Source organism: Streptococcus sp. HMSC066F10 (genome assembly GCF_001813805.1).
In the GTDB taxonomy this organism is placed as follows: Bacteria; Bacillota; Bacilli; order Lactobacillales; family Streptococcaceae; genus Streptococcus; species Streptococcus vaginalis.
The window spans coordinates 1-47,854 of the sequence record NZ_KV813962.1 but is presented as its reverse complement, the minus strand read 5'-3'; the positions used below and the strand labels follow the sequence as shown (position 1 = coordinate 47,854).

The 47,854-nt window shown below is 40.3% G+C and carries 46 protein-coding genes, 2 tRNA genes, 1 other RNA gene and 3 pseudogenes; 40 read left to right on the top strand and 12 right to left on the bottom strand.

Translation table 11 applies throughout. The annotated features are described in order from the left end of the window. Positions 1–275: 275 nt before the first annotated feature. On the top strand, positions 276–1,058 hold the full coding sequence (gene rpsB / locus HMPREF2933_RS03530; protein ID WP_003026510.1) for a 30S ribosomal protein S2: 783 nt from the start codon (positions 276–278) through the stop codon (positions 1,056–1,058). Between the two features lie 82 nt (positions 1,059–1,140). After that, positions 1,141–2,184, top strand: a complete 1,044-nt coding sequence (tsf, locus tag HMPREF2933_RS03525; RefSeq protein ID WP_070672494.1) for a translation elongation factor Ts — start codon at positions 1,141–1,143, stop codon at positions 2,182–2,184. Positions 2,185–2,270: 86 nt separating this feature from the next. Here tsf and HMPREF2933_RS03520 read toward each other — a convergent pair whose 3' ends face one another. Beyond that, complete coding sequence (locus tag HMPREF2933_RS03520) at positions 2,271–2,621, bottom strand: hypothetical protein (RefSeq protein ID WP_070242103.1); 351 nt, start codon at positions 2,619–2,621, stop codon at positions 2,271–2,273. Between the two features lie 259 nt (positions 2,622–2,880). Between HMPREF2933_RS03520 and HMPREF2933_RS03515 the strand changes: the two genes are divergently transcribed. The 3 genes and pseudogenes from HMPREF2933_RS03515 (at position 2,881) to HMPREF2933_RS03505 (ending at position 6,262) form a co-directional block, all read left to right on the top strand. Further along, the gene (locus HMPREF2933_RS03515) at positions 2,881–3,342 is read left to right on the top strand and encodes a CtsR family transcriptional regulator (protein ID WP_042754057.1); all 462 of its coding nucleotides are present in this window, start codon (positions 2,881–2,883) and stop codon (positions 3,340–3,342) included. Positions 3,343–3,345: 3 nt separating this feature from the next. Continuing rightward, a complete protein-coding gene (locus HMPREF2933_RS03510) occupies positions 3,346–5,775 on the top strand; it encodes an ATP-dependent Clp protease ATP-binding subunit (protein WP_024052341.1) in 2,430 nt (809 codons plus the stop codon). 42 nt (positions 5,776–5,817) lie between these two features. Continuing rightward, a pseudogene (locus tag HMPREF2933_RS03505) lies at positions 5,818–6,262 on the top strand (GNAT family N-acetyltransferase). 71 nt (positions 6,263–6,333) lie between these two features. Here HMPREF2933_RS03505 and dusB read toward each other — a convergent pair. The 4 genes from dusB to HMPREF2933_RS03485 all read right to left on the bottom strand — a co-directional run bounded on the left by dusB (position 6,334) and on the right by HMPREF2933_RS03485 (position 10,492). Then, the gene (gene dusB / locus HMPREF2933_RS03500; protein WP_024052339.1) at positions 6,334–7,305 is read right to left on the bottom strand and encodes a tRNA dihydrouridine synthase DusB; all 972 of its coding nucleotides are present in this window, start codon (positions 7,303–7,305) and stop codon (positions 6,334–6,336) included. Further along, a complete protein-coding gene (hslO, locus tag HMPREF2933_RS03495) occupies positions 7,292–8,164 on the bottom strand; it encodes an Hsp33 family molecular chaperone HslO (protein ID WP_024052338.1) in 873 nt (290 codons plus the stop codon). The genes dusB and hslO overlap by 14 nt, the downstream gene beginning before the upstream one ends. A gap of 220 nt (positions 8,165–8,384) precedes the next feature. Further along, positions 8,385–9,656 carry a toxic anion resistance protein gene (locus tag HMPREF2933_RS03490; protein ID WP_024052337.1) on the bottom strand — a complete coding sequence of 424 codons (1,272 nt, stop codon included), beginning with the start codon at positions 9,654–9,656 and terminating at the stop codon, positions 8,385–8,387. Positions 9,657–9,673: 17 nt separating this feature from the next. Further along, positions 9,674–10,492: a coiled-coil domain-containing protein gene (locus tag HMPREF2933_RS03485; protein ID WP_024052336.1), complete on the bottom strand. Its 819-nt coding sequence runs from the start codon at positions 10,490–10,492 to the stop codon at positions 9,674–9,676. A gap of 287 nt (positions 10,493–10,779) precedes the next feature. On the opposite strand from HMPREF2933_RS03485, the pseudogene HMPREF2933_RS10550 reads away from it, so the two are divergent. Both HMPREF2933_RS10550 and HMPREF2933_RS03475 read left to right on the top strand, forming a co-directional pair. Next, positions 10,780–11,050, top strand: a pseudogene (locus tag HMPREF2933_RS10550) (alcohol dehydrogenase); the annotation flags it as partial. Positions 11,051–11,172: 122 nt separating this feature from the next. Further along, a complete protein-coding gene (locus tag HMPREF2933_RS03475) occupies positions 11,173–11,730 on the top strand; it encodes a GNAT family N-acetyltransferase (RefSeq protein WP_024052334.1) in 558 nt (185 codons plus the stop codon). Positions 11,731–11,824: 94 nt separating this feature from the next. On the opposite strand, the gene gshAB is transcribed toward HMPREF2933_RS03475, so the two are convergent. Then, the gene (gene gshAB / locus HMPREF2933_RS03470; protein WP_024052333.1) at positions 11,825–14,077 is read right to left on the bottom strand and encodes a bifunctional glutamate--cysteine ligase GshA/glutathione synthetase GshB; all 2,253 of its coding nucleotides are present in this window, start codon (positions 14,075–14,077) and stop codon (positions 11,825–11,827) included. Positions 14,078–14,367: 290 nt separating this feature from the next. Here gshAB and HMPREF2933_RS03465 point away from each other — a divergent pair, with 290 nt between their 5' ends. From HMPREF2933_RS03465 to rsmA, 16 genes and pseudogenes are all read left to right on the top strand, one after another. Beyond that, positions 14,368–15,660 (top strand): adenylosuccinate synthase, encoded by a 1,293-nt coding sequence (locus HMPREF2933_RS03465; RefSeq protein WP_024052332.1) that lies wholly within the window; start codon positions 14,368–14,370, stop codon positions 15,658–15,660. Between the two features lie 254 nt (positions 15,661–15,914). Continuing rightward, complete coding sequence (locus tag HMPREF2933_RS03460; RefSeq protein ID WP_024052331.1) at positions 15,915–16,814, top strand: restriction endonuclease; 900 nt, start codon at positions 15,915–15,917, stop codon at positions 16,812–16,814. 11 nt (positions 16,815–16,825) lie between these two features. Then, on the top strand, positions 16,826–17,293 hold the full coding sequence (gene tadA, locus HMPREF2933_RS03455) for a tRNA adenosine(34) deaminase TadA (protein ID WP_024052330.1): 468 nt from the start codon (positions 16,826–16,828) through the stop codon (positions 17,291–17,293). A gap of 148 nt (positions 17,294–17,441) precedes the next feature. Beyond that, positions 17,442–17,537: signal recognition particle sRNA small type (ffs, locus tag HMPREF2933_RS03450), an RNA gene on the top strand. Between the two features lie 16 nt (positions 17,538–17,553). Then, positions 17,554–18,063, top strand: a pseudogene (locus HMPREF2933_RS03445) (transporter); the annotation flags it as partial. 238 nt (positions 18,064–18,301) lie between these two features. After that, complete coding sequence (locus HMPREF2933_RS03440) at positions 18,302–19,651, top strand: glucose-6-phosphate isomerase (protein WP_003026484.1); 1,350 nt, start codon at positions 18,302–18,304, stop codon at positions 19,649–19,651. Positions 19,652–19,804: 153 nt separating this feature from the next. Further along, complete coding sequence (glpK, locus tag HMPREF2933_RS03435) at positions 19,805–21,316, top strand: glycerol kinase GlpK (protein WP_070672492.1); 1,512 nt, start codon at positions 19,805–19,807, stop codon at positions 21,314–21,316. 245 nt (positions 21,317–21,561) lie between these two features. Beyond that, positions 21,562–21,921, top strand: coding sequence for a ribonuclease P protein component (gene rnpA / locus HMPREF2933_RS03430; protein WP_003030605.1), 360 nt, complete (start codon positions 21,562–21,564; stop codon positions 21,919–21,921). Continuing rightward, entirely contained in the window at positions 21,905–22,720 is an 816-nt protein-coding gene (locus HMPREF2933_RS03425; protein ID WP_024052327.1) for a YidC/Oxa1 family membrane protein insertase, read from the top strand. The genes rnpA and HMPREF2933_RS03425 overlap by 17 nt, the downstream gene beginning before the upstream one ends. A 12-nt stretch (positions 22,721–22,732) precedes the next feature. Further along, positions 22,733–23,770, top strand: a complete 1,038-nt coding sequence (gene jag / locus HMPREF2933_RS03420) for an RNA-binding cell elongation regulator Jag/EloR (RefSeq protein WP_070584583.1) — start codon at positions 22,733–22,735, stop codon at positions 23,768–23,770. A gap of 92 nt (positions 23,771–23,862) precedes the next feature. Next, positions 23,863–24,495, top strand: a complete 633-nt coding sequence (locus tag HMPREF2933_RS03415; protein WP_024052325.1) for a hypothetical protein — start codon at positions 23,863–23,865, stop codon at positions 24,493–24,495. Positions 24,496–24,648: 153 nt separating this feature from the next. Continuing rightward, positions 24,649–24,783 (top strand): 50S ribosomal protein L34, encoded by a 135-nt coding sequence (gene rpmH, locus HMPREF2933_RS03410; RefSeq protein WP_003026476.1) that lies wholly within the window; start codon positions 24,649–24,651, stop codon positions 24,781–24,783. Between the two features lie 129 nt (positions 24,784–24,912). Further along, positions 24,913–25,692, top strand: a complete 780-nt coding sequence (locus HMPREF2933_RS03405; protein ID WP_024052324.1) for a TatD family hydrolase — start codon at positions 24,913–24,915, stop codon at positions 25,690–25,692. Further along, positions 25,692–26,270: a ribonuclease M5 gene (rnmV, locus tag HMPREF2933_RS03400; protein ID WP_024052323.1), complete on the top strand. Its 579-nt coding sequence runs from the start codon at positions 25,692–25,694 to the stop codon at positions 26,268–26,270. The genes HMPREF2933_RS03405 and rnmV overlap by 1 nt, the downstream gene beginning before the upstream one ends. Continuing rightward, positions 26,260–26,976, top strand: coding sequence for a hypothetical protein (locus HMPREF2933_RS03395; RefSeq protein ID WP_024052322.1), 717 nt, complete (start codon positions 26,260–26,262; stop codon positions 26,974–26,976). The genes rnmV and HMPREF2933_RS03395 overlap by 11 nt, the downstream gene beginning before the upstream one ends. Before the next feature lie 18 nt (positions 26,977–26,994). Next, positions 26,995–27,870, top strand: coding sequence for a 16S rRNA (adenine(1518)-N(6)/adenine(1519)-N(6))-dimethyltransferase RsmA (gene rsmA, locus HMPREF2933_RS03390; RefSeq protein WP_024052321.1), 876 nt, complete (start codon positions 26,995–26,997; stop codon positions 27,868–27,870). Positions 27,871–27,929: 59 nt separating this feature from the next. On the opposite strand, the gene HMPREF2933_RS03385 is transcribed toward rsmA, so the two are convergent. Continuing rightward, positions 27,930–28,018, bottom strand: a tRNA-Ser gene (locus HMPREF2933_RS03385). Between the two features lie 139 nt (positions 28,019–28,157). Then, positions 28,158–28,240: transfer RNA gene (locus tag HMPREF2933_RS03380), tRNA-Leu, on the bottom strand. Between the two features lie 111 nt (positions 28,241–28,351). Between HMPREF2933_RS03380 and rsgA the strand changes: the two genes are divergently transcribed. The 11 genes from rsgA (at position 28,352) to gap (ending at position 38,783) form a co-directional block, all read left to right on the top strand. Next, positions 28,352–29,230 (top strand): ribosome small subunit-dependent GTPase A, encoded by an 879-nt coding sequence (gene rsgA, locus HMPREF2933_RS03375; RefSeq protein WP_042754055.1) that lies wholly within the window; start codon positions 28,352–28,354, stop codon positions 29,228–29,230. 12 nt (positions 29,231–29,242) lie between these two features. Next, complete coding sequence (rpe, locus tag HMPREF2933_RS03370; protein WP_024052319.1) at positions 29,243–29,902, top strand: ribulose-phosphate 3-epimerase; 660 nt, start codon at positions 29,243–29,245, stop codon at positions 29,900–29,902. Continuing rightward, positions 29,895–30,527, top strand: coding sequence for a thiamine diphosphokinase (locus HMPREF2933_RS03365; protein WP_003026461.1), 633 nt, complete (start codon positions 29,895–29,897; stop codon positions 30,525–30,527). Before rpe ends, HMPREF2933_RS03365 begins: the two co-directional genes overlap by 8 nt. Before the next feature lies 1 nt (position 30,528). Further along, positions 30,529–31,785 carry a DNA recombination protein RmuC gene (locus tag HMPREF2933_RS03360; RefSeq protein ID WP_024052318.1) on the top strand — a complete coding sequence of 419 codons (1,257 nt, stop codon included), beginning with the start codon at positions 30,529–30,531 and terminating at the stop codon, positions 31,783–31,785. Then, entirely contained in the window at positions 31,775–32,719 is a 945-nt protein-coding gene (locus tag HMPREF2933_RS03355) for a 3'-5' exoribonuclease YhaM family protein (RefSeq protein ID WP_024052317.1), read from the top strand. Before HMPREF2933_RS03360 ends, HMPREF2933_RS03355 begins: the two co-directional genes overlap by 11 nt. Before the next feature lie 92 nt (positions 32,720–32,811). Further along, positions 32,812–33,630: a pur operon repressor gene (purR, locus tag HMPREF2933_RS03350; RefSeq protein ID WP_003026455.1), complete on the top strand. Its 819-nt coding sequence runs from the start codon at positions 32,812–32,814 to the stop codon at positions 33,628–33,630. A 25-nt stretch (positions 33,631–33,655) separates the two neighbouring features. Continuing rightward, complete coding sequence (locus HMPREF2933_RS03345) at positions 33,656–33,961, top strand: hypothetical protein (RefSeq protein WP_206151519.1); 306 nt, start codon at positions 33,656–33,658, stop codon at positions 33,959–33,961. A gap of 198 nt (positions 33,962–34,159) precedes the next feature. Next, complete coding sequence (rpsL, locus tag HMPREF2933_RS03340; protein ID WP_003026451.1) at positions 34,160–34,573, top strand: 30S ribosomal protein S12; 414 nt, start codon at positions 34,160–34,162, stop codon at positions 34,571–34,573. A gap of 19 nt (positions 34,574–34,592) precedes the next feature. Further along, positions 34,593–35,063, top strand: coding sequence for a 30S ribosomal protein S7 (gene rpsG, locus HMPREF2933_RS03335; RefSeq protein WP_024052315.1), 471 nt, complete (start codon positions 34,593–34,595; stop codon positions 35,061–35,063). A 159-nt stretch (positions 35,064–35,222) separates the two neighbouring features. Beyond that, positions 35,223–37,304, top strand: coding sequence for an elongation factor G (gene fusA, locus HMPREF2933_RS03330; protein WP_003026447.1), 2,082 nt, complete (start codon positions 35,223–35,225; stop codon positions 37,302–37,304). A 471-nt stretch (positions 37,305–37,775) separates the two neighbouring features. Further along, positions 37,776–38,783 (top strand): type I glyceraldehyde-3-phosphate dehydrogenase, encoded by a 1,008-nt coding sequence (gene gap, locus HMPREF2933_RS03325; protein WP_003026445.1) that lies wholly within the window; start codon positions 37,776–37,778, stop codon positions 38,781–38,783. A 222-nt stretch (positions 38,784–39,005) separates the two neighbouring features. Here the strand turns inward: gap and rnjA are convergent, their stop codons facing one another. Beyond that, complete coding sequence (gene rnjA, locus HMPREF2933_RS03320; RefSeq protein ID WP_003026442.1) at positions 39,006–40,688, bottom strand: ribonuclease J1; 1,683 nt, start codon at positions 40,686–40,688, stop codon at positions 39,006–39,008. A gap of 3 nt (positions 40,689–40,691) precedes the next feature. Next, positions 40,692–40,922 carry a DNA-directed RNA polymerase subunit epsilon gene (locus HMPREF2933_RS03315; protein WP_020999859.1) on the bottom strand — a complete coding sequence of 77 codons (231 nt, stop codon included), beginning with the start codon at positions 40,920–40,922 and terminating at the stop codon, positions 40,692–40,694. A gap of 277 nt (positions 40,923–41,199) precedes the next feature. On the opposite strand from HMPREF2933_RS03315, the gene tsaB reads away from it, so the two are divergent. Genes tsaB through HMPREF2933_RS03290 form a run of 5 tightly spaced genes read left to right on the top strand, consistent with a single transcriptional unit; the run spans position 41,200 to position 44,337 of the window. Beyond that, the gene (gene tsaB / locus HMPREF2933_RS03310; RefSeq protein ID WP_024052313.1) at positions 41,200–41,883 is read left to right on the top strand and encodes a tRNA (adenosine(37)-N6)-threonylcarbamoyltransferase complex dimerization subunit type 1 TsaB; all 684 of its coding nucleotides are present in this window, start codon (positions 41,200–41,202) and stop codon (positions 41,881–41,883) included. Beyond that, on the top strand, positions 41,880–42,320 hold the full coding sequence (gene rimI / locus HMPREF2933_RS03305; RefSeq protein WP_024052312.1) for a ribosomal protein S18-alanine N-acetyltransferase: 441 nt from the start codon (positions 41,880–41,882) through the stop codon (positions 42,318–42,320). Before tsaB ends, rimI begins: the two co-directional genes overlap by 4 nt. Beyond that, positions 42,313–43,326: a tRNA (adenosine(37)-N6)-threonylcarbamoyltransferase complex transferase subunit TsaD gene (gene tsaD / locus HMPREF2933_RS03300; protein ID WP_024052311.1), complete on the top strand. Its 1,014-nt coding sequence runs from the start codon at positions 42,313–42,315 to the stop codon at positions 43,324–43,326. The genes rimI and tsaD overlap by 8 nt, the downstream gene beginning before the upstream one ends. A 2-nt stretch (positions 43,327–43,328) precedes the next feature. Then, entirely contained in the window at positions 43,329–44,024 is a 696-nt protein-coding gene (locus HMPREF2933_RS03295; RefSeq protein ID WP_024052310.1) for an AzlC family ABC transporter permease, read from the top strand. Then, positions 44,014–44,337, top strand: a complete 324-nt coding sequence (locus HMPREF2933_RS03290; RefSeq protein WP_024052309.1) for an AzlD domain-containing protein — start codon at positions 44,014–44,016, stop codon at positions 44,335–44,337. The genes HMPREF2933_RS03295 and HMPREF2933_RS03290 overlap by 11 nt, the downstream gene beginning before the upstream one ends. A 439-nt stretch (positions 44,338–44,776) precedes the next feature. Here HMPREF2933_RS03290 and galU read toward each other — a convergent pair whose 3' ends face one another. Together galU and HMPREF2933_RS03280 are read right to left on the bottom strand one after the other, a co-directional pair. Then, complete coding sequence (gene galU / locus HMPREF2933_RS03285) at positions 44,777–45,676, bottom strand: UTP--glucose-1-phosphate uridylyltransferase GalU (protein ID WP_024052308.1); 900 nt, start codon at positions 45,674–45,676, stop codon at positions 44,777–44,779. Positions 45,677–45,703: 27 nt separating this feature from the next. Beyond that, entirely contained in the window at positions 45,704–46,720 is a 1,017-nt protein-coding gene (locus HMPREF2933_RS03280; RefSeq protein ID WP_024052307.1) for an NAD(P)H-dependent glycerol-3-phosphate dehydrogenase, read from the bottom strand. A gap of 251 nt (positions 46,721–46,971) precedes the next feature. Here HMPREF2933_RS03280 and HMPREF2933_RS03275 point away from each other — a divergent pair, with 251 nt between their 5' ends. Beyond that, on the top strand, positions 46,972–47,640 hold the full coding sequence (locus tag HMPREF2933_RS03275) for a gamma-glutamyl-gamma-aminobutyrate hydrolase family protein (protein ID WP_024052306.1): 669 nt from the start codon (positions 46,972–46,974) through the stop codon (positions 47,638–47,640). Positions 47,641–47,854: the final 214 nt, after the last annotated feature.

The following is a 47,854-nucleotide window of genomic DNA, read 5'->3' as shown; positions in this document are numbered from 1 at the left end:
GATTCGAGAATTAAGAGCCTACTTAAAAGACTATAGCGATTAAGACAAGTCAGGACTTTCCTTTTTTAAAAGTTATAAATTTCGAATGATTTTCTTCGTGCATTTGGCATGAAAAAGCAGAAACCCTCTTGTAAAATGGAAGAAATTTTGATATGATAATAAATGTCGTGTAATCGGCAAATACTCATTTCAGATGAATTGTGAAGCCGTTGCCTACGGGTGGTTTTGCGAGTTGAAATCTGGGAGAGGAAAAAACAATAAAGGAGATATTACTCATGGCAGTAATTTCAATGAAACAACTTCTTGAGGCTGGTGTACACTTTGGTCACCAAACTCGTCGCTGGAACCCTAAGATGGCGAAGTATATCTTCACAGAACGTAACGGTATCCACGTTATCGACTTGCAACAAACTGTAAAATTTGCAGATCAAGCATACGACTTTATGCGTGACGCAGCTGCTAACGATGCAGTTATCTTGTTTGTTGGTACGAAAAAACAAGCTGCTGATGCTGTAAAAGAAGAAGCAGAACGTGCTGGTCAATACTATATCAACCACCGTTGGTTGGGTGGAACACTTACAAACTGGGAAACGATTCAAAAACGTGTTGCTCGTTTGAAAGAAATCAAACGTATGGAAGAAGACGGAATTTTTGATGTTCTTCCTAAAAAAGAAGTCGCTCTTCTTAACAAACAACGCGCTCGTCTTGAAAAATTCTTGGGTGGTATCGAAGAAATGCCACGTATTCCAGATGTGATGTATGTTGTGGATCCACATAAAGAACAAATCGCTGTTAAAGAAGCTAAGAAATTAGGTATTCCAGTTGTAGCGATGGTGGATACAAATACAGATCCAGATGACATTGATGTCATCATTCCAGCTAACGACGATGCTATTCGTGCTGTTAAGTTAATCACTGCGAAAATGGCTGATGCAATTATCGAAGGCCGTCAAGGTGAAGATAACGTTGAATCAGTAGAAGCAGAATTAGCTGCAACTGATTCACAAGCAGATTCTATCGAAGAAATCGTTGAAGTTGTCGAAGGCTCAAACGAATAATCAAGTAACGAACTTATGGGGCGGGGCCTAGCCCTCCCCTTTTTATTAAATAAAACCGTAATATCTTAATTGGAGGATCAAAATGGCAGAAATTACAGCTAAGCTTGTAAAAGAATTGCGTGAAAAATCTGGTGCTGGTGTCATGGACGCTAAAAAAGCACTTGTAGAAGTAGATGGCGATATCGAAAAAGCAATTGAATTGCTTCGTGAAAAAGGTATGGCAAAAGCTGCTAAAAAAGCAGACCGTGTTGCTGCTGAAGGATTGACTGGTGTCTATGTAAACGGCAATGTTGCCGCTATCGTTGAAGTGAACTCAGAAACAGACTTTGTAGCAAAAAATGCTCAATTCGTTGAATTGGTAAACGAAACAGCTAAAGTAATCGCAGAAGGCAAACCAGCTAACAACGAAGAAGCTCTTGCTTTGACAATGCCTTCAGGTGAAACACTTGAAGCTGCTTATGTTAGTGCAACTGCTACAATCGGAGAAAAAATCTCATTCCGTCGTTTTGCAGTTGTTGAAAAAGCAGATGATCAAGTATTTGGAGCTTACCAACACAATGGTGGACGTATCGGTGTTATCACAGTTCTTTCAGGCAGTAACGAAGATCTTGCAAAACACGTGGCAATGCACGTTGCCGCTATGAAACCTTCTGTTCTTTCATACAAAGAATTGAGTGAAGAATTTATCCATGATGAATTGGCTCAAATGAACCACAAAATTGATCAAGACAACGAAAGTCGTGCAATGGTTGGTAAACCAGCGCTTCCACACTACAAATTTGGTTCTAAACTTCAATTGACGGATGAAGTGATTGCACAAGCTGAAGAAGACATCAAAGCTGGTCTTGCAGCTGAAGGTAAACCAGAAAAAATCTGGGACAAAATTATTCCTGGTAAAATGGATCGCTTCATGCTGGACAATACAAAAGTTGACCAAGCTTACACATTACTTGCGCAAGTCTATATCATGGACGACAGCAAGACTGTTGAAGCATTTCTTGAAAGCCAAGGTGTGACAATTGCAAGCTTCACTCGTTTTGAAGTAGGTGACGGCATTGAAAAAGCTGCCAATGATTTTGAATCAGAAGTAGCTGCAACTATGGCTGCTGCACTTGGTCAAAACTAAGGCAATCAATAGTTAGTGTTTAAATCATAAATAAAAAGGTTAGAGAGCTGATATAACTCTCTAGCCTTTTCTAATAGTGTCTGCGATTATTTTACAATTTTTTTCGTGAATCCCTTGTGAGAAATCACAGAGTCTACAAAGATTAAAACGATTAAAGAAATTAGTAGATAGGTAATTTCGGAGTAGGTAAAAGCGATTCGATATGTTTGTGTAAAGAGAATAGCACAGACACTTACAGCAATGATGGCTAAATCAATTGTCCATTTTGTTTTAGGTTTTATTGAAGACGGTTCAAATAAAAATGGAGCAAATAAGCAGATGACTAACGGGACGACTTGGACATCCACATAATCAGCAGAAATAACTGTAAAAAAGAATAAAGTTGAAACCAACCAAACCAGTACATGACGTGTATATTTGAACCAATCCATTTTCATTCATTTGGCCTCCTTTTATTATTATCGTCAAATTTTCATCTATATTATAACGCTTTAAAATTAAAAGGCAAGCGCTTACACTCTAATTATTCCTATTCTATAAGCTTTTTCACTTGCTTGAATAATCAGACTTTTCAGTTTTTCATTTAGGTCTTTTTCTTTCAAAAATAAGAGATTTTCGGTATAATATTAGTCAAAGATAGTCAATGTCAGTTGCTCATTTATGGAGCAAAAGAAAGAACTGGAAGAAAGGGTTGTCATGAGCCATAAGAATACGTCAGACAGTATTGAGGAATACATCAAAGCAATTTTAGCTCAAGCTGGGATTGCAGAGTTGAAGCGCAGTGAAATTGCGGATGTTTTTCAGGTTGTTCCAAGTCAGATAAATTATGTCATCAAGACACGTTTTACGGAAAGTCGTGGCTATGTTGTTGAAAGCAAGCGTGGTGGAGGCGGCTACATTCGGATTGGTCGGATTGAATTCTCTAATCATCATGAGCTGCTTTGTGATTTACTGCATAGCGTTGGCGAGCAAATCAGTCAACAGGTCTTTACAGATATCATTCAGTTATTGTTTGATGAAAAAATCATGACAGAACGAGAAGGGAATCTTCTTTTAGCGACGACAACAGACAGGGTATTGGGAGTAAATGCTGCACAGATTCGTGCGCAGATGTTAAAGAAAATTTTACAACAAGTTGATAGAAAAGGGAAAAACTAATATATGAAATATTCAAAAGCTTTGACAGAAAGTATTGAGTCGGCACAACTGTTAGCGAGTCATTTTGAAACGGATTATTTGGAGTCTTGGCATTTGTTGATTGCCATGGCGAATAATCCTTATAGTGTTGCGGGTTCAGTTTTAAATGATTATCCGCTTGAAATTGATGATTTTGAGAAAGCAGCCTTTCATATCACAGGAAAGATTTATCAACAAGAGGGAAGCTTTACCATTTGGCCGTTTTCTCATCGTACGAAAGTGTTGTTTTTGACAGCTGAGCGAATTGCAGAGGTTGTGCATGCTAAGAATCTTGGGACAGAGCATGTGTTGTTAGCTATGCTGTTTGACCGAGGAAGTTTGGCGGCACGTCTCCTTGAATTTACAGGCTTTAGCTATGAGGATAAAGAAGGCGTTTTGCGTATGACCGATCTTCGGAAAAACTTAGAGCATAAGGCTAGCTGGGGTAAAGAAGATATAAAGGCTATTCGCCACTTAAATAAAAATACTGCTGCAGCGAAACAAACGATGGTCAATATGATGGGGATGCCTCCTTCTACCAGTGGTGGACTAGAAGATTATACCCGTGATTTAACCGAAATGGCTCGTGCTGGTCTTTTAGAACCGGTCATTGGGCGGGATAAAGAGATTTCTCGCATGCTTCAGATTTTAAGTCGCAAGACGAAAAATAATCCAGTGTTGGTAGGAGATGCAGGAGTTGGGAAGACAGCATTAGCCCTTGGTTTGGCGCAACGTGTGGCAGCTGGTCAAGTTCCAAATGAGCTTGCAAAGATGAGAGTTCTGGAGCTGGATTTGATGAATGTGGTAGCTGGGACTCGTTTTCGCGGTGATTTTGAAGAGCGGATGAACAATATTATCAATGATATTGAAGCAGACGGGCATGTGATTCTCTTTATTGATGAGCTTCATACTATTATGGGTTCTGGCAGTGGGATTGATTCGACATTAGATGCAGCGAACATTCTCAAGCCAGCTTTGGCTAGAGGAACACTTAGAACGGTCGGCGCAACGACACAAGAAGAGTACCAGAAATATATTGAAAAAGATGCGGCTCTTTCACGGCGATTTGCCAAGGTTACTATTGAAGAGCCTACGGTAGCTGATAGTATTGCGATTTTACAGGGGCTCAAGAAAAGCTATGAAGAACACCACAAAGTGGTGATTACAGATTCAGCGATTGGGACAGCTGTTAAGTATGCTCATCGTTATCTAACAAGTAAACATCTACCTGACTCGGCGATCGATTTGCTAGATGAAGCTGCCGCAACGGTACAAAATAAAGGTCCGCAAAATCATGTAAAAACAGAATTGAGTGCAGCAGACGAGGCTTTAATGGCAGGCGATTGGAAAAAGGTTGGCACTTTGTTGGAAAAAGAAAGTCAGCCAATTGTCTACAAACTAAAGGTTAAAGACGAGGATATTTTGGTAACACTCAGCGGTTTATCGGGAATTCCTGTGCAAAAGTTGACGCAAACAGATGCGAAGAAATACCTCCATTTAGAAAAGGAACTGCACAAACGGGTCATTGGGCAAAATGAAGCAATTTCTGCTATCAGTCGAGCGATTCGGCGCAATCAATCCGGCATTCGCACCAGCAAACGTCCAATTGGCTCCTTTATGTTCTTGGGTCCAACTGGGGTTGGAAAAACTGAGCTGGCTAAGGCTTTAGCGGAAGTTCTTTTTGATGACGAAACAGCATTGATTCGTTTTGATATGAGTGAATATATGGAGAAATTTGCTGCCAGTCGACTTAATGGAGCGCCTCCAGGTTATGTCGGTTATGAAGAAGGGGGCGAATTAACTGAAAAAGTTCGCAATCGTCCGTACTCTGTACTCCTCTTTGATGAGGTAGAAAAAGCACATCCTGATATTTTCAATGTGCTTCTACAAGTCTTAGATGACGGGGTGCTGACCGACAGTAAGGGACGCAAGGTGGATTTTTCCAATACCATTATCATTATGACTAGCAATCTTGGTGCGACAAGTTTGCGGGATGATAAGACGGTCGGTTTTGGAGCGCGTGATGCCCGCTTTGATCATGAAAGCATGGAAAAACGGATGATGGAAGAACTCAAGAAAAGTTATCGTCCGGAATTTATCAATCGGATTGATGAAAAGGTTGTTTTCCATAGCCTGACTAGCGAAGACATGCAAGAAGTGGTAAAAATTATGGTGAAGCCACTCATTGTCAGTCTCGCTGAAAAAGGAATTGAACTGAAATTCCAACCTAGTGCTTTGAAACTTCTGGCTCAAGAGGGTTATGACCCTGAAATGGGAGCTCGTCCACTGCGCAGAACTCTACAAACTCAGGTAGAAGATCATTTATCCGAATTACTTTTAGCTGGTGAGTTACAGATGGGACAAAGTTTGAAAGTCGGTGTCAAAACTGGACAGCTGAAGTTTGAAGTGCTCTGAGTTTTTCCTTGAAACATTTAGGGATAGATAAGGACTTAAAAGATGAACATTCGTGAAATGACAGAAACGGATTATGATCAGGTTTATCAATTGTGGTTATCATGTGCAGGCATGGGATTGAATGATTTAGATGATTCAAAAGAGGGAATTGCTCGTTTTTTGCAGAGAAATCCTCAAACTTGTCTGGTGGCAGTAGAAAATCAAACGATTATCGGAGCGATTTTAGTTGGTTCGGACGGACGAAGAGCCTATAATCTATCATACAGCTGTTCATCCGAACTATCGCAGGAGAGGGATTGCTCGGCAGTTGGTTGAGACAGTTTTAACTGTCTTAGATGATTTGAAAATTCATAAGGTCGCCTTGGTTGTCTTTAAAAGAAATAAAGAGGGGAATCAGTTTTGGGAGAAATTAGGTTTCTCTGTTCGAGAAGATCTTATTTACCGCAATCAAGCGAGGACTGAAATGACTCGGATAGATACCTGGTAGAAATTACTCTTTAAATAAAAAGCACCAACCATTTGGGAATAATTTTCCAGATGATTGGTGTCTTTTAATGTTTAGACTTGTAGCAATTCTTCAATTTCCGCAAGGCTGTTGGCTTGGGAAATGGCACCGCGGAGTTTGGCCGCGCCAGCCGTTCCGCGGAGGTAATGAGGTGCTAAGCCACGAAATTCTCTAATGGCGATATGTTCGCCCTTGAGGTCAATTAGACGTTTCAAATGATCGTAAGCGACTTGCATTTTATCCTCAAAGCTGAGATCAGGCAGGATTTCTCCTGTTTCAAAATAGTGGTTAATCTGATGAAAAAGATACGGATTGCCCATAGCAGCGCGCCCAATCATGACAGCATCTGCCCCCACTTCTTCTATACGCTGTTGAGCATCTTGGACAGTACGAATATCGCCATTGGCAATAAAAGGAATCTTGGTTAAGGCTTGCGCAACATTGTGGAGGGTTTCAAGATCAGCGTGACCGGTATACATTTGTTCGCGTGTGCGTCCGTGCATAGCAAGAGCTGACACACCAGCAGCTTCAGCTGCCAGTGCATTTTCCACAGCTAGTGAGGCGTCCGACCAACCAGTGCGCATTTTTACAGTCAACGGAATATCTAGAACAGAACGAACTTTATTGATAATAGAATAGATTTTTTCTGGATCTTTGAGCCATTTTGCCCCAGCTTCGTTTTTAACAATTTTATTGACGGGACAGCCCATATTGATGTCCACAATATCTGTTTGGGTATTTTCTTGGATAAATTCGGCTGCGCGCGCCAAACTATCTTCGTCACTGCCAAACAACTGAATGGAAACGGGATGTTCTTCTTCGTCAATATGCAGCATGTGGAGTGTTTTTTCGTTGTTGTATTGAATGCCCTTGTCTGAAACCATTTCCATGACGACAAGACCTGCACCCAGCTCTTTTGCAATTGTCCGAAAAGCCGAATTGGTCACTCCTGCCATAGGAGCGAGAACAGTCCGGTTGGGAATTTTTACATCACCAATCAAAAAAGCGGTATTAAGATTTGTCACGAATGAGTTCCTCCAAGTCTTTCTCGTCAAAATGATACGTGCTTTGGCAGAATTGGCAAGTGATTTCAGCACCGTGGTCTTCATCTCGCATTTCTTCAAGATCTGACTTAGGTAGGCTTGAGAGGGCATTTAAAAACCGCTCTTTGCTGCAATCACATTGGAAGCGGAGCTTTTCTTCTGACAAGCGTTTGTAGGGATCGTTGCCATAGATAGCTGAAAGCAAGGCTTCAATATGGTTTTCAGATTCCAAAAGTGTTGAAATAGCAGGCATTTCTTGGATTCGTTTTTCAAAGCGGGTGATTTCTTCTTCTTTGGCACCTGGAAGGACTTGCAAGAGGAAGCCACCAGCAACCTTGACCTTGTCATTGGCATCTAGTAGAACATTCAACCCGACAGCTGACGGAGTTTGCTGGCTTTCTGTTAGATAGAATGCCAAATCTTCGCCAATTTCACCGGACACAAGCGGAGTCATAGAATGATAAGGATTTCCAGTTCCATAGTCTGTAATGACGAGGAATTCGCCATTTCCAACGAATGGTCCGACCAGCACTTCGCCAGTCGCGGTTTTTTTAATGTCTACGCCGGGATTTTGCACATAACCTTTGACAGTACCTTTTGTATCTGCAACGGTGATAATAGCACCGAGAGAGCTTGTCCCTAGCACTTTGACGGTGATTTTTGTATCTCCTTTTTCGTTTGCGGCAAGGATTTGACTGGCAATGAGCGTGCGACCTAGTGCTACAGTTGAGCTGGCCTGAGTGTGATGTTTTTCTTGAGCTGTCCGAACGGTTTCAGTACTGTCCAGTACATAAGCTCGGAAAGCTCCGTTTTCTGAAATAGTTTTAATAATCTTGTCCATACCTTTTATTGTAACATAAAAAAAGAAAAGGGAGCGGGACAAAAATCGGTATTTCGTAAGAAATTGATTTTGTTGTCCCACCCCGCATAGTTGACGAGGTTGTTGTCATTCTTTGCATAGCAAGGAATGACAACAACCAAGCATCTATTTCGTTTCGGTGAAAAAATAGTATATTATAAGAATTTAGGAAACTTTTGTCCTAAACTCTTGTTCCAGTCCATTAGTTTTCGTTTGTAGTCCGTTCATCCACTTCTTTTTGAGTTTCTTTTCCCTGATCTAGCAAAGCTTGGATAATCTTTTGGTCGCGTAGTTTAACAGAGTCGTTAATGGTTTCAGCGGATTGGATAACGGTCGCTTCAAGGAGAGCGCGTTTTTCCCGTCCTTTGTCAATGGCTTCGATAATACCTTGGTTTTGAGCGACTAAGCTTTCAGCCAACTTAGTGACAGATTCGACTGCAATTGTTGGATTTTGCGAGATTCTCTCCATTTGTGGAATGACTTCTTTGCTGGTTTCAGCCAGCATTTGAAGCGCTGCATTGTTGGCATTAGAAATGGCGTCCGCTACCTGACCAGATTTCATTGATTGTTGCAAAATGCCTAGTTGAGCAATAGAGAGCTTCATGGTCGGAATGGTATTGCGACGGAGCATGCCGAGCTTTTGGCGCATATCAGAAGACACCTTCACGAGATTACGCATTTGCGGGGTAGTGGCCCAAGCAACATACAGACGGCTGATGTATTCAGTGTGTTGCTGTTCCAATGTATTGACAACTTCAGTCAAGCGGGCCAATTCTTGTGATTTGGTTTGGTAATCTAGAGTGGCGGTATCTAATTGTGCCACTTTATTTTGAAGAGTCAAGGCACGCGCACTAGCTTCTCTTTGACTGGCTTCAATAAAGGATATGACACCGACTAGATTTTCAATGGATTTGGTATTGTCTTCGATCAACATCTCAGCAGAAACGATATTGCGTGCGAGTACATCTTCTTGCTTGACGACAGTAGCAGCCATTCCGTCCATTTTTTGCTCGATATTTTGTGAATCAAAATAGAACTCTTGCAAGGTATTCTTACTTTGTTTAAAGAGTTTTTCTAAGAAATTTGGCTTTTTATCTAGTTCTGCAATTTGAGCATCCTTGTACTTAGCAACAAAACCATTTAACTCTTTATTAGTGTTTTTTAGCAATTCATCGACTTGTGGGATTTGAAGTTTCTTTTGCTCGGCTAAAATACGGTTGACAGTGTTATTAACATCTTCGACCGCGGCTTGTCCAAAATCTAAAAGAGCATTTTGGTCGGAAATAAAGTTATCTACCAACTGAGGGGCTTTTGCTATGATAGCATTTTGTTGTTCAGGAGTTAATTTTTCCAAAAAAGTTAACTGCCCATTTGCTTGGGTTTTGGTTGATTCAATAATCTCGGTGGTTTTATCCGTTTTCGTAATGGCATTGTTAGCGATTTTGTCAATGTCGAAGTTAAATTCTTGGCTCATAAGGTCTCCTTTTGATGTTATAGTTCTGTGTTCGTCTCTTTTTTAGTTAAAATCCGCAAGCTGATATCAAAGTCTCGTAGGTCAGCTTCGTTGAGCTGACGGAGTGTTTCATCCAAGTCTAAATCAAACTGCTCAATAGCCACTTTGGCACTGGAGAGCCGTTCCTTGGCATTGTAAAAATCTTTCGGGGAAGTCTTGATTTTTAGGTAGCCCTCCAAAATATCCTCATAATGCTCCATTTGAGACTGATGGATCGCAGTTAATTCTTCCTTGTTGTTGCTTTCTGACTGAGAAATTTTCTTGAGAATAGCTTCATGGTCGGTTTGGATATTGTGAATGGTTTCGAGCAATTCTGGTGCTAATTCTTCAAGGCTTGACTTTGTACTCTCAGCATCTTGCGTGCGGAGGTTGTAAAGTTGAGCATGAATGTCTGCTGTTACGTCTTGCACTTTCCGTTGAATCCGCTGGTAAATCTCAGGTGAGATATGTTTTCTCAAGGTATCAGTCCGACCTTGGATATAGCTTAATTGAGGCAAGAGCTGTTCAGCCAACTGTTGGTATTTTTCATAAGCCCTTTCTTCCAGATAAGCATCTAATTGTTTGATTCGACTATCTGCGGTACCGATTTCCTCTTTCAAATCTTCAATTTGCTGACTGGCGTTAGGTCTTGTGATTTTTTTCGGCTGATGGGTTGCATAGTAGTAAATTCCGTAGCCTATCCCGACAGCAAAGAGGATCGGGATGAGGTACTGCATAATAATACCAACTGCGATAAAAATAAGCAGTATACCAATCCATCTTCTAGAACGTACATTTCTATAATCTCTTCTGGACATAAATTATCTAATCCCGTTTCTTCTGAAATTTCTAAGTCTATTTTAGCATAAAAAAGTATCAAAGACGGAACTGAACGATATTTTTAATAAAAAGTTTGGCTGAAAATAATCATGGACTGATAAGATTTTTCAAAAATTTCTTGACTTAGAGTGCACTCCAAGGTATATAATAAAAGTGTAAATGTTTTATCTTTTTGATGAATGTGGAGCATCATCTTTTTAATAGAGAAAGGAACAATAAGATGAAAGCAGCAGTTTTTGTGAAGCTGGGGAGAATGGAAGTATAGGAAGTTGCTCGTCCAGGTGCTGTTGTCGGACGAGTCGGTGTACCTCATACAGGGGACATCAATATCGGTGACTACTGGATGGTCAATTTGGCAATGGCTAGCGGACCGGCTTCTTGTACAACTTATGACAAAGAAATCTTGCTAAAAGCAATTCTAGACGGTCAAATCAATCCTGGTAAAGTTTTCACTCAATCTTACAAATTGGAAGACATTGACCAAGCCTAACATGGCTGATAGAAAAACGATTAAAGCGATGATTGTGATGAATTAAGAGTTCCGAAAGAGGTTGGTAGAATCCGGCCTCTTTTATGATTGTGAATGTTAGTCCAATAGTTCTCAAATACCTTCATTTTTGATAAAATAAAAGAAAAGCAGTTAAAAAGGGAGAAAGTCATGTCTTTAACCAGTCAGATTATTACAGCTGAATTTCCAGATTTAGAAAAAGTAGAGCAATTGAATATAGAAGCCTTTCCTGAGGAGGAGCGTGCACCGCTATCAGAGCTGCTACGCTATGGAGATGGAGAATTTTCTCATTTCTTTGCCTTTTATGATGAGAATGAATTTGTCGGTTTTGCCTTTTCAGTCTACAATGACAAAGCCTTTTATGTTAGCTTTTTTGCGATCATGCCTCATTTACGCAGCCACGGTTATGGTGGCAAAATTATTGATAAGTTGGTGGATTTTTATCAAAGAACCATGGTTTTAGAGGTAGAACGCCTTGACGAGCCTTGTGATAATCTGGAACAGCGAAAAGCTCGTATGGATTTCTACCAGCGAAACGGCTTTCGCTCTTCGCATGCCTACTTAGAATACGACGGTTTAAGCTTTGAAATTCTTTATAAAGGACCGTTTTTTGATGAAGAAGCCTACCGTGATATTTTCAAAAAAATCCAAGAAGACGGTTATTTTGAATTTGAAATCAAGCATGGTCATGGAAGAGACTGGGAGTAGCTGAGAAATTCTAGCAGATATTTCTATTTTTCATTGAAAGTTATACATAAAAAAACGAGCTGTTTATTTTGCTCGTTTTTTTATGTAATGAAGTTTAATGGATTTCTGGGAAGAGTTTAGCCAATATTTTAGGTGTAATGCTTTGACCGGGACCTTCTGCACAATAAGTGTGCATATACATAGAAGGATTGAAATTGAGCTCAATGCAGGTACAGTTAGGATTGTTTTTGCTGGCTGGAAGTGTGCTATTCGGGATAATTAAATCCACGCCACAGACCCAAGCTCCCATAGCAGCTGCCATTTCTGCTGCTAGTTCCTTATAGGAGGTGTGCATGGTTTCAGTCACATCTACTGAGTCTCCACCAGTAGAAATATTAGAATTACGGCGAAGAAAAACTTGAATTCCTTGCGGTAGGACATCATCTGCTTTATAACCTTGCTGGGCTAGCATGAGCAGCTCAATCTCACCAAGCTCAATCATTTCCAGTGGAGAGCGATGGTCGCGCCCTCGTAGGGGATTGGTATTTTTAAAAGCTACCAGTTCTCGAATGGTGTGCCGACCGTCTCCTACAACATTGGCTGCTAAGCGCAGAAGCACCGCCTCACATTTTCCGCCTAGGACAAAGAAACGGTATTCGGTTCCTGCGATAAATTCCTCAACAAGGACAGAGCTGTCCTCTGAAAAGGCAATCTCCAATGCTTTTTGGTAACTGTCTCGATTGGTAGGTGCTTGAAAAATAGAAATTCCTAACCCGAAGTTGGTGGATTTGGGTTTGATAACAATCGGCTTATCTTTGATAAAGGGATAGTAAGCTATTCCTTCTTCCAGAGTGGAAAATTCAGCTCCAGCAGGAACGGGAAAACCAGCAGCAGATAACATTTTCTTAGTCACTGTTTTATTTGCCATCGCAAGAGGCACGATATAGTTGTCCTTTGAGGTCATATTGCCATTTTTGACATACTCGATATGATCTTTATGTTGAAGCTTTAAAAACTGGTCACTTTCGTCTAAGATTTCTACTTGCACTCCTTTTTGAATAGCGTCAAAGAGGAGCATTTGAGTGGAGAGTTCCATGTTCTCGTAGCCTTTCAGAGCGTATGGAGCAGTCCAGGCGTAGTTGTGATATGCTTTGGCTTTCTCCAAACCAAAGGCTTCTAAGGAATGATTGTGAATATAAGGCAATAGTTGGGCGGAAAGGGTTAGGCTGGGATTAGCAACTGCATTTTTCACATGATGAAGCAGGTCTTGATAATAGGAGCTTAATCCGAACTGGTGGATGACAGCTTGCATAGCTCTAAGGAGCAGATCGCTATCAGCTTCAACGGGCAGAAGAGTCAGAGGGTGGCTAAGAGCTATTTTTTCATTTAGAGCATGAGCTTGCTCTAGGATTTCATCAGGGTCTGCTACATCATCTAGCCAGAGCAAGGCAAGCAAAAAGAGATGAACCGTGTCCATGGTCTCCTGACTGATTCCTAGCACCTCAAAAGGATTGAGGTCAAAACAACGGAATTCCAAATAGGTAATTCCTTTTTCCAAGTAACGCCGATTTTCTTTTTGCCCACGGAAACGAACAGGCATGTAGCATTCTTTCTCGGCAATTAAATCGCCTTGTGCCACGTATTTCTCTATATCGCTTACATAAGACTCTAGTGAAGCATAGGAAATGTGAATCTTTTTATCGTTTACATATCCCAAATCACTGTTGCGGATAGAGCGTACAGGCTGAGAAATCTTTCTCGTCAAAAACCCTTCTTCAGCAATTGGTGCTGCCCCGTATAAATAGGTCAGAAACCAGCGGAACCGTAAAAAGTTTCGAGCCAATTTAAGATAGAGGTCATTTTTAAAAAGCCGAATATTTTGGTAATCACTGGCCTTGAAAAGAGCTTGAATCAAGTCTGTTCCTAATTCCACATTGTAGTGAATGCCTGAGATGGTTTGTAGCGTTTTTCCATATTTTTCTGCTAAACTTTCTCGATAATGACGCTCAAAATCGTTTTCTAAATGAGCGATTTGAATTTCTGCTGGTGACAATTTTGGGGGCATAGAGAGTGGCCAGATTGCTTCATTTTTTTGGATGGTGCGTCCAGCTACATCAGTAATGGCAGCGAGAAAACGCCTTGCTTCTTTTGTAGAAGTTGCAATCGGGGTGATGAGTTCTAATTGCTGCTCACTAAAATCGGTCTGAATCATCGGGTGAAAATTACGGCTTCCAAATGCTTGAGGATGAGGAGTTTGCGCTAATTTTCCGTCTTGATTGACGCGCAAGCCCTCCCTTTCCAACCCGAAAGTAGCTTGTAAAATAGGTGCATCTGCTGCTATTTTTTCTAACAAATGATTGATGTTCATGGTAAATCCCTGTTTGTTTTCTAATACTTTTAGTCTAGTATAAAAATGCTTAGAAGACAAATTTCTACTACGTTTTCCGAACCTTTTTTAAAAGAAAATGATCATATTTTTAGATAAGACACAGGTTTCACAAAGGCGGGATATTCAAACTTCGTCATTTACAAATAACAATGGCGGTTTTATCTTGAAAAAAGAAGAAATTTTTCTTATAATAAAGTATAAGATATAATTGCAGGTGAGACTCCTGCCATGTAGACAAGAAAGGACGAGCACTTAGCTCAGACAAGATTATGACATCAGTTGTTGTTGTAGGGACCCAGTGGGGAGATGAAGGAAAAGGAAAGATTACAGATTTCCTTTCAGCCAATGCCGAAGTCATTGCCCGTTATCAAGGCGGAGATAATGCGGGTCATACTATTGTAATTGGCGGTAAGAAGTACAAGCTGCACCTGATTCCATCAGGGATTTTCTTCCCAGAAAAAATCTCTGTGATTGGAAATGGAATGGTGGTCAATCCAAAATCTTTGGTACATGAATTGGCTTATTTGCACGAAGAAGGGGTTACGACGGATAATCTTCGGATTTCAGATCGTGCTCATGTTATCCTACCTTATCATATCGAGTTGGATCGCTTACAGGAAGAAGCCAAAGGCGATCACAAAATCGGAACGACTATTAAGGGGATTGGTCCAGCTTATATGGACAAAGCAGCTCGTGTGGGAATCCGCATTGCGGATTTGTTGGATAAAGATATTTTCAGAGAACGTTTGGAGCGCAACTTAGCTGAAAAAAATCGTCTCTTTGAAAAACTCTACGACAGCACAGCTATCCAATTTGATGATATTTTTGAAGAATACTACGCTTATGGTCAGCAGATTAAACAATACGTGACAGATACGTCGGTTATCTTGAACGACGCTCTTGATCAAGGTAAACGTGTCCTTTTTGAAGGGGCACAGGGAGTTATGCTAGATATTGACCAAGGCACCTATCCATTTGTTACCTCTTCCAATCCTGTCGCAGGTGGCGTAACGATTGGTTCCGGTGTGGGTCCAAGCAAGATTGACAAGGTTGTCGGAGTTTGTAAAGCCTACACCAGTCGTGTTGGTGACGGACCATTCCCGACAGAACTATTTGATGAAGTAGGCAACCACATTCGTGAAGTTGGCCATGAATATGGAACGACAACAGGACGTCCTCGCCGTGTTGGTTGGTTTGATTCGGTTGTTATGCGCCACAGCCGACGTGTATCTGGTATTACTAACCTTTCTCTCAATTCGATTGATGTTTTGACGGGACTTGATACGGTTAAAATCTGTGTCGCTTACGACCTAGATGGTGAGCGCATTGATCATTATCCGGCTAGTCTGGAGCAGCTCAAACGGTGCAAGCCAATCTATGAAGAATTACCAGGTTGGTCAGAAGACATTACAGGTGTTCGCAGTTTAGAAGAGTTGCCAGAAAATGCCCGCAACTACGTCCGACGTGTGAGTGAACTTGTCGGTGTCCGCATTTCCACTTTTTCTGTTGGTCCAGGTCGTGAACAGACGAATATCCTGGAAAGTGTTTGGTCAAGTTTGTAATAGAAGCAGACAAAGCGGGTTTCGGCTCGCTTTTTATTGACGCAATAAAAAAGTTTAAAGAATGATTCTCTTTTAAGTTAATTTTAAGCTAGCTGGGTTATACTAAAATCATCAGATGAAGACCTCCTAACTTTATTTGATAGAAATCCTAAACTTTTTCATAATAATCTCCTGAAAGTCACTGTAAAGTGGCTTTTTTTATATTTTCGGGTTTATAACATGATATAATAAATGGAGAACAAAGGAGATAAATGATGAACTTTACAGATTTGTCTAATAAAGAACAGGAAAAAATAATGATAAGTGAAATTATCAGGAATTTAAAAAAGCTAGGTGGCTATGCAACCAAACGAGAGTTGCTAGATGCTATTAAAAAGGGAGAAAATACGATAGATGAGAATTTTTTTGAGGAAGAAAAAGTGTCTCAAAAAAGTGGAAAAATTTATAAACCTAGTGATTACACTTTTAATTTTTCTGCCAAAAGTTTGCTTATCACGGGCTATCTTTCTAAACCAAAGCAATCGACTTTTGAATTGACAGAATTAGGTAGAAAAGTGAAACTGGATGAGCATTTTGCTAGCGATATTCAACAGAAAGCCATTCAATTTTGGAAAAATGAGAAGAAGTCAAAACAATTCTTCAAGTTATCCTTTGAAAAGGAACTTAAACATTCACTAGATGACTCAAAAGAAAATTGGAGAGTTGAGTTGACAAGGACTTTAAAATCTATGTCACCACAAAAATTTGAAACTTTTGCTCGTGGTCTAGTCAAGGAGATGGGTGTCAAACTAGATGAAAAAATTGGGGTTAGTTATACTAATGATGGTGGTTTAGATGGTTTTGGCTATATTACTAGTACAGATGACTTCAGAACCAATCGCGTAGCTATCCAAGCAAAGCGTTGGGAAAACAATGTTCCTTCTCCGGAGATTGATAAATTCCGCGGTGCAATGGATAAATACAATGCAGAATATGGTATTTTTATTACAACTTCTGATTTTTCAAGAAGTGCCATTGAAGCAGCTCGTCAAGGAACTAGAGTCATTACTTTAATTAATGGAGAAGATATTGCGGATCTAGTTGCCAAATATAAACTTCATGTCAGAGAAGTCACGACTTATGAATTAGGAGATTTTTATCATACAGAGGATTAGATGGTTAAAAGATGAACTATACAGTTGAAGAAAAAGAATTTTTTATGCGGGAGGCTTTGAAAGAAGCAAAAATTGCACTGGCTAACGATGAAATTCCAATAGGTTGTGTTATTGTCAAGGACGGAGAAATTATCGGTCGTGGGCATAATGCGCGTGAGGAGCTGCAGCGAGCTGTCATGCATGCTGAGGTGATGGCGATTGAAAAGGCAAACGCTCATGAAAAAAGCTGGCGCTTGTTAGACACGACTCTTTTTGTCACCATTGAGCCTTGTGTCATGTGTAGCGGTGCCATTGGTCTGGCTCGCATTCCGCAGGTTATCTACGGAGCAAAAAATCAAAAGTTTGGTGCTGCCGGTAGCCTCTACGATATTCTAACAGATGAACGGCTCAATCACCGAGTTGAGCTTGAAAGTGGGATTTTGAAAGCAGAATGTGCTCAGATGATGCAAGACTTTTTTAGGAAGAGGAGACAAAAATGAAGCATTTTGTTAAGAAGGCTATGGTTTTATCCAGATAGTAGCAGAGTTAATGTTATTATTGGTAGATTAGCAATTTTTCGCTCTGAATATCTATTCTTTTTTGAGAAAAAAGAAAATCGTGATTGGCATAAAAACAAATTTATGGTATAATACTTATCGGAGCAACAATTCTGCGTGAAGCGGGTCAGGGGAGGAATCCAGCAGCCCTAAGCGAGTGTGGATTGTGTGCTCTTTTTGTATATGAAGAAGTATGAACGATTGCTATTAACAGTATTTACAATTTTTATTTTCTAAAACATACCATTTTTCATCTTACTTATGCACAATCTCTTTTGATCGTAGAAGTTGTTTTGTTAGTTGGCGCCATTTTAGGAAGTTTAACACCTCACGATTATTTTTCAAAAAAATCATTCTCATTTCTGCTCATAATGAATAGTTCTTCATTTGGATTAGTTGGCATTAGCAACTTAGTAGGATTGCCATCCATCATTGGGATTCTTATTTTAGCTTTTTCTGCTTACATAATGGGGAAATCCACGCCTAAACTAGATGCTATGTTAATGGCAAATCTACCGTCTGATGTCTTGGCTCAAAGCAATAACTTTCTCGGATTATTATTTACCTTTTCTCTGCCATTGGGAACGGTCCTCTTTTCAGTTCTCTCTGCCTACAATATCTACTTGTGCTGGTTTATTTTTGTTGTCTTTTCACTGTTGGCACTTTTGCTGTCTCTGCAAAATAATCGACTCAAAAAAGGAAACATTAGTTAAACTCTCGAACCTAAGATTAGGCTACTATTTATTTTCCTCTATTTTTTATTTTAGAAGTATTCTGTGGGTGATTATTTTTTGATTTACGCAAACGATTGCTTTAAAGGTTGGTATGAGATTGCGATTTTTGAAAGTTAATTATAAAAAAACAATTTGGAAACGTTTTATTCAAGAAAATTGCTTGATAAAAAAGTAGTAAAGCGGTATCATAGTAGAGAAGAAAAATTGGAGGACTATAATGACACATATTCAGTTTAATTACTCAAACGTGCTTGGAAAATTTGTTGCACCGCATGAAGTAGATTACATGCAAACACAAGTTTCTGCGGCAGATGAACTGTTGCGCAAAGGAACTGGTGCAGGAAGTGACTTCCGTGGCTGGCTTGACCTTCCAGAAAACTATGACAAAGAAGAATTCGCTCGCATTTTGAAAGCGGCAGAACAAATCAAATCAGACAGCGATGTTTTGGTCGTGATTGGGATTGGTGGGTCATACCTTGGAGCAAAAGCAGCGATTGATTTCTTGAGCAATCATTTTGCAAACTTGCAAACCAAAGAAGAACGCAAAGCTCCACAAATCCTTTATGCTGGAAATTCTATTTCATCTACTTACCTTGCAGACTTGGTAGAATACGTTTCAGATAAAGATTTCTCAGTTAATGTGATTTCTAAATCAGGGACAACGACAGAACCTGCTATTGCTTTCCGCGTCTTCAAAGAACTTTTGATTAAAAAATATGGTGAAGCTGAAGCTAACAAACGTATCTATGCGACAACTGACCGCCAAAAAGGTGCAGTTAAGGTGGAAGCAGATGCCAATGGTTGGGAAACATTTGTGGTGCCAGATGACATTGGCGGACGTTTCTCTGTATTGACAGCAGTAGGACTTCTACCAATTGCAGCATCAGGCGCAGACATCAAAGCCCTTATGGAAGGTGCTAATGCTGCTCGTAAGGACTACACTTCAGACAAGATTGCAGAAAACGAAGCTTATCAGTACGCAGCTCTTCGTAACATCCTTTATCGCAAAGGCTATGCGACTGAAATTTTGGTTAACTACGAACCATCTCTGCAATACTTCTCAGAATGGTGGAAACAATTAGCTGGTGAGTCAGAAGGAAAAGACCAAAAAGGTATTTATCCAACATCTGCTAATTTCTCAACAGACCTTCACTCTCTTGGACAATTTATCCAAGAAGGTGCGCGTATTATGTTTGAAACAGTTGTCCGTGTGGACAAACCACGCAAAAACGTAACGATTCCTGAATTGGCAGAAGACTTAGACGGACTTGGCTATCTTCAAGGAAAAGATGTTGACTTTGTTAACAAGAAAGCGACAGACGGTGTACTTCTGGCTCATACTGACGGTGACGTGCCAAATATGTATGTAACACTTCCTGAGCAAGATGCCTTTACTCTTGGCTATACTATTTACTTCTTTGAGTTGGCTATTGCTATTTCTGGCTACTTGAATGCTATTAACCCATTTGACCAACCAGGTGTAGAAGCTTACAAGAAAAATATGTTTGCTCTTCTTGGAAAACCAGGATTTGAAGAATTGAGCAAAGAATTGAACGCTCGTTTGTAATGTGTAAATAATGAAACGGCTTCTGAAAGGAAGTCGTTTTTTATATGCTTGAAACAAAGTTTAAGTGAAATTTTCACAAAAACAGAAGAAAAAGATAGAAAGAAAGCGCTTTATTGTGTATAATAAAAGCAGAACATACAATGGAGGCGTTTTATGTCACAAGAAACCTATATCATGGCGATTGACCAAGGGACAACCAGCTCACGGGCGATTATTTTCAATAAAAAGGGTGAGAAGGTTGCCACGAGTCAAAAAGAGTTTACTCAGATTTTTCCACAGGCGGGCTGGGTTGAGCACAATGCAAATGAGATTTGGAATTCTGTGCAGTCGGTCATTGCAAATGCTTTTATTGAAAGTGGCATCAAGCCCACAGAGATTGAAGCAATCGGCATTACCAATCAACGGGAGACAACGGTTGTGTGGGATAAAGAAACGGGCTTGCCCATTTACAATGCCATTGTCTGGCAGTCTCGGCAAACAGCTCCTTTAGCAGAAAAGCTCAAGCAAGATGGATATGTAGATTTCTTTCATCAAAAAACAGGTTTGATCATAGATGCTTATTTCTCTGCGACCAAGGTACGCTGGATTTTAGATCAGGTAGAGGGAGCGCAGGAACGTGCAGAGCGAGGAGAATTGCTCTTTGGTACGATTGATACCTGGTTAGTCTGGAAATTAACGGATGGTGCAGCTCATGTGGCTGATTATTCAAATGCAGCGCGGACCATGCTATACAATATCAAAGAGCTCCAATGGGATGATGAGATTTTGTCCTTACTCAACATTCCTAAAGCGATGTTGCCAGAAGTTCGCTCGAATTCAGAAATTTACGGTAAAACAGCACCTTATCATTTTTATGGTGGAGAGGTACCAATTGCAGGAATGGCGGGCGATCAGCAGGCAGCTCTCTTTGGGCAATTAGCATTTGAGCCGGGAATGGTGAAGAATACTTATGGGACAGGCTCTTTCATCATTATGAATACTGGTCAGGAGTGCAATTTATCCAAAAATAATCTTTTGACGACCATTGGTTATGGGATAAATGGCAAAGTAACTTATGCTTTGGAAGGTTCGATTTTTATTGCGGGTAGTGCCATTCAGTGGCTTCGTGACGGTCTTCGTATGATTGCTAGCTCACCTGAGTCTGAGAGATATGCAAAAAAATCTACCAATGAAAATGAAGTATACCTTGTTCCAGCTTTTACAGGGCTTGGAGCGCCTTATTGGGATCCAGAAGCAAGAGGTTCCATTTTTGGCTTGACGCGTGGAACAAGTAAAGAAGACTTCATCAAGGCAACTCTGCAATCCATTGCTTATCAAGTGCGTGATATCATTGACACCATGCAAATGGACACAGGTACAGCTATCCAAGTTCTGAAGGTAGATGGTGGTGCTGCCATGAATGATTTCCTCATGCAGTTCCAAGCAGATATTCTGGGAATTGAGTTAGCGCGTGCGGCAAATTTGGAAACAACAGCTCTTGGGGCAGCTTTTCTGGCAGGTCTTGCGGTTGGTTATTGGAAAGACATGGAGGAGTTGAAAACATTAAATGCGGTCGGGGAAACATTCCAGCCAACTATGTCAGGGCTAGAGCGCCAAAAATTGTACAAAGGCTGGAAAGCAGCGGTTGCAGCCACACAATTTTTTGCAAAAGAATCTAAAAAATAGTTAAAAACCCAGCATTGTTCAGATTGATGAATGCATGTAATCATTTCGTAGCAAATGGAAAAGGGCGATTAGGGGCCAATCTTAGTCGCTCTTTTTTGGCTTTACGATTCCTTTAACAGACTAAGAGTGAATTACATGCGTTTTGTATCAGTTGGATAGAGTAAAATGGTGAATATGCCTGATCTTATTGGTTTTTTTGAAAATTATGGTATAATAGATATAATTTTGGTAGATGGAGTTGAGTTTTGAAGAAAAGCTATCGCGTCAAGAGCGAGAAAGATTTTAATGCGATTTTCAAAAGTGGGCAAAGTTTTGCCAATAGAAAATTCGTCATTTATAAATTAGAAAAGAAACAAAAACACTTTCGAGTAGGAATATCTGTCAGTAAAAAACTAGGAAATGCGGTCATGCGCAATAAGATTAAACGCCGTATTCGACACGTTTTGATAGCTCATCAAGCAGAGTTGGCAGCGCTTGATTTTGTCGTTATTGCACGCAAAGGTGTGGAAATTCTGACTTATCAAGAATTAGAGCAAAATTTGCTTCATGTACTAAAAATAGCAAAAATTTATCAGGAAGGTTTGAGTAGTGAAAAAGAAAAGTAAACTGGCGGGGCTTTTAGTTTTAGCTTCGCTCATCTTAACGGCGTGTGGGACGAGTGAGGTCACAGCGAGTTCGCCGGATTTATGGGAGAGATTTGTCTATTTCTTCGCCGTAACGATTCGTTTCCTGTCATTCAATGGGAGTACAGGAATTGGGATTATTCTTTTCACATTGATTATTCGGACAGTTCTTTTGCCTGTTTTCCAATTGCAGATCAATGCTTCTCGGAAAATGCAGGAAGCGCAGCCGTTAGTGAAAGAATTGCAGGCGAAGTATCCAGGACGCGACATGGAAAGTCGCAGTCGTTTGGCAGAAGAAACACAAAAGCTGTATAAGGAATTAGGAGTAAAGCCATCGGCATCATTTTGGCCCTTGCTCATTCAAATGCCTGTGTTGATTGCCTTGTATCATGCTTTGACGCGTGTTGAATTTCTTAAAGTAGGGCACTTTCTATGGCTGAATCTGGGCGCGACAGATCCCTATTATATTTTGCCAGTTTTAGCAGCTGTTTTCACCTTTTTGAGTACTTGGTTGAGCAATAAAGGAATGGCAGAGCGTAATGGCTTGATGACAGGAATGATGTTTGTCATGCCGCTATTTGTCTTCTTCTTTGCCATGAGTGTAGCAAGTGGGGTTGCTTTATATTGGAGCACATCGTATGCGTATCAGGTGTTCCAAACGCTTTTACTAAGCAATCCGTATAAAATCATTGCAGAAAGAGAAGCGAAAGCGACTGCTGAGCGGGAACGTGAAGAAAAGAAAAAACGTGCTTATCGTAAAGCACAAAAAAAGAGAAAGTAAGGAGGCACTTGTATGGTATTATTTACAGGAGCGAGTGTTGAAGAAGCCATTCAAAATGGCTTGCGCGAGTTAGATATTCCACGGATGAAAGCACATATCAAGGTGATTTCTCGTGAGAAAAAAGGATTTTTAGGATTATTTGGCAAGAAATTAGCCCAAGTTGATGTGGAATCTATTAACGAAACAACTGTAGTAAAAGCTAACCAAAAAGCTGTCAAAGGTGTTCCGGAAGCAATCAATGCTCAAAATGAGCCCGTTAAAAGTGTGAGTGAAGCAACTGTTGATTTAGGACATGTTGTTGCAGCCATTAAAAAAATCGAAGGAGAAGGCAAAGAAATCTCAGATGATGTCAAAGCTGAAATTTTGAAGCACGAAAAAGAAGCCAGCACGATTCTTGAAGAAACAGGCACAATTGACTTATTGAAAGATAGTGACATCGTAAATTTTCAAAAATCGGTCGCTCAAGAAGAAAAGACAACTGACAAGATTATTTCTTTTGACCAGGCTGTAGAAAAACGCTCGGAAGTCCAACCGATAGCTGAAGAGTCGGCTGATTTTGAAGATTTGGGCATTCAAGTGGAAGAAAATTATGATGTTGAAGAAGTTGTTGCGAGTGTGACGGGCTATGTGCAAAACATCGTGGACGAAATGGATGTTGAAGCTAGCATTGCAAGTACTCATAATCGTCGAACCATCAATATGCAGATTGATACCAATGAGCCTGGTCGCATTATTGGCTATCACGGAAAAGTGCTGAAAGCTCTTCAATTGTTGGCACAGAATTATCTTTATAATCGCTATTCTAAGAGTTTTTACATTTCTATCAATGTCAATGATTATGTAGAACATCGAGCAGAAGTTCTACAAAGCTACGCTCAGAAGCTAGCTGATCGTGTGTTGGAATACCAACATAGTCAAAAAACCGACCCTATGTCTAACAATGAGCGGAAAATTATTCACCGAATTATTTCTAAAATGGACGGGCTTACCAGCTATTCAGAGGGTGACGAACCAAACCGTTATGTTGTTGTGGATATTGACAGTGAATAATAAACTAAGGACTGAGAAGAATTTCTTTTCAGTCTTTCTTTCCGTTTAGTCCACTAATTGACGTGCTTGAGATTGATAAGAAAGGAGCTTACATGTCTATTTTTCCAGCTATTGAAACTTACTTAGCATTACAAGGACATAAATATATTTCTCCTGATAAAGCGGGAGAATTGAGAGAAATGATGCTTGATTTCAAACAGAAAGGTCAGGCAGCACGCGCAGAATTTTCGGACTTGGTTAAGCAATTTCAAAGATTTTATCCAAAATTAACTCTGGAGCGTACCAGCGACTGGATGAATCAAGTTCAAATTTTGCGTCCCCATTTTTGGAACTATTTGTGTGGTTATGGCGATATCACAGAACCAATGTTTGCGCTGCGTTTATATGGGAAGCCAAGAGATTTTGGAGTATCGTTAGAAGTCAGCTTTATCGAGCGCAAGAAAGATGAAACCAGTCTGACGAAGCAAAATCGAGTTTTGCAGGTGCCAATCGCAACTCCGGTTTATTACTTGGCTCAAATAAATGGTGTCAGTCAACGATTTGCTGGAATAGAAGAAAATCGACAGTATTTGAGCCAACAAGTAAAAACAGGGCAAGTTCGTAAAGTATTAGTGAAATACGATGTAGATTTAGCCCAAGCCACATCAATAAGGCAAGTTCTGGATGAGCTTCAGGCTGCTATGATAACACTCATTCCTTTTTATGAGGCAACCAGAGAATTGTAAGAGGTTTAAGCAACCTTTCTTTAGATTTACCAAAAACAATTCCGCACTGCTATTGACAAAAGGCGTAGAATCATATAGAATAGTAAAGTATGTTTAGTAACTGATCACATAGCCGGCTAAACGAATACAAGAATCTAAGAGGAGGTATTCAAAGTGAAACGTACTTATCAACCAAGTAAAATCCGTCGTGCGCGCAAACACGGTTTCCGTCATCGTATGGCAACTAAAAACGGTCGTCGTGTGCTTGCTAGCCGTCGTCGTAAAGGACGCAAAGTTTTGGCTGCATAATCCAAACGAATACAAGATGAAGAACCAACGGAAACTCGAGACCGCTGGTTTTTTTGTTGGATAACAACGAGACAAACTGCATTTACCACGAGATTTTGATATAATAGAAACTGATATAAAGAGGAATGAATGATGAACATATTTGACACACATACACACCTCAACGTGGACAATTTCGCAGGAAAAGAAGCTGAAGAAATTGCTTTCGCACGCGAGCTAGGTGTTACCAAGATGAATATTGTGGGTTTTGATACAGAAACCATTGAAAAGTCGCTAGTGCTGTCTCGTCAATATGACGAACTATACAGCACGATTGGTTGGCATCCAACTGAGGCAGGTTCTTACACGCAGGAAGTGGAGGATATGCTTGTCAGTCATTTGCATGATCCTAAGGTCATTGCTTTGGGTGAAATTGGATTGGATTATCATTGGATGACAGCACCGAAAGAGACGCAAGAGCGAGTTTTTCGACGGCAGATTCAATTGTCAAAAGATCTTGACTTGCCTTTTGTAGTGCACACTCGTGATGCCTTGGACGACACATATGAGATTATTAAAAGTGAAGGTGTAGGTCCATGTGGTGGTATTATGCACTCTTATTCAGGTTCTTTGGAAATGGCAGAGCGTTTTATCCAACTTGGTATGATGATTTCATTTTCGGGTGTGGTCACGTTTAAGAAGGCTGTAGATGTGCAGGAAGCTGCGCAAAATCTCCCTTTGGACAAAATCCTAGTTGAAACGGACGCACCTTACTTAGCTCCTGTTCCAAAACGTGGTCGTGAAAATCGGACGGCTTATACTCGCTATGTTGTAGACAAGATTGCAGAACTTCGTGGTTTGACTGTCGAAGAAGTTGCACAAGCGACCTATGAAAATGCGCTGCGAATATTTAATTTGAAAGAAGATTGATGAAAGAAAAAATTTCTCAAGTCATTGTTGTAGAAGGTCGAGATGATACAGCCAATCTCAAGCGGTATTTTGACGTAGAAACTTACGAAACGAGAGGGTCTGCGATTTGCCAAGAAGATATAAAGCGCATCAAACGCCTTCATAATCTGCATGGAGTCATCGTTTTTACAGACCCAGATGTCAATGGTGAGCGGATTCGTAGGATGATTATGACAGCGATCCCTAGTGTTCAGCATGCTTTTTTAAGGCGTGATGAGGCTGCTCCTAAGTCTAAAAATAAAGGGGAATCATTAGGTATTGAGCATGCTTCATATGAAGATTTAAAAGCTGCTCTTTCGCAGGTGACTAAACATTTTGAAAAAAAGACTGATTTTGATATCACACGTTCAGATTTGATTCGCTTAGGATTTCTGGCAGGCAATGACAGCCGCAAACGTCGTGAATTTTTAGGAGAAGAACTCCGCATTGGCTATTCAAATGGAAAACAGTTGCTTAAACGACTAGAATTGTTTGGGATTGGATTGACAGATATTGAAAATGTGATGAAAGAGTACGAAAGGAATCGACATGGCAAATAGAAGCTATATTTATTTAAAAAACGGAGATGAGACACGTGTTTTAGCGGAGGGAATTTATACGATTCCTTATTTCTGGCAACTATTTTGGGGTGAAGAAGAGCTGCAAGCAGCTATTGATTTGTGGAAAAAAGTAGAAGAGCTTGAAAAAGAAGATAAAGAGAAAGCAGAAGAATTTTATCAAGAGCAGAATATGGGAGTTACTCTTTCCATTGAAAAATTCCAGCAAAATGCCCACCACAATCGGTCTTTTTTAGAGCAACATGCTCCACAGACTTTGCAATTGTACGATGACTTTGTTCGCTACATTACTGCAAATATCAAAGGGGGCGATACGCTAGGATTTGACGTTTTAGAAATTATTTCTATGGATGAGTTGTCTATTTCTTCTGACAAACTTTTAAAAAATGTCCGTGCTATTCAGCAAAATCGACCAGAAGATTTAGATTTTTCTTTAGCGGACGAGGATTTGCTTGGGGGAGCTATGGGCTTCCCAGATGCTTATGCTTCAAACATGCTACCAGAAAACAATATTCTAAATTCGGTTGCTTACCAAGATGAGTTGAAGAAACGTAAAAGTCAAAAAAACAAGCAAATGGCTGATGAGACTGAATCTACTTCAACAGAAACTAAACGCCGTATTCATCCAGCATTTTGGATTTTGCTTGTGCTGGGAATTATGCGAATTTTATATATTTTATTTAGCTAATAGATAGAAAAGAGATTTATGAGAATTGCGGATTATAGTGTGACGCGGGCTGTGCTTGAGCGTCATGGCTTTACTTTTAAAAAATCGTTCGGTCAGAATTTCTTGACTGATACCAATATTTTACAAAAAATTGTGGACACAGCTGAGATTGATGAGAATGTTAATGTTATCGAAATCGGACCAGGCATCGGGGCACTGACTGAGTTTTTGGCGGAAAATGCAGCCGAAGTCATGGCTTTTGAAATTGATGAGCGCTTGGTGCCGATTTTGGCAGATACTCTGCGGGATTTTGACAATGTGCGCGTGGTCAATGAAGATATTCTTAAGTCAGACTTGCAAGCCCGAATCAAGGAATTTGCTAATCCAAATCTTCCTATCAAAGTGGTGGCCAACCTACCCTACTACATTACCACTCCTATCCTCATGCACCTGATTGAGAGTGGCATTCCTTTTAGTGAATTTGTCGTGATGATGCAGCGAGAAGTGGCTGATCGCATATCGGCGCAGCCCAATAGTAAATCTTATGGCAGTTTGTCAATAGCGGTGCAGTATTATATGACTGCCAAGGTCGCTTTTATCGTACCACGAACAGTCTTTGTTCCTGCTCCAAATGTGGATTCGGCTATCCTCAAGATGGTCCGCAGAGACCAGCCGGCAGTTGAGGTCAATGATGAGGCTTTCTTCTTCAAAGTCTCAAAAGCTAGCTTTACTCACCGTCGGAAAACCCTCTGGAATAATCTGACCAGTTATTTTGGGAAGTCTAATGAAGTCAAAACAAAGCTAGAGTCCGCTTTGGACAATGCTGAGTTATCTCCAAGTGTACGAGGAGAAGCGCTTGATTTGCAAGAATTTGCGCGTTTAGCAGATAGCTTATATGACGAGGGATTCAGATGAGTTGAATAATATTGTAAACAAAAAGCCTCACTAAGTTCGTCTTAGTGAGGTTCTTTATAAGGAAAGGACGGGATTTGAACCCGCGCATGAATAAAATCCATTTGCCGGATTTCGAGTCCGGTGCCGTACCAAGCTGGGCCACCTTTCCAAAATTCAGAATAAGCAATTTTTGAATGGGCTCGATAGAAGCATTCAAAATAGGCTATTTCGTTTTAGGCGAGAAAGCAAAGCGCACATAACGTGAAGTGAAGTGCGATACAGTTGACAACTATCAAACGAAATAAAAATGCGGAAAAAGGGATTTGAACCCTCACGTCCAAATGGACACATGCGCCTGAAGCATGCGCGTCTGCCGTTCCGCCATTTCCGCTTGGTATCTATTATACCATATTAGAAACGTTTTTCATCATTTTTTTGCACTAAAAAGCAAAATACTGCTTTTTTTGTTATAATGAACTTATTAAGCGTTAAAGGAGTCCATTTGAAAGGAATAATCGTGAAAGCCTTAGCAGGTTTCTATTATGTAGAGTCAGAAGGCAAGGTTTATCAGACTAGAGCTAGAGGAAATTTCCGCAAGAAAGGACAAACTCCCTATGTGGGGGATGAGGTCGAATTTTCTGCTGAGAAAGATTCTGAAGGTTATATCTTAAAAATAGCAGAGCGAAAAAACAGTCTAGTGAGGCCGCCCATCGTTAATATCGATCAAGCTGTCGTGATAATGAGTGCCAAAGAGCCAGATTTTAATCCCAATCTTTTGGACCGTTATTTAGTTCTCTTGGAGCAGAAAGCTATCCACTCGATTATCTATATCAGTAAATTAGATTTGTTGGCGAACGACAAGGAGTTAGACGTTTTCCTTGATATTTATCGCTCTATCGGCTATGATACTGCCAAGACAATAACAGAACTTTTGCCGTTTTTAACAGCTAAGACGACTGTTTTCATGGGACAAACTGGGGTTGGCAAATCTACTCTGCTCAATAAAATGGTGCCAGATTTACAGTTGGAAACCGGAAAAATTTCAGAAAGTTTGGGTCGTGGTCGCCACACAACTAGAGTGGTTAGTTTTTACAATCTCAATGGGGGAAAAATTGCAGACACACCGGGATTTTCTTCGCTGGATTATGAAGTAGACAATGCAGAGGATTTAAATCGAGCATTTCCTGAAATTGCAAAAGTCAGTCATGGCTGCAAATTTCGGACCTGCACGCATACGCATGAACCGAATTGTGCAGTAAAACCTGCCGTTGAAAAGGAACAAATTGCAGCTTTTCGTTTCGAGAATTACTTGCAATTTCTGAGCGAAATTGAAAACCGTCGTGAAACCTATAAAAAAGTAGCTAAAAAGCAACCTAAGTGAGGAGGAAGTCAAATGAAACCTTATAAAATTGCACCGTCTATTTTAAGTGCAGACTATGCTAATTTTGAATCAGAATTGAAAAAATTAGAAGCCACAGGGGCAGATTACGCTCATATTGATATTATGGACGGACATTTTGTACCCAATATCAGCTTCGGTGCGGGTGTGGTAGCGAGCATGCGACCACATAGTAAGTTGGTGTTTGATTGTCATCTCATGGTCTCCAATCCAGAACACCATATTGAAGATTTTGCTCGTGCGGGTGCAGATATTATCAGTATCCATGCTGAAGCAACGCCGCATATTCACGGAGCTTTGCAAAAGATTCGGGCAGCTGGTGTCAAGGCAAGTGTTGTTATCAATCCGGGAACGCCCGTTGAAGCGGTGAAAAATGTTTTGAATTTGGTTGATCAAGTCTTGGTTATGACTGTTAATCCAGGCTTCGGTGGGCAAGCCTTTCTGCCAGAAACAATGGATAAAGTACGCGAATTAGTCGTTTTGAGAGAAGTGAACCAACTAGACTTTGATATTGAAGTAGATGGTGGTATTGATGATGAAACCATTGGCATTGCTAAAGAAGCTGGTGCTAATGTCTTTGTAGCGGGCAGTTACGTTTTCAAAGGAGATGTCGCTCATCAGGTTCAAACATTGAAAGAAGCATTGCATGACTAAAATTGCTCTTTTTGCTGGCGGGATGATAGATAGTTTTCAAGTGGATTTTGACATTTTTATCGGAGTGGACAGAGGAAGCCTGTTTCTCATTGAACAAGGCATTTGCCCAGATTTAGCGGTCGGTGATTTTGATTCTGTTTCGGAGGAAGAGTTGGCTTTGATTTGTTCTCAATCGAAAGAGGTACTTCAAGCACAACCTGAAAAAGATGATACGGATTTAGAGTTGGCTGTCAAAGCTGTTTTTGCACGTTCTCCACAGGCGCAAGTGACGATTTTTGGTGCTTTTGGCGGGCGCTTGGATCATACTTTGGCAAATATTTTCTTGCCGAGTAATCCAGAAATTACTCCTTATATGCAGCAAATTCGACTGTGCAATGCACAAAATCAGCTCTGCTATTGTCCTCAAGGGCGGCACGAGGTAAAGCCAGTAGCTGGTATGAACTATTTAGCTTTTATGCCTGCGGACAATAGTCGGTTGAGCATTGAAGGCGCCAAATATCCTTTAAACGAATCCAATTATTTTTTTAAAAAAGTGTATGCTTCTAACGAATTTATAGATGAGCCCGTTTTTTTAGAGTGCCAATCGGGTTATGTTATTATCATTTATAGCAAAGACAGGAGTTAGTATGGAGTTTGTAATCATCTTCTTATTGCTGGGAATTCTTATTGTGACCTTTCTTTTGTGGCAAAAGAATCAGCAACAGACAGATCAAGCGAAGAAGATTTTTGAAGATCAAGCCGATCAATTATCTGATCAGTTGGATTACCGTTTTGAGCAGGAGCGGCAGCAACGCCTTCTAGCACAGCAACAGCTGGAATTGGCTCTGGGAGATCGTTTGGGAGAGGTGCGCACGGATTTACATCGAAATTTAACAGAAATGCGGTTAGAGATAAGCGAGAATCTAACCAAAAATCGTGATAAGACAGACGAACGAATGCGCCAGATTCAAGAGTCAAATGACCGTCGTTTAGAACAAATGCGCCAAACAGTGGAAGAAAAATTAGAGAAAACGCTGCAGACGCGGTTGCAAACCTCCTTTGAAACGGTTTCTAAACAGTTAGAGTCAGTCAATCGCGGTCTAGGTGAAATGCGAAATGTAGCGCGTGATGTGGGCACTCTAAATAAAGTGCTCTCCAATACCAAAACGCGTGGAATTTTAGGTGAATTGCAACTCGGTCAGATTATTGAAGATATTATGACGCCGAGCCAGTACGAACGCGAATTTGCGACAGTTGCAGGCTCTAGTGAACGCGTAGAGTACGCAATTAAATTACCGGGGCAAGTAGAAAAAGAATACATTTATTTGCCAATTGATTCCAAGTTTCCGCTTGCTGACTACTATCACTTGGAGGATGCTTACGAATCAGGAAATAAAGAAGAGATTGATTTGTACCGCAAGTCTTTGCTAGCGAGTGTCAAACGTTTTGCCAAGGACATCAATAAGAAATACTTAGCGCCTCCTGCAACAACAAACTTTGGCGTGATGTTTTTACCAACGGAAGGGCTTTATTCAGAAGTCGTTCGCAATCCGGAATTCTTTGATAGTTTGCGTCGAGACGAGCAGATTGTGGTTGCAGGACCATCTACGTTGTCTGCCCTACTCAATTCGCTTTCGGTCGGTTTTAAAACGCTCAACATTCAAAGAAGTGCAGATGACATCAGCAAGGTTTTGGGCAATGTCAAATCAGAATTTAATAAATTTGGTGGCATTTTGCTCAAGGCGCAAAAACATTTGCAACACGCTTCTGGCAATATTGATGAATTGCTGACGCGCAGAACCAATGCTATCGAGCGAACTTTGCGCCATATTGAAATTTCGGACAAGTCGGACTTAAATGGTCTGCTAGATTTCCAAGATGAAGAGGAAGAATATGAAGATTAACCAAATGAAAAAAGACGAGCTGTTTGAGGGATTTTATCTCATCAAATCCGCTGAACTACGTCAGACAAGGGCTGGAAAAAATTATTTGGCATTTACCTTTCAAGATGATACGGGAACGATTGAAGGAAAATTATGGGATGCTCAACCTCACAATGTAGAAGAATTTACTGCTGGAAAAGTCGTGCACATGCAAGGGCGCAGAGAAGTGTATAACAACACCCCTCAAGTCAATCAAATTACCTTGCGATTGCCTAAAGTTGGCGAGCCAAACAATCCAGCTGATTTTAAGGAAAAACCACCAGTTGATGTCCAAGAACTACGTGAATATCTGTCACAAATGATCTTCAAAATTGAAAACCCAGTTTGGCAGCGTGTGGTACGGGCTTTGTATGCTAAATACGATAAAGAATTTTACTCCTATCCAGCAGCGAAAACCAATCACCACGCTTTTGAGGCAGGACTTGCTTTTCATACTGCGACTATGGTGCGGCTGGCAAATGCTATTGGTGAGATTTACCCGCAATTAAATAAGAGTTTACTTTATGCAGGAATTATGCTCCATGATTTAGCAAAGGTGCTGGAATTGACAGGCCCAGAGCAAACAGAATACACTGTTCGAGGCAATCTCATCGGACACATCGCTTTGATTGATGAAGAAATAACAAAGGTGTTGGCAGAATTAAAAATTGACGACACTAGAGAAGATGTCATTATTCTCCGTCATGTTTTGCTAAGTCATCACGGTTTGTTGGAATACGGTAGTCCAGTGCGTCCGAAAATCATGGAAGCTGAAATTATCCACATGATTGATAATTTAGATGCGGAAATGATGATGATGACTTCGGCTCTAGCCTTGGTTGGCGAGGGTGAGATGACCAATCGAATCTTTGCTATGGACAACCGCTCTTTCTATAAGCCTAATTTTGATAAGTAAAAAACGAAAAAACGAATGTTATTGCAAAAATAATGTTCGTTTTTTGGACTGATTATGATATAATGAAGAAAATAAAATAAATTGGTGAAAAAATGAAATTAAGAAGAAGTGAACGCATGGTAGTTATTTCTAACTACCTAATCAATCATCCGTACGAATTAACAAGTCTCAATACATTTGCTGAGAAGTATGAGTCCGCAAAATCTTCCATTTCCGAAGATATTGTCATTATCAAACGTGCTTTTGAAGAAATGGAAATCGGGCATATCGAAACCATTACAGGAGCAGGAGGAGGCGTTATTTTTACTCCTTCTATCTCGGATAAAGAAGCTAGAGCAATGGTGGAAGACCTCCGCACGAAATTGTCTGAAAGCAATCGAATTTTACCCGGTGGCTACATTTACTTATCGGATTTGCTGAGTACGCCTTCTATTTTAAACAACATTGGACGCATTATTGCCAAGACGTTTCGAAATCAAAAAATTGATGCCGTAATGACTGTTGCCACAAAAGGAGTGCCGTTGGCAAATGCAGTGGCAAATGTGTTAAATGTTCCATTTGTCATTGTGCGCCGCGACTTGAAAATCACAGAGGGTTCAACGGTTAGTGTCAATTATGTGTCAGGTTCAAGTGGTGACCGTATTGAAAAGATGTTCTTGTCGAAACGCAGCCTGAAAGCTGGAAGCCGTGTGTTAATCGTAGATGATTTCTTAAAAGGCGGCGGGACAGTCAACGGCATGATTAGCCTTTTACGAGAATTTGATTCGGAATTGGCTGGTGTAGCAGTCTTTGCGGAAAATGCACAAACAGAACGCGAACATTTGGATTACAAATCATTGTTGAAAGTGACAGCTATTGATGTGAAGTCCAACAAAATCAGCGTAGAAGTTGGCAATATTTTTGACAAATAGATGAGGTGAAAATTTAAAAAATATATTGGATAAATTGGATCAAAGCTCCTTGGGGCTGAGAGTTTCGATTGTTACAGTTTTGGCACTCATTCTTGCTGCGGGATTATTTTTCGTTAAAAAGCAAGATGACGCGGCGCGTGCAGCTAGCGAAGCAGCTGCTACAGAAAGTCAAAATGCTGTGACGCCTCAAACAGATGCAGGGCAAACTTATCCTCAAACCTATCAAGCGCCAGCAACTTCAGCTACTACAGGACAGGCTGAGACCAATTCAGCTCAAACTCCAACGCCTAACGGAGCAGGTGTCTCAGCCACAAATACTACGGGACAATAGATGGGAACTCAGCAAGAAAACTATAAAAATATATTGACAAAGAAAGTGTCTTCGTGTTATACTAATAGACGGTACTTTTTACTTTTGGTCTCTCAAAAGTGTACAGAGACGTGCTGACAAATGTTGCAAAAGTACACACAGATGATAGCTGTCACCAAGTGTATCATCACCAAAATTAAAAAAACAGGAGAAATGTAGATGCCTACAATTAACCAATTGGTTCGCAAACCGCGTAAATCAAAAGTAGAAAAATCTAAATCACCAGCTTTAAACGTTGGTTATAATAGTCTTAAACGTGTACCTACTCGTGAAAACTCACCACAAAAACGTGGTGTTGCAACTCGTGTTGGTACTATGACACCTAAAAAACCTAACTCAGCTCTTCGTAAATTTGCTCGTGTACGCTTGAGCAACTTGATTGAAGTGACTGCTTATATCCCAGGTATCGGACATAACTTGCAAGAACACAGTGTTGTGCTTCTTCGTGGTGGACGTGTAAAAGACCTTCCAGGGGTACGTTACCATATCGTTCGTGGTGCACTTGATACTGCAGGTGTAACTGATCGTAAACAAGGCCGTTCTAAATACGGTACGAAAAAACCAAAAGCATAAGGAAAGGGGATAAAGATCAATGAGTCGTAAAAACCGTGCGCCTAAGCGCGAAGTATTGCCAGATCCGCTCTACAATTCAAAATTAGTGACACGTCTTATCAACCGCGTTATGCTTGATGGGAAACGTGGTACAGCAGCTTCAATCGTATATGGTGCTTTTGAACAAATCAAAGAAGCTACTGGAAATGATGCACTTGAAGTATTTGAAACAGCTATGGAAAATATCATGCCTGTACTTGAAGTACGTGCTCGCCGTGTTGGTGGTTCTAACTACCAAGTCCCAGTTGAAGTTCGTCCAGAACGTCGTACAACTCTTGGACTTCGTTGGTTGGTAACTATTTCACGTTCACGTGGAGAACACACTATGCAAGATCGCCTTGCAAAAGAAATCATAGATGCAGCTAACAATACTGGTGCAGCTGTTAAAAAACGTGAAGATACTCACCGTATGGCTGAAGCTAACCGTGCTTTTGCTCACTTCCGCTGGTAAGATTGCTTCTCTTTTTAGAGAATTGCAAAAGCTCTTTCAAAGGCTTAGTACTCTTACTAATTAGCATGAGTAATCAACAAGCGGGTAGGATTTGCCTACTCGCTTTTCTTAAAATATGTTATAATAAACTGTAAATAAAATAATAGGAGAAACAACCAAATGGCTCGCGAATTTTCACTTGAAAAAACTCGTAACATCGGTATCATGGCTCACGTCGATGCTGGTAAAACAACAACGACTGAACGTATTCTTTACTATACCGGTAAAATCCATAAAATTGGTGAAACACACGAAGGTGCTTCACAAATGGACTGGATGGAACAAGAACAAGAACGTGGTATTACTATTACATCTGCTGCAACAACAGCACAATGGAAAGATTACCGTGTCAACATTATTGACACACCAGGACACGTGGACTTCACAATTGAAGTACAACGTTCCCTTCGTGTATTGGACGGTGCAGTAACTGTCCTTGACTCACAATCAGGTGTTGAACCTCAAACAGAAACAGTTTGGCGTCAAGCAACTGAATATGGTGTTCCGCGTATCGTATTTGCTAACAAAATGGATAAAATCGGTGCAGACTTCCTTTACTCAGTAAGCACTCTTCACGATCGTCTTCAAGCAAATGCTCACCCAATTCAATTGCCGATTGGTGCAGAAGATGACTTCCGTGGTATCATTGACTTGGTTCGCATGAAAGCCGAAATCTATACAAATGACCTTGGAACAGATATTCTTGAAGAAGATATTCCAGCGGATTATCTTGAACAAGCCCAAGAATGGCGTGAAAAATTAGTAGAAGCAGTTGCTGAAACTGATGAAGACTTGATGATGAAATACCTTGAAGGTGAAGAAATTACTGAAGCAGAACTAAAAGCTGCCATCCGTAAAGCAACTATCAATGTTGAATTCTTCCCAGTTCTTGCTGGTTCTGCCTTCAAGAACAAAGGTGTTCAAATGATGCTTGATGCAGTTATTGACTACCTTCCAAGCCCACTTGACATTCCAGCTATCAAGGGTGTAAACCCAGATACTGAAGAAGAAGAAACTCGTCCTGCATCTGATGACGAACCATTTGCAGCACTTGCTTTCAAGATTATGACAGACCCATTTGTTGGTCGTTTGACTTTCTTCCGTGTGTACTCAGGTGTCTTGAACTCAGGTTCATACGTTTTGAATACTTCTAAAGGAAAACGTGAACGTATTGGACGTATCCTGCAAATGCACGCTAACCATCGGAATGAAATCGAAACAGTTTACTCTGGTGACATTGCTGCAGCTGTTGGTTTGAAAGATACTACAACTGGTGACTCATTGACAGATGAAAAGGCAAAAATTATCCTTGAATCTATCGAAGTTCCAGAACCAGTTATCCAATTGATGGTTGAACCTAAGTCAAAAGCTGACCAAGATAAGATGGGTATTGCCCTTCAAAAATTGGCTGAAGAAGACCCAACATTCCGCGTTGAAACTAACGTTGAAACTGGTGAAACAGTTATCTCTGGTATGGGTGAGCTTCACTTGGATGTCCTTGTAGACCGTATGCGTCGTGAGTTCAAAGTGGAAGCAAACGTAGGTGCTCCTCAAGTATCTTACCGTGAAACATTCCGTGCACAAACATCAGCACGTGGATTCTTCAAACGCCAATCAGGTGGTAAAGGTCAATTCGGTGATGTTTGGATTGAATTTACTCCAAATGAAGAAGGAAAAGGATTCGAGTTTGAAAATGCTATCGTTGGTGGTGTCGTTCCACGTGAATTCATCCCAGCTGTAGAAAAAGGTTTGATTGAGTCAATGGCAAATGGTGTTCTTGCTGGTTACCCAATCGTTGACGTGAAGGCAAAACTGTATGATGGTTCATACCACGATGTCGACTCATCTGAAACAGCCTTTAAAGTTGCTGCCTCTCTTGCTCTTAAAGAAGCTGCTAAGACTGCGCAACCAACCATTCTTGAACCAATGATGCTTGTTACAATTACTGTACCAGAAGAAAACCTCGGTGATGTTATGGGACACGTAACAGCTCGTCGTGGACGTGTTGATGGTATGGAAGCTCATGGTAACAGCCAAATCGTTCGTGCTTATGTTCCACTTGCTGAAATGTTCGGTTATGCAACAGTTCTTCGTTCAGCATCACAAGGACGCGGTACTTTCATGATGGTATTTGACCACTACGAAGATGTACCGAAGTCAGTACAAGAAGAAATCATTAAGAAAAACAAAGGTGAAGCTTAATCAAGTCAAGCCCATGCGTCCGCAGTTGCGGGCGTTTTTTATATAGTCAGAATTATAAGATGCAGTGGTTTGGAGAAGCTCTATTCACTTTAGTCAATGTAGAGTTTCCCATGCACAATTAATTAGGCACTTTAGTGCCAATCAATCACTGCTGAGTGGACTCTAATACGTTGATAAATCAACTTTTACAGCTCTACTCAACCGTACAGAGGTGGGACGATGAAATCAAGTTTTTACGAAACTACTGATTTCTGTCCCACTCTCTTTTTGCATATCTCCCACTTAGCTTCCGAAAATGAAAGAGAAATGAAAATCTTTGAAAGGAATGATATTCCTTGTTAATAATGCTGAAATCAGTTGCAATTTTAAGGGATAAAGTATATAATAGATATGTTGAAAGGTGATTTGTAGCAACTCAAGTTACTCTTTTCACATAAAAATTTTTTGATTTTCATAAGGAGGAAATCACGAATGGTAGTTAAAGTTGGTATTAACGGTTTCGGTCGTATCGGTCGTCTTGCATTCCGTCGTATCCAAAACGTTGAAGGTGTTGAAGTTACTCGTATCAACGATCTTACAGATCCAGTTATGCTTGCACATTTGTTGAAATATGACACAACTCAAGGTCGTTTCGACGGTACTGTGGAAGTTAAAGAAGGTGGATTCGAAGTTAACGGTAAATTCGTTAAAGTTTCTGCTGAACGTGACCCAGAACAAATCGACTGGGCTACTGACGGTGTAGAAATCGTTTTGGAAGCAACTGGCTTCTTTGCTAAGAAAGATGCAGCTGAAAAACACCTTAAAGGTGGAGCTAAGAAAGTTGTTATCACTGCTCCTGGCGGAAACGATGTTAAAACAATCGTATTTAACACTAACCACGATGTTCTTGATGGTACTGAAACAGTTATTTCAGGTGCTTCATGTACTACAAACTGCTTGGCTCCAATGGCTAAAGCACTTCAAGACAACTTCGGTATCGTTGAAGGTTTGATGACAACAATCCACGCTTACACTGGTGACCAAATGATTCTTGACGGTCCACATCGTAAAGGTGATCTTCGCCGTGCTCGTGCTGGTGCTGCAAACATCGTTCCTAACTCAACTGGTGCTGCTAAAGCTATCGGTCTTGTTATCCCAGAATTGAACGGTAAACTTGATGGTTCAGCCCAACGTGTTCCAACTCCAACTGGATCAGTTACTGAATTGGTTGCTGTTCTTGAAAAGAATGTAACTGTTGATGAAGTAAATGCAGCTATGAAAGCAGCAGCTAACGAATCATACGGTTACACAGAAGATCCAATCGTATCTTCAGATATCGTAGGTATGTCATTTGGTTCATTGTTTGATGCAACTCAAACTAAAGTTCTTGATGTTGACGGAAAACAATTGGTGAAAGTTGTATCTTGGTACGATAACGAAATGTCATACACTGCACAACTTGTACGTACTCTTGAATACTTTGCAAAAATTGCTAAATAATTCATCAGTATAGAAAAGGGAGGCTTGCCTCTCTTTTTTGTTGCCATTCTCTCTTGGTTCAGACTTGTGGAAGTTGGGAGCTGAATATGTATAAAAATTAAATTAGAATGTTGATAAAACTCCAGAGTTTCCACTCGTTTGGTCGTTATGACCAAGCTACAATAAAAACAACTTGACTTTACCCAAATCAAGTTGTTTTTTTACTATGTAAGGATTGTATTGCTAGATTTCTTCATCTGGTGTTAAAATCATTGGGATGATAATGGGCTCACGCTCTGTGTTTTCATATAAAAATGGTCTAAGAGCATTTACGATAGCACCATTGACTGACTGGATGCTAGCATCTTTATTTTTTAATGCAATACGAATCGCATTGAAAAGAATACGTTGGCTATGACGGATCAGTTCACCTGATTCACGCATATAGATAAAACCGCGACTAAGAATATCAGGACCAGCCAAAATCATTTTTGATTTAAAGTCAACGGTAGCTACTGCAAGGACAACGCCATCTTCGGAAAGGTCACGTCTGTCGCGAAGGACTGCAGCACCGATTTCTCCGATACGATTACCATCAACATAAATATCTTGGGCATTGAAACTTCCTGCAATACGAGCTGAATTGGCAGTTAAAGCAAGGACGTCTCCATTGCTCATGATAAAGATATTCTTTTTAGGGATACCTGTATCCATTGCAAGCCCGGCATGGACTTTTTGCATGCGGTATTCACCATGGACTGGCATGAAATACTTCGGTTTTATCAAGCGAAGCATGAGTTTTTGTTCTTGTTGCCCTCCGTGCCCAGAGGTATGGATATTATTGATTTTTCCATGGATAACATCAACGCCAGCTTCTGAAATGGTGTTGATGAGCTTATTGACACTGGTGGTATTTCCAGGGATAGGACTAGAAGAGAAAATCACTGTATCACCTGGTTGAAGCTGCACTTGACGATGTGTTCCATTCGCAATGCGTGAAAGAGCTGCCATTGGCTCTCCTTGACTTCCTGTACACATGATTAGAATTTCATTTGCAGGATAATCTTTAATTTCATTTGGTTCAATGAACGTCCCTTTTGGGGTTTTGATATAACCTAGCTCAATTCCGTTGACAATGGCTTTTTCCATTGAGCGTCCAAAAACAGCAATTTTTCGGCCAGTTTTAACCGCAGCATCCGCAGCTTGTTGAAGACGGAAGATATTTGAGGCAAAGGAGGCAAAAATAATCCGCCCGTGAATGCCTTCAATGATTTTCATGATAGATTGACCAACGACTTTTTCGGAATTTGTGAAAGTTGGAATTTCTGCATTGGTGGAATCAGAAAGAAGTGCTAGAACGCCATCTTCCCCAAGAGCTGCCATTCGATGTAAATCTGCTGGCTCGCCAACGGGGGTAAAGTCAAACTTGAAGTCACCCGTACAAACAATTTTCCCTTGAGGTGTGTGGATGACAATTCCCAAAGGCTCTGGGATAGAGTGAGTTGTGCGGAAGAAGGTTGCTTTTAAATTTTTAAATTGAAGTTCGGTATTTTGATTGATTTCGTAGAGTTTAGCGTCACGTAAAAGTCCGTGCTCTTCCAATTTACCACGAATCAGTGCAAGGGCAAGTGGTCCAGCATAAATGGGAACATTTGCTTGCTTGAGAAGGAAGGGAATCCCTCCGATGTGGTCTTCGTGACCGTGAGTAATCAACACTCCTTTGATACGGTCAATATTTTCTACGATATAAGAATAATCAGGAATGACATAATCAATCCCTAAGAGGTCGTCTTCAGGAAATTTAATCCCTGCATCAACGATGATAATCTCATCCTGGTATTCAATCCCGTAGGTATTTTTTCCGATTTCTCCTAAACCACCAATGGCAAATACACCGACTTCTTCGGGTTTTAAAGTATATGACATGGTTTAGAGCTCCGTAATTGTAAAGTTGCCTGATTCTTTTTCGTATTCTAAATGTTTGTCAGACAAAAGTGTAATTAATTCAACATTATAAGGTGTTTTTTCTTCGACGAGTTTCCGGGCTTTGATGCGTCCTTCTAGTTCGTCTTTGGCGTCAATATCCAAGTAGAGAGAATGCGTGTTTTCCCGACGTGGATTGCGTTCTTTTGTTTCTTGATAAAAAACTTTGTAAATCATTTCAATTCCTTTCTCATTCATGATCAATCTACCAGAAAATAGCCACCTTATTTTCAAGGGCGGTCTCCATCTATTTGATTTTCTGGGTAATAAATTGATTTTGATACGTTACAATTATAATCATTATATCATAAAAAGGTTATTTAGTAAAAGAAAGAAGTGAGAAAAACTAGGAAAACGATTTTCAAAAGGTCTTGTTTTTTTGGAAATCATATTGAGGAAATCCGTATTTTTTGTAGTATAATAGAAAGTAGATTATCACAAAGGAAAGATAAGAATGAAAGTTTTAGCTTTTGACACATCCAGCAAAGCCCTAGCAATTGCGATTTTAGAAGATGATAAGTTGCTTGCTGAGATGACGATAAATATTAAGAAAAATCATAGCGTTACATTGATGCCGGCTATTGATTTTTTAATGGAAAGTTTGGATTTGAAACCAAGTGACTTAGGTCGCGTTGTAGTTGCAGAAGGTCCTGGTAGTTATACAGGTTTGCGAATTGCTGTGGCAACGGCCAAAACGTTAGCACATACGCTTAAAATAGATTTGGTGGGAGTTTCTAGCTTGCGGATTATGGTGGCAGAGGACATTGACGGCTTGGTCATTCCTCTCATGGATGCTAGACGCAACAATGTCTATGCTGGTTTTTATGAAAATGGCAGAGCAACTCAGCCGGAAGCTCATTTATCTTTTGAAGAAGTGTTAGAAAAAGCCAAGTCTGCTTCTCAGGTAACTTTTGTAGGAGAAGTGGAAAATTTTGCGGAGCAGATTCAATCCGCTTTGCCATCAGCTCTTATCAAAGCAACCTTGCCAAGCGCTGTGCTCCTTGCTAAAATCGGCCTACAATTACCAGCCCGTTCTGTTCATGATTTCGTACCGAATTACCTCAAGCGAGTGGAAGCAGAAGAGAATTGGCTCAAAAATCATCAAGAAACGAACGATTCTTACATCAAGCGCTTATGATTGAGATTAAAAAAGATGAAAAAAAGCAGGTTGCTGATTTGGCGGAGCAGATTTATCAAGTATTAAAAGATGTTTATGCAGCCAGTCCTTGGAATATAGAGCAGATTGAGAAAGATTTACAAAATCCTTTGTCAGTTTATGTTTTGGCCTTGGAAGCTCAAAATTTAATCGGCTTTCTGGCTTTTCAAGAGTCGGATTTTGAAGCGGAAGTTTTACAAATTGCGGTTAAGAAAGCCTATCAAGGACAAAAAATTGCGACCGCTTTGTTTGAACATCTGCCAATTGACAAAGAGATTTTTCTCGAAGTGAGAGAATCCAACAAAGCAGCTCTGCTATTTTACCAAAAAGAGAAATTTATAGAAATCGCTCGGCGTAAGAATTACTATCATGAGCCAGTGGAAAATGCGATTGTAATGAAAAGGGAAAACAATGAATGACAGATATATTTTAGCTTTTGAGACCTCCTGCGATGAGACTAGCGTAGCGGTTTTAAAGAATGACGCTGAACTCTTATCCAATGTTATTGCCAGCCAGATTGAGAGCCATAAACGTTTTGGTGGCGTGGTACCGGAAGTGGCTAGCCGTCATCATGTGGAAGTTATCACAGCTTGCATTGAGGAGGCTCTTGCGGAGGCTGGTATTACAGAAAAAGAAGTGACTGCAGTAGCAGTCACTTATGGACCGGGGCTAGTTGGTGCTCTTTTGGTCGGATTGGCAGCTGCCAAGTCTTTTGCGTGGGCACATCATTTACCGCTTATTCCTGTCAATCATATGGCAGGTCATCTGATGGCGGCTCAGAGTGTTGAGAAATTAGAATACCCTCTTTTAGCATTATTAGTCAGTGGAGGGCATACGGAATTGGTTTATGTTAGCGAAGCTGGTGATTATCAGATTGTCGGAGAAACACGCGATGATGCAGTTGGAGAAGCTTATGATAAAGTTGGTCGTGTGATGGGATTGACTTATCCAGCTGGGCGTGAGATAGATGAATTGGCCCATAAAGGACAAGATATTTATGATTTTCCGAGAGCGATGATTAAAGAGGATAATTTAGAATTTTCTTTCTCTGGGTTGAAGTCTGCCTTTATCAACCTCTGTCACAATGCGGAGCAAAGGGGTGAAAGTTTGTCGAAAGAAAATTTGGCTGCTAGTTTTCAAGCTGCTGTTTTAGATATTCTCATGGCAAAAACAAAAAAAGCTTTGGAGAAATATCCTGTTAAGACCTTAGTCGTTGCGGGCGGTGTTGCTGCTAATCAAGGTTTACGTGAACGTTTAGCAGCTGAAATGACAGATATCAAGGTAATCATACCGCCTTTGCGTCTCTGTGGGGACAATGCAGGAATGATTGCTTATGCGAGCGTCAGTGAGTGGAATAAAGGGAAGCTTGCAACATTTAGCTTGAATGCTAAGCCAAGTCTGGCATTTGACACAATGGAAGAATAAATATGATTGGAAAAAGTTTTAAGGATGGGGCTAAGGCAGCGATGTCAACGGCTCTTGGGTATATTAGTATTGGACTAGCTTGTGGAATTATTGGTGCCTCTTATGTCAGTCCTCTTGAAATGGCACTCATGAGCAGTTTAGTCTATGCAGGAAGTGCTCAGTTTGCTATGCTAGCACTTCTTGCGATTTACGCACCGGTAACAGCTATTGCTCTGACAGTTTTTTTAATCAATTTGCGGTTGTTTTTGCTGAGCCTTCATACATCAACCTTTTTTTGGCATGCCAGTCTATTGCAAAATATCGGTATCGGAATACTCTTGACAGATGAAACATACGGCGTTTTACTAAGTGAGCGTGTCCATACAAAGGATATTTCGCTTCAGTGGATGTATGGCAATAATATTACGAGCTATCTTGCTTGGATTGTTGGCTCTGTGGTCGGAACGACATTAGGAAGTCTTTTGCCCAATCCAGAAGTGTTTGGACTGGACTTTGCGCTGGTAGGCATGTTTATTGGGATTTTTTCTTCCCAATTTTTAGTGATGTTACATAAAACAAAATTTCAAAAACTAGTAGTGATTTTGTCTGTGGTAGCTTTATCGTTCTATGTTTTAAGCATGCTTGTTTCTTCGTCTTTAGCTGTTTTTATATCGACCTTATTAGGTTGTGCTGCGGGGGTAATGCTAGATGATAAATAATTATATATTTGTCGCCATTCTTCTCTCAGCCTTGGTGACGTGGCTAGTGCGGGTGACTCCTTTTATCTTGGTAAAATATCGTGGCTTACCTAAAGTTGTAGAACGATTTTTACAGTATTTACCAGTCTCTATTATTTTTGCATTGATTTTATCCAGCCTTACAAATGGGAAGATAGGGCAGTTGCCAACCTTTAAATGGCTAGATTTAATAGCTGTCTTTCCAACAATTTATATTGCTTTTCGCTATCGTAACTTAGTAGTGACCGTGATTTTTGGTGTGATATTGGTAGCTATTCTGCGATTTATCTTTTAACTTTATAGAAATAACTCTGTCTTAGGAAATCACTAAAGCGGAGTTTTAGTTAAAAATGACCGTTTAAGACCTAAAACAGACCATTCAGAATTTTAATGAGTTTTTTATTTAGATTGGGTACAATGAGAGTTTGTTGTAAAGTAGATTTGCGGTTACTATTTTCATTTCCAAAGTTTTTTTCCCGAGTCTGCCAAAAGCAGTATTGAGACTTACTTCGCAAACTCTATCTATAACCTCAAGTCAGTGCTTTGAGCAATTATCTACTTCGTTAAGAATTTTGGATATCAAAAAGTAAGGCAGGGATGAGATTTTCCCTGCCTTTTACAAGCTATTGTTTTCCCAACAAAGGTAGTGATTGGAAAAGCACTTTTGATTTTAATCAATTAGAGTTCCTTGGAACAATTGATTAGGAATAGGTGCCACCCATCACAGCTGTCTGTTAGTTTTCTTTTTTGTCTAATTTCTTGCCTAACTCAATAATGTATTGCTTCATATCGTCTTTGACTTGAGGATGTTTGAGGGCATAGTCAATAGATGTTTTCATAAAGCCAAATTTGTCGCCGACATCATAACGGTCACCTGTGAACTCACGAGCGAATACTCTTTGTGTTTTGTTGAGAGTATCAATAGCATCTGTCAGCTGGATTTCATTTCCGGCACCTGGCTTTTGTGTTTCCAAGATGGAGAAGATTTCAGGTGTTAGTAGGTAGCGTCCGATAATGGCGAGATCACTTGGTGCGTCTTCTGGTTTTGGCTTTTCAACAAAAGTTTCAACGCTGTAGAGCCCATTTACTCCTTCACCTTGTGGATCAATAACACCGTAAGAAGAAACTTCGTCGTGTGGCACTTTCATAACAGCAATAGTTGAAGCGTGTGTTTCTTCGTAATCGTTCATCAATTGCTTGGTAAGTGGTACTGCTTTGTCATTTGTAATGTCCATTAGGTCATCACCTAGCATGACAACGAAAGATTCATTCCCAACGAAAGCTTTGGCTTGTAAAACAGCATCTCCAAGCCCACGTGGATGGCTTTGACGAATGAAATGAAGACCGATACCAGTCGTTTCATCTACGAGTTTTAAAAGATCAGATTTACCTTTTTCTTTGAGGTTGTACTCCAATTCAAAATTTGAATCAAAGTGGTCTTCAATGGAGCGTTTGGATTTACCTGTTACAACCAGAATGTCTTTGATACCGGATTTTAACGCTTCTTCAACAATAAATTGAATAGTTGGTTTGTCAACAATAGGCAGCATTTCTTTGGCGAGCGCTTTGGTTGCTGGCAAGAAACGAGTTCCGAGTCCAGCAGCAGGGATAACAGCTTTTCTTACTTGAGTCATATGCCCCTCCTTTTTTGTAGTAGCTAATTACGACCATTCGTTTTCAGCTTTGAATTCATTATTCATTATATCATAAATGGCGTCTTTTATGTTAAGGCTTTCATAAATCACATGATAGATCGCTTGAGTAATTGGCATATAGACACCCAGTTCTTGTGCGAGTTCGTAAGCAGCTTTGGTGGTGGAAATGCCTTCAATAACCATGCCCATGTTGGCTTCGATATCTTCTAACTTTTCACCGCGACCAAGAGCGTCACCAGCGCGCCAATTGCGTGAGTGAACGGAGGTTCCTGTGACAATTAAATCTCCCACTCCGGATAAACCGCTATATGTTAAAGGACTGGCACCGAGTTTGACACCGAGACGGGTGATTTCTGCTAAGCCACGCGTGATAATAGCGGCTTTTGCATTGTCACCATAGCCAAGACCGTGAAGAGCCCCTGCTCCGACCGCAATGATGTTTTTGAGTGCACCCGCTGTTTCCACACCGATGACATCTGTATTGGTGTAGAGACGGAAGTAGTGATTGCTGAAAAGGTTTTGGACGTATTTAGCTGTTTCTAAGTCTTTTGAAGCTGCTGTGATGAGAGTAATGTCGCGAACGATAGTCTCCTCAGCGTGGCTGGGACCAGAGACAACGACGATTTCGCTACGGAATTGTTCAGGCAATTCTTCCTCTAAAATCATGGAAAGTCGTTTGTGAGTGTCGGGCTCCAGACCTTTTGAAGCATGCATCACTTTAACTGGATGATTCAGCACCTCGGCTACTTGTTTGGCTACAAGACGTGTGACCTTGGTTGGAACGACGAAAAGGATAGCATCCACGCCATCAAGGGTTTCTTTTAAGTCGTAATACGCTGTGATCTTTTCATCAAGAACAATATCTTTAAAATACCGTTTGTTAGTGTGGTGCTCGTTGATTTCAGTAATTTGTTCGGCAATATTGCCCCAAATACGAACTTCATGTCCGTTGTCATTTAATACTTGTGCCAAGGCAGTTCCCCATGAACCAGGGCCTAAAACAGCAACTGTTTGTTTTTCCATGTTCTTCTCCTTATAGAGTTTTCTAATTTCATTTTACCATAGAAAGCGATAAATTTCTTGTTTAGTAGTAGCTTGTTTTTATAAGTTATTATTTTATAAGAATAAAGGCTGATTAAAGTGCATAAAAAGAGTGTAATGAGGCAGGAGTTGTGGCTAGTATAAAAACTATTTATCACGACCTTTAAAAAAATCAATTGGACGGCAGGTAGAGGAAGTGGTAAGATTGTGTATATCAATGAGGAGGGAATCGTATGAGCAGACCGATTGTTGGAGTGACCGCTAATCTTTGTCCTGTCGATAAGGAAGGTAAAAATATCCATTCGTCCGTTTCTAGTAAATTTGCTGAGAGTATCAGAATTGCTGGTGGATTGCCTATGATTATCCCTGTTGGTGACAAAAGTTTGGTGAGGGATTATATTGAAAGTATTGATAAATTGATTTTGTCTGGCGGACAACATGTGCACCCCACTTTTTACGGAGAAAAGCAGACGATTGAGAGTGATGATTACAATATGGTGCGAGACGAATTTGAGCTGGCTCTGTTAGCAGAAACTATTCGACAAGAAAAACCAATTATGGCAATTTGCCGAGGCTTGCAGTTGGTCAATGTTGCTTTTGATGGAACGCTCAATCAGCATATTGACAACCATTGGCAGGGCTTACCTTTTAGAACTTCTCATTCTATTCAAACTGAGAAAGGCAGCATTGTTGAAGAATTGTTCGGTCGTGCTAGTCAGATTAACTCTGTCCACCGACAAAGTATTAAAGATTTGGCACCGAATTTTCGCGCAACAGCTTTTGATCCTAGGGATGAAACCATTGAAGCGATTGAGTCGCTAGATGATAGTCGGATCATTGGGCTTCAATGGCACCCAGAGTTTTTAGTCAATGAAGAAAAAGGGAATCTAGAACTTTTTTAGTATCTTTTGCAGAAATTGTAAATTTGAAATACGGCTTAAGCTTCATTTAAGAAAATCGTTTTATAATAATATTATCAAATGAAGACCTCCTAACTTTATTTGATGAAATCCTAAAACTTTTTCATAATAATCTCCCTATAAGGATCACCAAAGAGGTGGTCTTTTTTCTACCATTTGTCAAGCAATTCAATGTTTTTCAGTCAAAGAATTGATG

Excerpts from the sequence above, each read along its gene's own strand:
- rpsB (WP_003026510.1), top strand. The coding sequence starts at position 276 with ATGGCAGTAATTTCAATGAAACAACTTCTTGAGGCTGGTGTACACTTT.
- tsf (WP_070672494.1), top strand. The coding sequence starts at position 1,141 with ATGGCAGAAATTACAGCTAAGCTTGTAAAAGAATTGCGTGAAAAATCT.
- HMPREF2933_RS03520 (WP_070242103.1), bottom strand. The coding sequence starts at position 2,621 with ATGAAAATGGATTGGTTCAAATATACACGTCATGTACTGGTTTGGTTG.
- HMPREF2933_RS03515 (WP_042754057.1), top strand. The coding sequence starts at position 2,881 with ATGAGCCATAAGAATACGTCAGACAGTATTGAGGAATACATCAAAGCA.
- HMPREF2933_RS03510 (WP_024052341.1), top strand. The coding sequence starts at position 3,346 with ATGAAATATTCAAAAGCTTTGACAGAAAGTATTGAGTCGGCACAACTG.
- hslO (WP_024052338.1), bottom strand. The coding sequence starts at position 8,164 with ATGGACAAGATTATTAAAACTATTTCAGAAAACGGAGCTTTCCGAGCT.
- HMPREF2933_RS03490 (WP_024052337.1), bottom strand. The coding sequence starts at position 9,656 with ATGAGCCAAGAATTTAACTTCGACATTGACAAAATCGCTAACAATGCC.
- HMPREF2933_RS03485 (WP_024052336.1), bottom strand. The coding sequence starts at position 10,492 with ATGTCCAGAAGAGATTATAGAAATGTACGTTCTAGAAGATGGATTGGT.
- HMPREF2933_RS03475 (WP_024052334.1), top strand. The coding sequence starts at position 11,173 with ATGTCTTTAACCAGTCAGATTATTACAGCTGAATTTCCAGATTTAGAA.
- gshAB (WP_024052333.1), bottom strand. The coding sequence starts at position 14,077 with ATGAACATCAATCATTTGTTAGAAAAAATAGCAGCAGATGCACCTATT.
- HMPREF2933_RS03465 (WP_024052332.1), top strand. The coding sequence starts at position 14,368 with ATGACATCAGTTGTTGTTGTAGGGACCCAGTGGGGAGATGAAGGAAAA.
- HMPREF2933_RS03460 (WP_024052331.1), top strand. The coding sequence starts at position 15,915 with ATGAACTTTACAGATTTGTCTAATAAAGAACAGGAAAAAATAATGATA.
- tadA (WP_024052330.1), top strand. The coding sequence starts at position 16,826 with ATGAACTATACAGTTGAAGAAAAAGAATTTTTTATGCGGGAGGCTTTG.
- HMPREF2933_RS03440 (WP_003026484.1), top strand. The coding sequence starts at position 18,302 with ATGACACATATTCAGTTTAATTACTCAAACGTGCTTGGAAAATTTGTT.
- glpK (WP_070672492.1), top strand. The coding sequence starts at position 19,805 with ATGTCACAAGAAACCTATATCATGGCGATTGACCAAGGGACAACCAGC.
- jag (WP_070584583.1), top strand. The coding sequence starts at position 22,733 with ATGGTATTATTTACAGGAGCGAGTGTTGAAGAAGCCATTCAAAATGGC.
- HMPREF2933_RS03415 (WP_024052325.1), top strand. The coding sequence starts at position 23,863 with ATGTCTATTTTTCCAGCTATTGAAACTTACTTAGCATTACAAGGACAT.
- HMPREF2933_RS03405 (WP_024052324.1), top strand. The coding sequence starts at position 24,913 with ATGATGAACATATTTGACACACATACACACCTCAACGTGGACAATTTC.
- rnmV (WP_024052323.1), top strand. The coding sequence starts at position 25,692 with ATGAAAGAAAAAATTTCTCAAGTCATTGTTGTAGAAGGTCGAGATGAT.
- HMPREF2933_RS03395 (WP_024052322.1), top strand. The coding sequence starts at position 26,260 with ATGGCAAATAGAAGCTATATTTATTTAAAAAACGGAGATGAGACACGT.
- rsmA (WP_024052321.1), top strand. The coding sequence starts at position 26,995 with ATGAGAATTGCGGATTATAGTGTGACGCGGGCTGTGCTTGAGCGTCAT.
- rpe (WP_024052319.1), top strand. The coding sequence starts at position 29,243 with ATGAAACCTTATAAAATTGCACCGTCTATTTTAAGTGCAGACTATGCT.
- HMPREF2933_RS03365 (WP_003026461.1), top strand. The coding sequence starts at position 29,895 with ATGACTAAAATTGCTCTTTTTGCTGGCGGGATGATAGATAGTTTTCAA.
- HMPREF2933_RS03360 (WP_024052318.1), top strand. The coding sequence starts at position 30,529 with ATGGAGTTTGTAATCATCTTCTTATTGCTGGGAATTCTTATTGTGACC.
- HMPREF2933_RS03355 (WP_024052317.1), top strand. The coding sequence starts at position 31,775 with ATGAAGATTAACCAAATGAAAAAAGACGAGCTGTTTGAGGGATTTTAT.
- purR (WP_003026455.1), top strand. The coding sequence starts at position 32,812 with ATGAAATTAAGAAGAAGTGAACGCATGGTAGTTATTTCTAACTACCTA.
- rpsL (WP_003026451.1), top strand. The coding sequence starts at position 34,160 with ATGCCTACAATTAACCAATTGGTTCGCAAACCGCGTAAATCAAAAGTA.
- rpsG (WP_024052315.1), top strand. The coding sequence starts at position 34,593 with ATGAGTCGTAAAAACCGTGCGCCTAAGCGCGAAGTATTGCCAGATCCG.
- fusA (WP_003026447.1), top strand. The coding sequence starts at position 35,223 with ATGGCTCGCGAATTTTCACTTGAAAAAACTCGTAACATCGGTATCATG.
- gap (WP_003026445.1), top strand. The coding sequence starts at position 37,776 with ATGGTAGTTAAAGTTGGTATTAACGGTTTCGGTCGTATCGGTCGTCTT.
- rnjA (WP_003026442.1), bottom strand. The coding sequence starts at position 40,688 with ATGTCATATACTTTAAAACCCGAAGAAGTCGGTGTATTTGCCATTGGT.
- HMPREF2933_RS03315 (WP_020999859.1), bottom strand. The coding sequence starts at position 40,922 with ATGATTTACAAAGTTTTTTATCAAGAAACAAAAGAACGCAATCCACGT.
- tsaB (WP_024052313.1), top strand. The coding sequence starts at position 41,200 with ATGAAAGTTTTAGCTTTTGACACATCCAGCAAAGCCCTAGCAATTGCG.
- rimI (WP_024052312.1), top strand. The coding sequence starts at position 41,880 with ATGATTGAGATTAAAAAAGATGAAAAAAAGCAGGTTGCTGATTTGGCG.
- tsaD (WP_024052311.1), top strand. The coding sequence starts at position 42,313 with ATGAATGACAGATATATTTTAGCTTTTGAGACCTCCTGCGATGAGACT.
- HMPREF2933_RS03295 (WP_024052310.1), top strand. The coding sequence starts at position 43,329 with ATGATTGGAAAAAGTTTTAAGGATGGGGCTAAGGCAGCGATGTCAACG.
- HMPREF2933_RS03290 (WP_024052309.1), top strand. The coding sequence starts at position 44,014 with ATGATAAATAATTATATATTTGTCGCCATTCTTCTCTCAGCCTTGGTG.
- galU (WP_024052308.1), bottom strand. The coding sequence starts at position 45,676 with ATGACTCAAGTAAGAAAAGCTGTTATCCCTGCTGCTGGACTCGGAACT.
- HMPREF2933_RS03280 (WP_024052307.1), bottom strand. The coding sequence starts at position 46,720 with ATGGAAAAACAAACAGTTGCTGTTTTAGGCCCTGGTTCATGGGGAACT.
- HMPREF2933_RS03275 (WP_024052306.1), top strand. The coding sequence starts at position 46,972 with ATGAGCAGACCGATTGTTGGAGTGACCGCTAATCTTTGTCCTGTCGAT.